General features: G+C 61.9%; 54 protein-coding genes (2 of these 54 running past the window's edge). 31 read left to right on the top strand and 23 right to left on the bottom strand.

The genetic code is table 11. From position 1 onward, the window contains the following. On the bottom strand, window positions 1–716 hold the 5' portion of the coding sequence (gene dnaG, locus GTW23_RS03115) for a DNA primase (protein WP_252914579.1). The gene continues 1,306 nt to the left of window position 1, outside the view; only the first 716 of its 2,022 coding nucleotides appear in the window; it begins with the start codon at window positions 714–716; its stop codon lies off the left edge, out of view. Window positions 717–1,073: 357 nt separating this feature from the next. Between dnaG and GTW23_RS03110 the strand changes: the two genes are divergently transcribed. Continuing rightward, entirely contained in the window at window positions 1,074–2,885 is a 1,812-nt protein-coding gene (locus GTW23_RS03110) for a putative bifunctional diguanylate cyclase/phosphodiesterase (RefSeq protein ID WP_252914578.1), read from the top strand. Between the two features lie 21 nt (window positions 2,886–2,906). Here GTW23_RS03110 and GTW23_RS03105 read toward each other — a convergent pair whose 3' ends face one another. From GTW23_RS03105 to GTW23_RS03095, 3 genes are all read right to left on the bottom strand, one after another. Beyond that, window positions 2,907–3,647 (bottom strand): helix-turn-helix transcriptional regulator, encoded by a 741-nt coding sequence (locus tag GTW23_RS03105; protein ID WP_152007797.1) that lies wholly within the window; start codon window positions 3,645–3,647, stop codon window positions 2,907–2,909. After that, window positions 3,644–4,114, bottom strand: coding sequence for a PAS domain-containing protein (locus GTW23_RS03100; RefSeq protein WP_252914577.1), 471 nt, complete (start codon window positions 4,112–4,114; stop codon window positions 3,644–3,646). The genes GTW23_RS03105 and GTW23_RS03100 overlap by 4 nt, the downstream gene beginning before the upstream one ends. Window positions 4,115–4,406: 292 nt before the next feature. Continuing rightward, window positions 4,407–4,856: a GatB/YqeY domain-containing protein gene (locus GTW23_RS03095; RefSeq protein WP_252915556.1), complete on the bottom strand. Its 450-nt coding sequence runs from the start codon at window positions 4,854–4,856 to the stop codon at window positions 4,407–4,409. A gap of 307 nt (window positions 4,857–5,163) precedes the next feature. Between GTW23_RS03095 and carA the strand changes: the two genes are divergently transcribed. Both carA and GTW23_RS03085 read left to right on the top strand, forming a co-directional pair. Further along, complete coding sequence (gene carA / locus GTW23_RS03090) at window positions 5,164–6,360, top strand: glutamine-hydrolyzing carbamoyl-phosphate synthase small subunit (protein WP_252914576.1); 1,197 nt, start codon at window positions 5,164–5,166, stop codon at window positions 6,358–6,360. Between the two features lie 110 nt (window positions 6,361–6,470). After that, entirely contained in the window at window positions 6,471–6,887 is a 417-nt protein-coding gene (locus tag GTW23_RS03085) for a VOC family protein (RefSeq protein ID WP_152007794.1), read from the top strand. A gap of 93 nt (window positions 6,888–6,980) precedes the next feature. Here the strand turns inward: GTW23_RS03085 and GTW23_RS03080 are convergent, their stop codons facing one another. Then, window positions 6,981–7,406, bottom strand: a complete 426-nt coding sequence (locus GTW23_RS03080; protein WP_152007793.1) for a hypothetical protein — start codon at window positions 7,404–7,406, stop codon at window positions 6,981–6,983. Window positions 7,407–7,559: 153 nt separating this feature from the next. Here GTW23_RS03080 and GTW23_RS03075 point away from each other — a divergent pair, with 153 nt between their 5' ends. Continuing rightward, a complete protein-coding gene (locus GTW23_RS03075) occupies window positions 7,560–8,351 on the top strand; it encodes a helix-turn-helix domain-containing protein (RefSeq protein WP_252914575.1) in 792 nt (263 codons plus the stop codon). A gap of 7 nt (window positions 8,352–8,358) precedes the next feature. On the opposite strand, the gene GTW23_RS03070 is transcribed toward GTW23_RS03075, so the two are convergent. Then, window positions 8,359–9,747 (bottom strand): MATE family efflux transporter, encoded by a 1,389-nt coding sequence (locus GTW23_RS03070; protein WP_252914574.1) that lies wholly within the window; start codon window positions 9,745–9,747, stop codon window positions 8,359–8,361. Between the two features lie 200 nt (window positions 9,748–9,947). Between GTW23_RS03070 and GTW23_RS03065 the strand changes: the two genes are divergently transcribed. Continuing rightward, window positions 9,948–11,270 carry a mechanosensitive ion channel family protein gene (locus GTW23_RS03065; RefSeq protein ID WP_252914573.1) on the top strand — a complete coding sequence of 441 codons (1,323 nt, stop codon included), beginning with the start codon at window positions 9,948–9,950 and terminating at the stop codon, window positions 11,268–11,270. Window positions 11,271–11,399: 129 nt separating this feature from the next. Here GTW23_RS03065 and GTW23_RS03060 read toward each other — a convergent pair whose 3' ends face one another. The 3 genes from GTW23_RS03060 to GTW23_RS03050 form a co-directional block, all read right to left on the bottom strand. Then, window positions 11,400–13,655, bottom strand: coding sequence for a methyl-accepting chemotaxis protein (locus GTW23_RS03060; RefSeq protein ID WP_252914572.1), 2,256 nt, complete (start codon window positions 13,653–13,655; stop codon window positions 11,400–11,402). A 183-nt stretch (window positions 13,656–13,838) separates the two neighbouring features. Continuing rightward, the gene (gene ypfJ, locus GTW23_RS03055; RefSeq protein WP_252914571.1) at window positions 13,839–14,753 is read right to left on the bottom strand and encodes a KPN_02809 family neutral zinc metallopeptidase; all 915 of its coding nucleotides are present in this window, start codon (window positions 14,751–14,753) and stop codon (window positions 13,839–13,841) included. A 67-nt stretch (window positions 14,754–14,820) separates the two neighbouring features. After that, window positions 14,821–15,729 carry a DUF2306 domain-containing protein gene (locus GTW23_RS03050; protein ID WP_252914570.1) on the bottom strand — a complete coding sequence of 303 codons (909 nt, stop codon included), beginning with the start codon at window positions 15,727–15,729 and terminating at the stop codon, window positions 14,821–14,823. A gap of 135 nt (window positions 15,730–15,864) precedes the next feature. Here GTW23_RS03050 and GTW23_RS23455 point away from each other — a divergent pair, with 135 nt between their 5' ends. Both GTW23_RS23455 and GTW23_RS03040 read left to right on the top strand, forming a co-directional pair. Further along, entirely contained in the window at window positions 15,865–16,767 is a 903-nt protein-coding gene (locus tag GTW23_RS23455; protein ID WP_252914569.1) for a LytTR family DNA-binding domain-containing protein, read from the top strand. Between the two features lie 143 nt (window positions 16,768–16,910). Continuing rightward, window positions 16,911–17,228, top strand: coding sequence for a hypothetical protein (locus GTW23_RS03040; protein WP_252914568.1), 318 nt, complete (start codon window positions 16,911–16,913; stop codon window positions 17,226–17,228). Between the two features lie 4 nt (window positions 17,229–17,232). On the opposite strand, the gene GTW23_RS03035 is transcribed toward GTW23_RS03040, so the two are convergent. Beyond that, on the bottom strand, window positions 17,233–18,318 hold the full coding sequence (locus GTW23_RS03035; RefSeq protein ID WP_252914567.1) for a phosphatase PAP2 family protein: 1,086 nt from the start codon (window positions 18,316–18,318) through the stop codon (window positions 17,233–17,235). 642 nt (window positions 18,319–18,960) lie between these two features. Here GTW23_RS03035 and carB point away from each other — a divergent pair. Continuing rightward, window positions 18,961–22,443 (top strand): carbamoyl-phosphate synthase large subunit, encoded by a 3,483-nt coding sequence (gene carB / locus GTW23_RS03030; RefSeq protein WP_252914566.1) that lies wholly within the window; start codon window positions 18,961–18,963, stop codon window positions 22,441–22,443. Between the two features lie 181 nt (window positions 22,444–22,624). Here the strand turns inward: carB and GTW23_RS03025 are convergent, their stop codons facing one another. Further along, entirely contained in the window at window positions 22,625–23,053 is a 429-nt protein-coding gene (locus GTW23_RS03025) for a hypothetical protein (protein WP_252914565.1), read from the bottom strand. A 225-nt stretch (window positions 23,054–23,278) separates the two neighbouring features. Between GTW23_RS03025 and GTW23_RS03020 the strand changes: the two genes are divergently transcribed. Next, window positions 23,279–24,499: a DUF2235 domain-containing protein gene (locus GTW23_RS03020; protein WP_252914564.1), complete on the top strand. Its 1,221-nt coding sequence runs from the start codon at window positions 23,279–23,281 to the stop codon at window positions 24,497–24,499. Between the two features lie 119 nt (window positions 24,500–24,618). Here the strand turns inward: GTW23_RS03020 and GTW23_RS03015 are convergent, their stop codons facing one another. Together GTW23_RS03015 and GTW23_RS03010 are read right to left on the bottom strand one after the other, a co-directional pair. Next, the gene (locus tag GTW23_RS03015; protein WP_252914563.1) at window positions 24,619–25,980 is read right to left on the bottom strand and encodes an NAD(P)/FAD-dependent oxidoreductase; all 1,362 of its coding nucleotides are present in this window, start codon (window positions 25,978–25,980) and stop codon (window positions 24,619–24,621) included. 101 nt (window positions 25,981–26,081) lie between these two features. Further along, the gene (locus GTW23_RS03010) at window positions 26,082–27,119 is read right to left on the bottom strand and encodes an endonuclease/exonuclease/phosphatase family protein (protein WP_252914562.1); all 1,038 of its coding nucleotides are present in this window, start codon (window positions 27,117–27,119) and stop codon (window positions 26,082–26,084) included. Window positions 27,120–27,379: 260 nt separating this feature from the next. Between GTW23_RS03010 and greA the strand changes: the two genes are divergently transcribed. The 4 genes from greA to GTW23_RS02990 are packed head-to-tail and all read left to right on the top strand — an operon-like array spanning window position 27,380 to window position 30,945. Further along, complete coding sequence (gene greA, locus GTW23_RS03005; protein WP_152007777.1) at window positions 27,380–27,856, top strand: transcription elongation factor GreA; 477 nt, start codon at window positions 27,380–27,382, stop codon at window positions 27,854–27,856. 38 nt (window positions 27,857–27,894) lie between these two features. Beyond that, window positions 27,895–28,965: a glycosyltransferase family 4 protein gene (locus GTW23_RS03000; protein WP_252914561.1), complete on the top strand. Its 1,071-nt coding sequence runs from the start codon at window positions 27,895–27,897 to the stop codon at window positions 28,963–28,965. Continuing rightward, window positions 28,958–29,905, top strand: a complete 948-nt coding sequence (locus tag GTW23_RS02995) for a glycosyltransferase (RefSeq protein WP_252914560.1) — start codon at window positions 28,958–28,960, stop codon at window positions 29,903–29,905. The genes GTW23_RS03000 and GTW23_RS02995 overlap by 8 nt, the downstream gene beginning before the upstream one ends. Beyond that, the gene (locus GTW23_RS02990) at window positions 29,902–30,945 is read left to right on the top strand and encodes a glycosyltransferase family 4 protein (protein WP_252914559.1); all 1,044 of its coding nucleotides are present in this window, start codon (window positions 29,902–29,904) and stop codon (window positions 30,943–30,945) included. The genes GTW23_RS02995 and GTW23_RS02990 overlap by 4 nt, the downstream gene beginning before the upstream one ends. A gap of 14 nt (window positions 30,946–30,959) precedes the next feature. On the opposite strand, the gene GTW23_RS02985 is transcribed toward GTW23_RS02990, so the two are convergent. Together GTW23_RS02985 and GTW23_RS02980 are read right to left on the bottom strand one after the other, a co-directional pair. Continuing rightward, the gene (locus GTW23_RS02985) at window positions 30,960–31,724 is read right to left on the bottom strand and encodes a glycosyltransferase family 2 protein (protein ID WP_252914558.1); all 765 of its coding nucleotides are present in this window, start codon (window positions 31,722–31,724) and stop codon (window positions 30,960–30,962) included. A gap of 90 nt (window positions 31,725–31,814) precedes the next feature. Continuing rightward, on the bottom strand, window positions 31,815–32,285 hold the full coding sequence (locus GTW23_RS02980; RefSeq protein WP_152007772.1) for an Lrp/AsnC family transcriptional regulator: 471 nt from the start codon (window positions 32,283–32,285) through the stop codon (window positions 31,815–31,817). 285 nt (window positions 32,286–32,570) lie between these two features. Between GTW23_RS02980 and trxB the strand changes: the two genes are divergently transcribed. Both trxB and GTW23_RS02970 read left to right on the top strand, forming a co-directional pair. Next, window positions 32,571–33,545: a thioredoxin-disulfide reductase gene (trxB, locus tag GTW23_RS02975; RefSeq protein ID WP_252914557.1), complete on the top strand. Its 975-nt coding sequence runs from the start codon at window positions 32,571–32,573 to the stop codon at window positions 33,543–33,545. Between the two features lie 54 nt (window positions 33,546–33,599). Then, the gene (locus GTW23_RS02970; RefSeq protein ID WP_152011431.1) at window positions 33,600–34,496 is read left to right on the top strand and encodes a LysR family transcriptional regulator; all 897 of its coding nucleotides are present in this window, start codon (window positions 33,600–33,602) and stop codon (window positions 34,494–34,496) included. 393 nt (window positions 34,497–34,889) lie between these two features. Here GTW23_RS02970 and GTW23_RS02965 read toward each other — a convergent pair whose 3' ends face one another. Beyond that, complete coding sequence (locus GTW23_RS02965; protein WP_252914556.1) at window positions 34,890–35,933, bottom strand: NAD-dependent epimerase/dehydratase family protein; 1,044 nt, start codon at window positions 35,931–35,933, stop codon at window positions 34,890–34,892. 93 nt (window positions 35,934–36,026) lie between these two features. Between GTW23_RS02965 and GTW23_RS02960 the strand changes: the two genes are divergently transcribed. From GTW23_RS02960 to GTW23_RS02950, 3 genes are all read left to right on the top strand, one after another. Further along, window positions 36,027–36,938 carry a LysR family transcriptional regulator gene (locus tag GTW23_RS02960; protein ID WP_382265418.1) on the top strand — a complete coding sequence of 304 codons (912 nt, stop codon included), beginning with the start codon at window positions 36,027–36,029 and terminating at the stop codon, window positions 36,936–36,938. A 166-nt stretch (window positions 36,939–37,104) separates the two neighbouring features. Beyond that, window positions 37,105–38,043, top strand: a complete 939-nt coding sequence (locus GTW23_RS02955; protein WP_252914555.1) for a diacylglycerol/lipid kinase family protein — start codon at window positions 37,105–37,107, stop codon at window positions 38,041–38,043. A gap of 97 nt (window positions 38,044–38,140) precedes the next feature. Next, entirely contained in the window at window positions 38,141–38,545 is a 405-nt protein-coding gene (locus GTW23_RS02950) for a DUF2177 family protein (RefSeq protein ID WP_244615115.1), read from the top strand. 68 nt (window positions 38,546–38,613) lie between these two features. Here GTW23_RS02950 and GTW23_RS02945 read toward each other — a convergent pair whose 3' ends face one another. Further along, window positions 38,614–39,816: a pyridoxal phosphate-dependent aminotransferase gene (locus GTW23_RS02945; protein ID WP_152007768.1), complete on the bottom strand. Its 1,203-nt coding sequence runs from the start codon at window positions 39,814–39,816 to the stop codon at window positions 38,614–38,616. Window positions 39,817–40,002: 186 nt separating this feature from the next. Between GTW23_RS02945 and GTW23_RS02940 the strand changes: the two genes are divergently transcribed. After that, window positions 40,003–40,947: an EAL domain-containing protein gene (locus GTW23_RS02940; protein ID WP_252914554.1), complete on the top strand. Its 945-nt coding sequence runs from the start codon at window positions 40,003–40,005 to the stop codon at window positions 40,945–40,947. Window positions 40,948–41,060: 113 nt separating this feature from the next. Next, window positions 41,061–41,309, top strand: coding sequence for a hypothetical protein (locus tag GTW23_RS02935; protein WP_152007766.1), 249 nt, complete (start codon window positions 41,061–41,063; stop codon window positions 41,307–41,309). On the opposite strand, the gene GTW23_RS02930 is transcribed toward GTW23_RS02935, so the two are convergent. Further along, entirely contained in the window at window positions 41,284–41,799 is a 516-nt protein-coding gene (locus GTW23_RS02930; RefSeq protein WP_252914553.1) for a hypothetical protein, read from the bottom strand. The genes GTW23_RS02935 and GTW23_RS02930 overlap by 26 nt on opposite strands. Window positions 41,800–41,926: 127 nt before the next feature. Between GTW23_RS02930 and GTW23_RS02925 the strand changes: the two genes are divergently transcribed. The 7 genes from GTW23_RS02925 (at window position 41,927) to GTW23_RS02895 (ending at window position 46,943) form a co-directional block, all read left to right on the top strand. Further along, window positions 41,927–43,093 (top strand): PQQ-dependent sugar dehydrogenase, encoded by a 1,167-nt coding sequence (locus GTW23_RS02925; protein ID WP_252914552.1) that lies wholly within the window; start codon window positions 41,927–41,929, stop codon window positions 43,091–43,093. Window positions 43,094–43,154: 61 nt separating this feature from the next. After that, window positions 43,155–43,646 carry a DUF1499 domain-containing protein gene (locus tag GTW23_RS02920; protein ID WP_252914551.1) on the top strand — a complete coding sequence of 164 codons (492 nt, stop codon included), beginning with the start codon at window positions 43,155–43,157 and terminating at the stop codon, window positions 43,644–43,646. 120 nt (window positions 43,647–43,766) lie between these two features. After that, window positions 43,767–44,651: a DMT family transporter gene (locus GTW23_RS02915; protein WP_252914550.1), complete on the top strand. Its 885-nt coding sequence runs from the start codon at window positions 43,767–43,769 to the stop codon at window positions 44,649–44,651. Between the two features lie 303 nt (window positions 44,652–44,954). After that, window positions 44,955–45,197 carry a DUF1344 domain-containing protein gene (locus tag GTW23_RS02910; protein WP_152007761.1) on the top strand — a complete coding sequence of 81 codons (243 nt, stop codon included), beginning with the start codon at window positions 44,955–44,957 and terminating at the stop codon, window positions 45,195–45,197. A gap of 256 nt (window positions 45,198–45,453) precedes the next feature. After that, on the top strand, window positions 45,454–45,696 hold the full coding sequence (locus tag GTW23_RS02905) for a DUF1344 domain-containing protein (RefSeq protein ID WP_152007760.1): 243 nt from the start codon (window positions 45,454–45,456) through the stop codon (window positions 45,694–45,696). Between the two features lie 367 nt (window positions 45,697–46,063). Next, window positions 46,064–46,276, top strand: coding sequence for a cold-shock protein (locus tag GTW23_RS02900; RefSeq protein WP_152007759.1), 213 nt, complete (start codon window positions 46,064–46,066; stop codon window positions 46,274–46,276). Between the two features lie 205 nt (window positions 46,277–46,481). Beyond that, window positions 46,482–46,943, top strand: a complete 462-nt coding sequence (locus GTW23_RS02895) for a BA14K family protein (protein WP_152007758.1) — start codon at window positions 46,482–46,484, stop codon at window positions 46,941–46,943. Window positions 46,944–47,082: 139 nt separating this feature from the next. Here GTW23_RS02895 and GTW23_RS02890 read toward each other — a convergent pair whose 3' ends face one another. The 3 genes from GTW23_RS02890 to GTW23_RS02880 all read right to left on the bottom strand — a co-directional run bounded on the left by GTW23_RS02890 (window position 47,083) and on the right by GTW23_RS02880 (window position 49,336). Continuing rightward, on the bottom strand, window positions 47,083–47,730 hold the full coding sequence (locus tag GTW23_RS02890) for an MBL fold metallo-hydrolase (protein ID WP_152007757.1): 648 nt from the start codon (window positions 47,728–47,730) through the stop codon (window positions 47,083–47,085). 97 nt (window positions 47,731–47,827) lie between these two features. Beyond that, on the bottom strand, window positions 47,828–48,727 hold the full coding sequence (locus GTW23_RS02885) for a mechanosensitive ion channel family protein (RefSeq protein ID WP_152007756.1): 900 nt from the start codon (window positions 48,725–48,727) through the stop codon (window positions 47,828–47,830). A gap of 150 nt (window positions 48,728–48,877) precedes the next feature. Beyond that, the gene (locus GTW23_RS02880; RefSeq protein WP_252914549.1) at window positions 48,878–49,336 is read right to left on the bottom strand and encodes an Lrp/AsnC family transcriptional regulator; all 459 of its coding nucleotides are present in this window, start codon (window positions 49,334–49,336) and stop codon (window positions 48,878–48,880) included. A 162-nt stretch (window positions 49,337–49,498) separates the two neighbouring features. Between GTW23_RS02880 and hppD the strand changes: the two genes are divergently transcribed. Beyond that, window positions 49,499–50,608, top strand: coding sequence for a 4-hydroxyphenylpyruvate dioxygenase (gene hppD, locus GTW23_RS02875; RefSeq protein WP_252914548.1), 1,110 nt, complete (start codon window positions 49,499–49,501; stop codon window positions 50,606–50,608). 78 nt (window positions 50,609–50,686) lie between these two features. Here the strand turns inward: hppD and GTW23_RS02870 are convergent, their stop codons facing one another. Next, window positions 50,687–51,577: a branched-chain amino acid aminotransferase gene (locus GTW23_RS02870; protein ID WP_152007753.1), complete on the bottom strand. Its 891-nt coding sequence runs from the start codon at window positions 51,575–51,577 to the stop codon at window positions 50,687–50,689. 209 nt (window positions 51,578–51,786) lie between these two features. On the opposite strand from GTW23_RS02870, the gene GTW23_RS02865 reads away from it, so the two are divergent. The 3 genes from GTW23_RS02865 (at window position 51,787) to GTW23_RS02855 (ending at window position 55,137) form a co-directional block, all read left to right on the top strand. Then, a complete protein-coding gene (locus GTW23_RS02865; protein WP_252914547.1) occupies window positions 51,787–52,320 on the top strand; it encodes a MarR family winged helix-turn-helix transcriptional regulator in 534 nt (177 codons plus the stop codon). After that, window positions 52,317–53,024: a response regulator gene (locus GTW23_RS02860; protein WP_152007752.1), complete on the top strand. Its 708-nt coding sequence runs from the start codon at window positions 52,317–52,319 to the stop codon at window positions 53,022–53,024. Before GTW23_RS02865 ends, GTW23_RS02860 begins: the two co-directional genes overlap by 4 nt. Before the next feature lie 256 nt (window positions 53,025–53,280). Continuing rightward, window positions 53,281–55,137, top strand: coding sequence for a methyl-accepting chemotaxis protein (locus GTW23_RS02855; protein ID WP_252914546.1), 1,857 nt, complete (start codon window positions 53,281–53,283; stop codon window positions 55,135–55,137). 130 nt (window positions 55,138–55,267) lie between these two features. Here GTW23_RS02855 and GTW23_RS02850 read toward each other — a convergent pair whose 3' ends face one another. After that, a protein-coding gene (locus GTW23_RS02850; RefSeq protein WP_152007750.1) for a bile acid:sodium symporter family protein crosses the window boundary here: on the bottom strand, window positions 55,268–56,099 show its 3' portion. The gene runs 50 nt beyond the window's last position; 832 of the gene's 882 nt are visible here — the last part of the coding sequence; the start codon falls outside the window, past its right edge — the gene reads right to left on this strand; the stop codon is at window positions 55,268–55,270.

Genomic DNA, 56,099 nt, shown 5'->3' with positions numbered 1-56,099 from the left:
GTCTCGTTGGAATTGAGATACTTGGCAGGCGCGCCGGGCGAGAGCGCGCGTCCGCCAAAGGCGATCACCCGTTCGCGCGCCGACAGGATCGGAAACATGATCCGGTCGCGGAAGCGGTCATAGGAGACGGCGATCTCGGGCCCGTGCACCACCAGGCCGCAGGCCTCGATCTGCTCCTTGTCGACGCCGCGCGAGGCCAGGTGCTCCTTGAGCGCACTGCGGCTGTCAGGGCCGAAACCGAGGCGGAAGGCGGCGATGGTGCGCCCCGACAGCCCGCGGTCGCGCAAATAGGCCCTCGCCTTGGCGCCCTGTGGTCCCTGCAGCTGGTTTTCGAAGAAAGAGGCCGCCATTTCCATGACATCCTCGAGGCTGGCGCGCTGGCGCTCGCGCCGTGCCTCCTGCGGATCCTGCACCGGCATCGGAATGCCCGCCATGTCCGCCACCCGCTGCACCGCTTCTGGGAAATTCAGGCTTTCGAGCTCGGTGAGAAACTTGAAATGATCCCCCGAAACGCCGCAGCCGAAACAATGATAGCGGCCCTTGCGGTCCTCGCAGTGAAAACTCGGGGATTTTTCGCCATGGAACGGACAGCAGGCCCACCAGTCACCACGCGAGGTGTTGGTTTTCTTCCGGTCCCACGTCACATGCCTGCCAATCACGTCCGAGATCGGAACGCGTTCGCGGATATCGTCGAGAAAGGACGGTGAAAACCGCAATATCGGCGCGCCTCCGGCGCAAGCAGTGGGTCTGAGTGAAGATCTTGCCTATATAGGCACGCCAGGCACCGCTGGCAAAGGCCTTGGCGCCTCACTCCCCGTTATGCACACCGGTGAGCCACCGGAAGACTTCAATGCCCTTGGCCGGTAAAAAATGCACCGATGCCTAAAATTATACGCATATTAGAAAACACCAATAAATAATTTGGTCTTAAATATTATCCGAGGCAATGAGAAAGAGAACAGCGGTCATGAGCCCGCCCTCCATTGCAGAGCCGCGAGAACCGGCATGTTCAGGGTAACTTCACATGAGTGCGGGCCGGCGGTTTGCCGGATTTGAGCCTCGGGGCGGCGTCTATGGCTTGGAAAGCAGTTCGTTACGGCATCGGTACCAATTCCCTGGGGTTCAGGCTGACGGCGATCTATATCGCGCTTGCAGGCATTTGCCTGGCCCTTGCCACCATACCGTTTCTCTCCGAGCACAGCGTATCGGACGTCGCGCTGCACATGAACATGGCGATCGCCGGTCTCATCGGGACAGCGATCCTCATGGCACTGATGAGCCGCCGGCTCACCGGCCCGATCCGCAAGCTGACCGAAGTCGCCAGAAAGGTCGCAGAGGGTCATCTCAATGTGAAGGTGCCGGTCGATTGTTCCTGCGAAATCGGCGAGCTTGGCGCAAGCATGCGCACGATGGTCGCCCGTTTGCAGGCTTCGACGACCGAGATAAGCGAACTGGCCAATCATGACCTTGTCACCGGCCTTCCAAACCGGAACCGGTTGCAGACCCTTCTCGAGCGACAGACCGGCCTCGTCGGCGCCGATGGCGCCCCGGCGAGCGGTTCGGTGTTTTTCATCGATGTTCTTGAGCTCCGCAAGGTCAACGACCGGTTCGGCCACGAGACATCCGACCAGCTTCTCAAGACAATCGCCAGCCTGCTCGTCGCGGCCTCGCCCTGCAAAAGCCATGGTGACAACCTGCGCAGTTCAGGCAGCGAGGACGACGCCCTCCGCGAACCGGTCCTCGCGCGGTTTGGAGGAACCGAACTCGTGCTGTCCGTTCCGGATCTCACTGACCCGGACGGGATAGCCTCGGTGGCGAGGCGGCTGCACGCCGCACTCGCCGGCGGTGTCAAGGTCGACGGACGGCAGTTCCATCCTTCCATCGCGATCGGCATAGCCCGATACCCGCAGGATTCGGCCTCGGCCATCAAGGTCAAACAATACGCAGCACTTGCCTGCAACAATTCGATCGCGCTGCAGGAAACAGAGAGAACCGTCCTGTTCCAAAGCTGGATGATCGAGGTGATCAAGTCGCGCGAAACCATGGAGCGCGATCTTCGCACCGCCATAGCCGATGGCCACTTCGAGGTCTATTACCAGCCCAAGGTCAGCGCTCGTGACTGGACAGTTACAGGCGTCGAGGCGTTGGTCCGGTTCAACCACCCGGAGCGCGGCCTGGTGGGACCCGGCGATTTCATCGAGATCGCCGAAATGACCGGGCTTATCTACGATATCGGCCTGATCGTGCTGGAGGAAGCCATTTGCCAGTGCGCCGAATGGCACCGCGCCGGCCAGTCGACCGAAGTCTCGATCAATGTCTCAATCGAGCAATTCAGGAATACCGAATTCTCGAACCTGGTCATCTCTATTCTCAACGAACATGAATGCCCCGCCGATCTCGTCACCATCGAGATCACCGAAACCATCGCTCACACCAACATTGTCAGTGTCTCAGACCATATCAAGGCGCTGAGGGCGGTTGGCGTCCGCATCGCGATTGATGATTTCGGGACCGGATACTCGAACCTTGCACAACTCACCGGCCTGAAGTTCGACATTCTGAAAGTCGACCGCTCCTTCGTTTCCGGCATCGACAGCGAGGGCAAGGCGCGGGAAGTGTCCAGGGCCATCATCCAGCTCGGCAAGAATCTCGGATGCCGGGTCGTGGTCGAGGGTACCGAAACACCGGGACAAGTGGCCGCGGCGGCGCAGCTCGGCTGCGATGAGATCCAGGGATTCTTCTTCTCAAAGCCGATGAAGCGCAGCGACTTCGACACCTGGAAACAGCTTCGGGCCAGCAATCCGGTGCGCAAAGCACTGGACAGCATCGTCGCCGGCGGCCTTACCAAGATCATCCCGCCGCAAGGCAGGCTGACCGCGAGTTAGAGAATGGCCAACCCGGCCGCCCTACTTGAACAACCCGAGCCGGATCGCGTAGACCACGGCCTGCGTCCGGTTGGAGCAGCCAAGCTTCTTGGTCGCAATCGTCGCGTAGTGATTGACCGTATGTTCCGACAGCCCGGTGATGCGGGCGATCTCGGGACTGGTCTTGCCTTCGGCAGTCCATTTCAGGATTTCGACTTCCCGGTCATTGAGAACCGATTTCGCCGCATGATCGGCAACGCTGATCTTGGAAATCTGCTCAACCAACATGGTCGCAAACAGCGACAGCGTCGACAGCTCCTCGGCAGAAGGAGAATCACGGTCCCCCATGAAGGACACCGCGTGACGCAGGCCGTGATTGTCGTGAACCGGAAAGTACACGCCCATGGTCAGGTCAAAACGGCCGAACAGCTCGTTGGCGTTCTGCGGTTCCTCTCCGGGGCGGTTGCTGTTGACATCCGCAACCTCGAACACGAGCGGCGTAATCCGCTTGCGCAACTGGTCCAGAATCGGGCTGTTCCTGGCGAGGCCCAGCCGGTCGTAACCGGCGATCAGCTCCGGCGGCCAGCTTGAAATCGTCGCCATGCTGGCAATCGAGCTGTCATCACCTGAGACAGCCGAGGGCAACGTGATCACAGAAAAATAGCGAAACCCGTAACTCAGGCAAACCTTGCGCAACACCTGCATGGCATCGAAGATGGTGCGGATATCCTTGATGACGCCGAAGGGTTGGGCTGCATAAGCCGGGCTCTGAAAGAGAGTCACGGCGCCTCCCCTTCCAGTACCACCGCGCGCACCATATCCTGGTACTCATGGCAGTATCCGATCAATTCGCCGTCATTGTCAGCCCTGTATCGGCCCGCTACGGCAATCAGTCGATAAGATCCGGAGCCCCCCTTCACCCTCATGACGAATCGGAAGCCGTTGCGCCGGGTTGTCGCCGATTCCAGCAATGCCTCAATCACTGCCACATCCTCCGGATGATAGCAGGTCAGTATCTTTGCCAGGCTGACCGACCCGTTGGTGGCCTCCATGCCATGGATACGCGCCGCATCCTCGGACCAGAACACCAGCCCCGTCGCGATATCCAGCCGCCAGATCCCCAAAGGCACAATGGAACCAAGCAGATCCACAACTTCGCCGCTGGTGACGCCGACGTGCTCCCAGCACTGTTCCGGAAACCGGCGATGAACCTGGTCGAAATGAATTTGGGAGGCGGTATTGAGCATCATGAGTTGTCCTATCCGCGGATCGAATCCGCGCTTTAGCGCGAATCATCTCACCGCCGTATCTCATCGGTTACAGGCGAGGGTTGCGTTGGGATACTCCCAGAATTTAGGGTATTAGACCACCGCGAAATGGTTGTGTACCCGACGCCCGGTCGCCGATGATACCACCGCAGATTAGGGTGCCCACCCGGACACGCAAGAGATACTTTTCACTTGCAACCCGGTGCCTGATTCCAGTGGCCCGCGGCTCCGCCCGGCCGCAGCGCACTGCATTCCCGGGCGAACTCCCGACAAGCTACTGCAGAAGACCCTTGACCATACCGCAGGCCTTGGAAAAATCCATCTGGCCCGGATAGCGCTCTTTCAGCACGTTCATGCACTTGCCCATGTCGCGCAGGCCCGAGGCTCCGGTTTCCGAAACCACGGACTTGCACAACTCGCGCACTTCCTCCTCCGGCAGCTGCTGCGGCAGGAACTGACGGATGATGGCAATTTCGTCCCGCTCCTGCTGGGCAAGCTCGAGACGTGCATTTTCTTCGTAGATCGCAGCCGATTCCTCGCGCTGCTTGATCATCTTGGTCAGGATCTGAAGGATATCATCGTCACTGACGGGATCCTTGCCGGCACCGCGATTGGCGATGTCACGATCCTTTATGGCAGCCTGAATCAGCCGCAATGTCGACATGCGGCGCGAATTCTTGGCGCGGATGGCATCCTTGAGCGTTTCGCTAAAACGTTCACGCATCATCTAACTATCTCCGGCAGTTCCTTCTCGACCCTTTCGGGGCTGCATATGCAGGAGCAGAGGATTACCCCTTTGGCTGCATCCTGTTCAAGCGATTTATTGACAAGGACACAGGACTGTCCTGATTGACCGCAGCCTGCACCTTCTCTATTTACCGGCACTTGAAAGACCGGACCAAGATCCATCCATCGCGAGAACTGCTGACCGCTGGTGGCTTCCGGATGTCTTAAATGGCGATGCCCCGACCAGAGATCAAGGGGCCCCAGCCCGGTGTGACACCGGCTTCTCAGCTGTGAACGGAGTTGACATGACCACGAGCCCCTGGACTGAAAAAAAGCCGACCGCCGTCCTGGTCTTTGCTGACGGAACGGTTATCCGCGGCCATGGTGTCGGCGCCACCGGCCAGGCCCGTGCCGAGGTCTGCTTCAACACGGCGCTGACCGGCTACCAGGAAATCCTCACCGACCCGTCTTACCTGGGCCAGATCGTCACCTTCACCTTTCCCCACATCGGCAATATCGGCGCCAATGCGGAGGATATCGAGGACCTCACCCCCGCAGCCCATATCGGCGCGGTCGGCGTGATCCTGAAGGCCGACATCACCGAGCCGTCGAATTACCGCTCGGCGGAGCACTTCGACGCCTGGCTCAAGGCCCGCGGCATCGTCGGGCTGTCGGGCGTCGATACCCGTGCATTGACCGCCTGGATCCGCGAGAACGGCGCCCCGAATGCGGTCATCGCCCACGACCCTTCCGGCGAGTTCGACATTGAGGCGCTGACCGCAAAGGCCGCCGAATGGAGCGGTCTCGAAGGCCTGGACCTTGCCAGGGACGCCACCTCCGGCCAGTCCTCGACTTGGACCCAGGCCCCCTGGGTGTGGAACGAAGGCTTTGCCGAAACCGGCGAACCGGTGGCCCACATCGTCGCCATCGACTATGGCGTCAAGCGCAACATCCTGCGGCTGTTCTCGGGCCTTGGCTGCAAGGTCACGGTGGTTCCGGCCAGCATGAGCGCCGAGGACATTCTCGCCATGGCGCCCGACGGGGTGTTCCTGTCGAACGGCCCCGGCGACCCGGCAGCGACCGGCGAATATGCCGTGCCGGTGATCCGCAAACTGATCGAAAGCGGCATTCCGATGTTCGGCATCTGCCTGGGCCACCAGATCCTGGCGCTGGCGCTCGGCGGCACCACGGTCAAGATGCACCAGGGCCATCACGGCGCCAATCACCCGGTCAAGGACCACACCACCGGCAAGGTCGAGATCGTGTCGATGAACCACGGCTTCGCGGTCGATGCCAAGAGCCTGCCCGAAGGTGTAGAGGAGACCCACGTCTCGCTGTTCGACGGCTCCAACTGCGGTCTGCGGCTGGTCGGCAAGCCGGTGTTCTCGGTCCAGCACCACCCGGAAGCCTCGCCCGGCCCGCAGGACAGCCACTATCTGTTCCGCCGCTTCATGAACATGGTCGGTGAACGCAAGGGACTGCCTGCGCTGGCCGAGCGGTGAAACCTGAAGGCCGGCATCTGGCTGGAGCGGCATGCAAATTCCCGGTCCCGGCAAGGTCGGGATGATGGAGTGAAACCGGCCCCGGCGGTCATGATACACGGAGAAGCGCGATGATTGGCTACGTCACGGTCGGTGTTGATGATCTCGCGCTTGCCGAAAGCTTCTATTCGGCATTCCTGCCGGGTCTTGGCTACAGTCTCGACGTCTCCTCTGAAGGCCTGAGCTATTCGATCGCCGTCACCCCTGACCAAGGGTATCAACCGCCCGATTTCTACGTCAAACCACCCTTTGACGGGCAGCCCGCATCCACCGGCAACGGCGCCATGGTGGCTTTCGAGGTGCCGACCCAGGCGATGGTCCGCAAGCTTCACGCGGCAGCCCTTGCTTCCGGCGGGCGAAACGAAGGCGCGCCCGGTTTTCGGGCCGCCTACAGCGCGCATTTCTATGTCGGCTATCTCCGCGATCCCCAGGGCAACAAGATCGCATTGTACTGCAGCAGCCGTGACGAGCCCGGACGGCCGGACTGACGGCTGCCGTCAATCAGCCGATTGGCCCGATGCCGACAGACACCGCCGCGACAGGTGAGACCCGCCGCGACGATTGGCCGGAACCTGCAACGCTCAGGCGTGAGCCTGCCGCGGGCGGCGGAACACCAGCAGGAACAGAACCACGAAACTGACATTCGCAACCGCGTTGAGCGGCACGCCAGCTGCAATCGACCCGATCGAATCCACCACGAACCAGGAGTAGAGCCCGGTCATGGTGATCGATCGGACGGCGGCCGGATGCTCGGCCATCAGATGCTCCGCCAGTTTCCACAGCGTTACGCCCCAGCCGACCATGACACCGCCGGAAATCGCCATGAAGACGCGAGTCTCCGGTGCTCCAAGCGTTTGCAATCCGTCGAGCGGCCAGATGATCAGGTCGGCGAGGAACACCACCGGCGCGGCCAGCGGCGGCAAGGCCCCGGCTGCCAGAAGCAGCCCGACGCCGATGACGATACCGGCTGCCGCCTTGAGCCAGGATTGCGTATATGCGATTTCCATGTCGAAACTCCCTTGTTGACCATCCCATGAGAGCTTTACGGCTGACGCTGCGCAATTACCTTGAAGGTAAGTGACAGGCCTTGCCGCCGGTCTATGATGGATCACGGTCGGGCGCCTGAACAAGCGCCGGGCCGGGTGGCGAAGGAGGCGGCAATGACCACGCAATTCGGTGATCTGCTCAGGCACTGGCGTGAGGCGCGAAAGCTGAGCCAGCTTGACCTCGGTCTGAACGCCAATGTCTCGGCCCGGCACATTTCCTTTCTCGAAACCGGCCGCGCCCGCCCCAGCCGCGGCATGGTGCTCAATCTCGGCGGCGTGCTCGACGTGCCGCGCGGCTCCCGCAACGCCTTGCTGCATGCAGCCGGATTTGCGCCGAACTATCGCACAAGGGCGATGGACGAGGCCGAAATGGGCCCGATCACCGCGGCGCTCGGCTGGATGCTGGACCGGCACATGCCCTACCCGGCCATGGTGCTCGACCGCCGCTGGACCATCGTCCGGGCCAATACCATGGCGACGATGATGCTCGGGCAGATGGGGCTTTCCGTCGACGCGAACCTGGTGGAGGCACTGATGGACGAGACCGGGCTGCCGGCGCTGATCGAGAACTGGCAGGAGGTGGCCCATCATCTGGTCCACCGCCTGCGCGCCGAAGCAGCCCATCTCGGCGGCGACGCCTGGCTCGGGGAGATGGCAGACAAGCTCGCCGGCCGCATTGACACCGCGGTACCCGGACCGGGCGTCGGCAGCGAGGCCGTCATCCCGACACGCTACAGGCTGGGAGAGGTAACGCTGTCCTTCTTCTCGACCATCAGCCAGTTCTCCACCGCCGAGGACATCGCGCTCGCCGACTGGAAGATCGAGCACCTGTTTCCCGCCGATGAAGCGACACGGGACATCGTCGTGGCGCTGGCCCGGGACATGAGCCGAAACCCGATGGCATGACGACTGGTCACACCTTCGCCACATCCAGATATCGGTCCCGGTTGACGAACCTGAGATTGAGCAGCACCGCCGCCACGCCGAGCCCGATCGCCAACCCCGCCCAGATGCCGGGACCGCCATAGCCTAGGCCGAAGCCGAGCCCGTAGGCCGCCGACAGGCCTATCGGCCAGTAGCTGATCACCGCGATTATCATCGGCGTGCGGGTGTCCTTGATGCCGCGCAGCTGACCCGCGGCAATCGCCTGGACCGCGTCGACCAGCTGGAACGCCGCCGCCACCAGCACCAGCGGCACCGCGACTTTCAGCAGTTCCGCCGCATCGGCATTGGCCTCGTCGAGGAACAGGCTGACCAGCGCCTCCGGGAAAACCCAGAACAGCGCGCCGGAGGCAAGCGCGATGACCACCGACAGACCCATCACCGTGTGCGCCGCGCGCGCCAGGCCTTCCATGTCGCCGCGGCCATAGGCCTGGCCGATGCGTACGGTTGCGGCATGCGACAGCCCCAGCGGCACCATGAAGCTGATCGAGGCAAGCTGAATGGCAATGCCGTGGGCGGCAAGCGGCACGGTGCCGAGCCAGCCCATCATCACCGAGGCCGCCATGAACAGCCCGACCTCGGCCAGGATGGTGAAGCCGATAGGCAGTCCGAGCCGGAAGACCTCGAAGAAGGCCGGCCACTCCGGCCGCCAGAACCGCTGGAACAGCCGGTACTCGAGATGCTTGGGATGCAGCACCGCCCAGCCCGCCATGATCAGGAAGATCACCGTCGAGCTGACCACCGATGCCACCGCCGCTCCGCGCACGCCCATCTCGGGTGCGCCGAAATGGCCGAAGATCAGCGCATAGTTGAGAACGCCGTTGACCAGTGTGCCGATCAGCGCCGACCACAACACGATGCCCGCCCGCGAGCGTGCTGCAAAGAACGAGCGCAGCGCCATCATCATCAGCGCCGGGAACATGGCCCATTGCGCGATCCGGATGTAATCGCTGGCAAGTGCGGCCAGTTCGGGCTTCTGGCCAAGGCCGATCAGCGCCGGCTCGAGAAACCACAGGAACGGCATCACCAGGACCGCGTAGAGGAGCAGGATCCACATCCCCATCCGCACCGAGCGGCGCACATGGGTGGGATCATTTCGGCCCTCGGCCTGCGCCGCCAGCGGCAGGATCGCGCTGGCAAAGCCGGCACCGAAAATGTAGACGACGAAGAAGGCCTGCGAGCCAAGCACGGTGGCGGCCAGTTCCTCGGTGCCGTACCAGCCGAGCATCACCACATCGGTGGTGGCAATCGCGATCTGGGCGATCTGGGTGCCGACCAGCGGCACTCCGAGCGCCAGTGTCGCCCAGATATGAGCGCTCCAGCGCTGCTCTTTCCGCATGTCCGGCGATAATGCGGTCATGAAAAACTCCCAAATCAAAGACCTGCTTATGGTCGGCGGATGTCGTCTTGGCAAGCGGGCAAGCGCCCGAAACACCCCTGACGAAAACGCGGCGGTGAGGCCCGGGAAAGCGACCAGCGAACGGCCCGGCAATCCCACCCGGCGGGGCCGGTATGAACTCGACGCTTCTCATACACGCCGATCGCTCTCATAATGGGGCCATGCAGACCATCGACCTTCCCGCCTTGCTTGACGCCGTGCTCGCCTTCGCCCAGACCGCGAAGGCCTATTTCGGCCTGCCCTGGACCTACTACCAGATCCTGATCATCGGGGGCTGCTACTTCGCGGGATGGCTTGTCTCGCGCAGGGTTGAACCCTGGCTTGAGGACTGGGCGCGCACGATCAAGGGCAAACCCGGGCTGCTGCGCCTTCTCATTGCCGTCATGCGCCGGACCAACTGGATCTTCTTCTTGCTATTCCTGGCCGGCGCCCGGCTGGTCACGCTGGAGCTGACCTGGCCGTCCCGCACCTATCTCATGGCATTGGCGCTGGCGCTTGGGTCTGCCTGGCTTGCCATATCGGTGTCGAGCCGGATCATCCAGAACAGGACCATCGCCCGTCTGGTGGCCTTTGCGATCTTTGTCTATGTGGCGCTCGGCATCCTCGAACTGCGCACCGAAACCGCCGATTTTCTGGATCAACTGGCACTGCAGCTGGGCGATTTGCGGATTTCCGTGCTGTTCGTGTTGCGCACGGTGATCATCACCGCGGGCTTCCTCTGGGTTGCCAACCTGCTTGGCAATTTCTTCGAAAGCCGCATCAGCCAGGTGGAGGATCTCTCACCCTCCTTCAGGGTTCTGGCCGGCAAGGTGGTCAAGATCGGCCTCATCATCGTCGCCGGCATGATGGCGCTTTCCTCCACCGGTATCGACCTGACCGCGCTGACGGTCTTTTCAGGTGCCGTCGGCGTCGGCCTCGGCTTCGGCCTCCAGAAAGTCGTGTCCAACTTCATTTCCGGGGTCATCATTCTCATGGACCGGTCGATCAAGCCCGGCGACACCATCGCGCTCGGTGAGACCTTCGGCTGGATCCGGGAACTGCGCGCCCGTTTCGTTTCGGTGATCACCCGCGATGGCCGCGAATATCTCATACCGAACGAGGATTTCATCACCCAGCAGGTGGTCAACTGGTCGTTCTCCGACAAGCTTGTGCGCCTCGATGTGGATTTCGGCGTATCCTATGACAGCGATCCGCACGAGGTCACCCGTCTTGCAATCAGCGCAGCAACTTCGGTTGACCGGGTGCTCTCCACGCGGCCACCGGTCTGCTGGATGACGCAGTTCGGCGCCTCGTCGCTGGATTTCAAACTGCGTTTCTGGATCTCCGACCCGCAGGCGGGCCTGACCAATGTCCGCGGCAAGGTGCTGATCGCGCTCTGGGACATCTTCAAGGAAAACGGCGTCAACATCCCCTTCCCGCACCGCGAGATCATCATGCGTTCGCCGGTGGAGGTGGTCAGCCGCGATGCGCCGGAGGCGGACTGAGAACGCCAGCGGCTTTGCTCAGCCCTGCAGGCCCGGGACAATCAGGGCATCAGCCCCCACCTGTTTCAAAAAAGCCGGGAACCCTGAGGTCCCCGGCAAGTTCCTGAAAACACGATGATGCCCAGAAGATCAGAACTCCGACCATTCCTGTTCGGCTGCCGCGGAGCCGCCGGATGAGAACGCCTGCCTGACCTGGTTGACCATCTTGTGGGCCGGAGAAGGCCGCGCAACCGAAGCCGGGGCGGCAGCCGCCGGACCGGAAATCCTGCGGCTGGCCTGTGCCGATCCGCGGGCCGATGCGGAAACGTGCGCAGGTGCTGATCCCGCTTCCGCAAGCTGGAACCTTTTGACGAGCGACGTCAAACCAGTTGCCTCGTCAGACAGCCGGTGTGTTACCGCTGTGGTTTCCTCGACCATTGCCGCGTTCCGCTGCGTCACCTGATCCATCTGGCTGACCGCCGAGCTGACTTCCTGCAAGCCGGTCGACTGCTCCCTGGCGGCCGTCGCGATCGAATGGATATGCTCGTTGATCTCGCTGACCAGTCCCGCGATGGTCCCCAGAGCCGTACCTGTCTCCTTGACCAGATCGACACCGCTGTCCACCGCTTCGGATGATTTGCCGATCAGGGTCTTGATCTCCTTGGCAGCCGTTGCCGAGCGTTGCGCCAGTTCGCGCACCTCCTGGGCGACCACGGCAAAGCCCTTTCCGGCCTCGCCGGCCCGCGCCGCTTCCACCCCGGCATTGAGTGCGAGCAGGTTGGTCTGGAAGGCGATTTCGTCGATCACGCCGATGATCTTGGAGATTTCTTCCGACGCGCCCTTGATGTTGCCCATCGCTTGCACCGCATCCGCGACAACCCTGGTCGAGGCATCGCTTGCGGTCTTGGCTTCCGACACCTTCAGATTGGCGTCCTGTGATCGGTCTGCAGAGCTTTTGACGGTCGAACTGATCTGCTCGAGCGCCGCAGAGCTCTCTTCGAGGGCTGCAGCCTGCTGTTCGGTCCGTTTCGACAGATCATCGACCGCGCTGCGCATTTCCTGCGAATGCCCGAAGATGCTGTCGGTATTGTGCGTGATCTCGATGAGTGTCTCGCTGAGCTTCTCGACGGAGCTGTTGAACGAGGTGCGCAGACTGTCGAGTTCGCCGACGAAGGGCTGGGAGATATGCGCAGTCAGGTCGCCATCGGCGAGCCTGCCGAGCGCATTGTCGAGCGCCCCGATGGCTGTCTCCAGATTGCGCTTGCGCTCTTCGTCCTGACGCGCGGTCTCTTCCCGGCGCTGCCGGTCCGCGGCATCACGTGCATTGGCCTCTTCCTGTTCGCGGCGGGCCTTTTCAACGGCCAGCGCCTGGCAGGCCTCGAAGGCGACGGCAATGCCGCCGATCTCGTCCTTGCGGTCACGGCCTTCGATGACAACGCCGGTTTCACCGCGCGCAAGCGCCTGCAGTGCCTCAACGGTTGCCGCCAGCGGCTTGCCCACCGACCGCGCAACCAGGATGGCCACGGCGCCGATGATCAGCATCGCAAGGCCGGTCACAATGATCACCAGCTGGCCGATACTGGCCTTGGTGGCGGCCAGTTCCCTGGCGGTGGCATCGCGGCGCTCGGTCAGGAATGTCCGGATTTCCGCCAGCACAGGCTCGATTTCCGCGTAACTGGCCGACAGTTGCGACCGCAGTTCGCGTTCTTCCAGCGTTGCCGAGGCAAATTTCTGGAAATCGGACTGATAGCTGTCAATCAGCGAAAACACTTCATCCCGTTTGCTGGCGGAATCGAACAGCGCTGTCGGAAACTGCTTGAACTCGGCCACGCGGTCATTGAGTCGGCCGACGTATTTTTCGTCGACGCGCATGATGAAATCCTTCTCATGACGCCGCATCATCAGCATCTTGACCGTCAGTTCCGGCTGACCCACCGTTTCCAGCACGCTTTCTGCCTGCTTCACGGCATCGCGCAGGGAACCCTGCAGGCCGGTCTCCTCGTCGAGGCCAAGCATCCGGACTTTCTCGGCCAGTTGGCCGAAAATGGCGACATAGCGCTCGAAACCGGTATCCAGCGCCGCCACCCGCTGATCCATTTCCGAGGCGAAGCCCTGAGAGGCAAGTGTTTGCATCCGCTGGATCTGCGCCTCGGCCGCCGCGGCGACTTCGGCATGACGGCTGACATCGGTTTCCCGTTTGCGCAGCAGGAAATCCTTCTCGGCCCTGCGCGCTTGCAGCATCGACATTTCGAGATCCTGGTCGAGAATGTAAAGGTCCTGGATCTTGTCGAGATCGGTGCGGTAGGTCTGCTCAACCCTTTCGCCAAAATAGAAAATCGATCCGACGAGCAGCATGCCGAGAATGGCAAGCGGAGCCAGAAGGAAAATACGGGTTCTGAGGGTCATGGGCTACCTGCCTGGATTTGGGAGCGGGGACCGTTCATCGGCCCCGAAAACAGGCTTCATGCCTTTGCCGGACGTGGGCAATGCAATACCCGCCAGCGGTTCCCATAAAATCCTACGGGGCATCTCAATGAACAGTTAAGCAAGACCTAAACTAGTTACTGGCTACAATTCGCATGCGAGATTTCATACAGGATTGTTGAACGTGTCGCAGGCATCCAGGCGGCCGGTTTCGAAGCCGCGGGCAAACCACTCCTGCCGTTGCGCCGAGGTGCCATGATTGAAGCTTTCGGGCACCACGTAACCCTGCGTCCGGCGCTGCAGCGTGTCATCGCCGATCTGCTCGGCGGCATTGAGCGCCTCTTCCAGGTCGCCGCGCTCAAGCAGGCCCTTCTGCGCGGTGTAGTGGCCCCAGATACCGGCGAAGCAATCGGCTTGCAACTCGACCCGGATCGACATCTGGTTCTGCTCGGACTGGCTCATCGACCGGCGCATCCGGTTGAACTCGGGCAGAACGCCGATCAGGTTCTGCACGTGATGGCCGACCTCGTGGGCCAGCACATAGGCCTGGGCGAAATCGCCCGATGCCTTGAAGCGCTGCGCCAGTTCGTCGAAGAACGCGAGGTCGATATAGACCTTCTGGTCGCCCGGGCAGTAGAACGGTCCGGACGCAGAGCTGGCATTGCCGCAGGCCGAAGCCACCGCGCCGGAAAACAGCACCAGCGTCGGCTCGGGATAGTCGAAGCCCTGAGATTTCATGATGCCGTTCCAGACATCCTCGGTCTCCGCCAGCACGGTGGCGACGAATTGCGTCATCTCGTCCTTGCGGGTTTCCGAGATCTGGCTGCCCGGCCCCGAAGGCTGCCCGGTGATCACCGTGCCGGGATCGCCACCCAGCATCTGCAGCGGATCGATGCCCATGAACTTGAGCACCAGATAGATGACGCCGATGATCAGGATGGTCTTGAAGCTCAGTCCCGAGCGGCGGATACCGCCGCTGGGCAATCGCATGCCGCCGCGCCCGAACGGATTGCCGCCACGCGATGAGGTGCCGCGGCGGTCCTCGATATTGTCGCTCTGGCGACGGCCCTTCCAATCCATGCTTGCAACTCCCCGGCGGCTTCAGCCTTTGCTTATGCAGCGTTTGTACGGGCCGCCGCAACCAGTTTCAACACTGCGTCTCGCTGGTCAACTGCCGGCCCTTGAAGCGGAGCGGATTGAACCCGGCTTGCGCCAGCGCGCGCGCCGCCATCAGCGCCGCAAACAAAACCGGGATCAGCACGAAAAGTTCCGCCACGCCTGGAAGTTCTTGAAGAGAGGAACCGGTCGCCTCAAGCATGCCGGCGGCAAAGCGGCTGGCGAAGATCACCAGTATGGCCATCAGCGAGACAAACTCACCGCTGACCCTGACCCGGTTGCCGGCAAGCCGGTGCACCTCGACATCGCGCATCGTCCACCAGCCGGCCATTGCCCCCAGCACCATACCCGCGGTCAGCGCCAGCAGTGCCGCTGCATTCAGCCCGCCGAAGAAAACCGTGAGCACCGACACCGAGACCAGGAACGCGGGCAGCAGCAACAGCCGCCAGACCGGCATCTCACGGTCGCGCATGCGGCTGATCCCGAGCGCGACCAGCGCCACCAGCAGCGGCCAGACCCAGACCGGCGCTCCATCGCCCCGCCCCGGGGCGAAAACCACCTCGTGCATGATCCGCCCCGGCAGCAGGGTGAACAGCCCGGCAATGCCGATGGCGCCGAAATAGAGCGATTTGACCACCCTTTGGTGACGGACGAAATCGCGCCGCCGCGCCGAGCGGATCACTTCGGCGGCGCTCACCAGAACCACCACCGAAAGAATGTGGATCGGCGAGAAGCCGCCGATGAGCTTGATCTCGTGGATGAAGAAACTCGACAATGCTGTCAGCACCATCAGCGCGATCCACAGCCTGCCGGCCATGCGGTGCAGAGAGGTGCCCTTGCGCATCAGCAGCATGATGCCGCCGATCAGCGCCGCGGGCACGACCGTTGCGACATGAAACTGAATGGCAGGGCTGGCGGTAAGCAGCGGTTCGAGGGTCATGGAAACTATCCGTTGTTGTGGACCGCAACCCAGGAAACTCCGAAAGGCTGGCGGTCCGATTGCCAAATCTGCGCCCATCGGCCATGGTCGCCGCCGATCCTCAACGCCTGATGCGCCTGTGACCCGGAGAACTTCGTGAGCGACACGTTGCTGCAATCCACGCTTCGTGAACTGCGCGCGCTGCTCCTGCGCCCGCGGCTGTGGCTGGTCTTTGCACTGGTCGTCGGCCTGTTTGTGCTCACCGGTCCGTTCGGCACCTATGAGCGCCTCGCCTTCCCCACCCGGCTTGGCTACTGGCTGGTGTTACATGCGGTCACCTGGGCCTGCGCGCTCACGAGCATCTCGTTTTTCGACGCCGCGCTGGGCAAGCGCCTCCCATCGCGCATGAGCCGCATGCTGGTGGGCGCCGCTTTCGCCGCACTGCCCGTCGGACTTGCCATTACAGTGATCAATTTTGCGCTGCTGATGCGGCCGCTGAATCTGGAACGCATTGTGGAGAATGCTCTCGTCTCGCTGCCGATCTCGATCGCCTTCTGCCTGCTGACCTGGCTCAGCCTGAGTGGCAGCGATCAGGCTGACCCGGAAGCAGCACCCGGCACCGCAGAACCACCTGCCCTGGACGGGGCCAGGGCCGCTTCCATTGCTGATGCGCCTGCCGCACAGGCTCGTGAAGCCGGAACAGGCCGCCCCGACCTGCCCGATCGCCCGGCCCTGCTCGACCGGTTGCCGGCGAACAAGCGCGGCACGCTGATCCGGCTCGAGGTGCAGGACCATTACGTGCTGGCGGTAACCAGCAGGGGCACGGATCTGCTGCTGATGCGGCTTGGCGACGCGATCAACGAGACCGGCAACGACACTGGACAGCAGATCCACCGGTCGCACTGGGTCTCCGATGCCGGCGTCCGCAAGATCATCCGGCAGGGTGGCAAGAACCCGCGGCTTGCGGTCGAAACCGTTGACGGCCAGACCCTGCCGGTCAGCCGCAGCCAGCTCGCCGAGGTGCGCGCCCGCTGGGCAGACCGCATGGATGGCGCTTGATCCCGATCATTGCGGTGGCGAAGTGCAGGGTTCACCGTGAACCAAACCGGGCGATCCGGAGCAACAGACGCAAGCAGCGGGCAGAAGCGATGACACCGAGACAATCATCACGCAGCACCATGGCGCCGAGCGCGGTTCCCACCATGCGCGCCCTCATTCTGGCGGCCTTGCTGATGCCGCTTGCAGCAAGCCCCGCACTGGCCGACAGGGCGGCGGTCAAGCGTGGCCAGAAAGTCGTCGACGAATGGTGCCGTGACTGCCATGTCCGCGAGGGCGCAAAACTCACCGCCGATATGGCCCCGCCCTACTCGATGATCGTCAGCATCGAGGGCCGCGACCGCGCCTGGTTCGAAGCCTTCCTCGAGGCTGACCATTTCCCGATGACCACCTTCCGCCTGTTCGATCACGAAAAGGCCGACGTTGTGGAGTGGTTGCTGGACCTGCAGAAGCGGCAGAAATAGCCGCTCAGCCGCCCTTTGCGAAGACGTGCCTCCCGGCATCACCGGTCCGAAACATCCGCCTGACCAGGAAATGGCCGGACACGACAAGGGCGATCGAAATGTAGCCGTCGATCGCGTAATGCCATCCCAGATACACCGAGCTCAAAACAATCAACGCCACATAAACAAAAGCCAGCCCCCCAAGAAGACGCGAACGCTCGGCAACGAAAAGCGCATTCATGGTGATGAGAGCCACGTGCACGCTGGGAAAGGCAGAGATACCCGCGCCGAAAGCCTTGATGTCATTTTGGTAGAGCGCCCACAGATAGCGCTGATATCCGTAGGGCGATGCCGTGTCGGGATTCTGGGAAAGCAAGGCCAGCAGATCGGCAAAACGTCCGTGATCGCCCGTTACCTCGCCGTAAAACGCCGGGCCCGCCGACAGGAAAGCGCCCGCAAGAACATTCCCCACGACCATCCAGCACACCATGAACATGACCAGGTAACGGATCCGGATCGTATCGGCCTTGGGCGAGGTGGCGACGAAGAACACTCCCCCGAAACACAGGATGAACCAGATCGTACCGTAATTGAACTCAAGCATGCTCCGAACGATTTCACTGCCGGCAACACCGTGCAGCCAGCGCCAGGGGTCGACGCCGAAATGCAGCATCCGGTCAATATCGGCATGCAGGCGGTCATGGGGAAAACCGTCGAACAACAGCGGCAAGGATATCTTGATGGTAGTGAAGGTCCCCATGAACAGGACAATCCCCGCCATCATGATCATGCCCGCCATCATGCTCGCCATGCGTTCGGAGGAAAACACCATGCGGAACGCAAGCGGTCGGCGATGATCAAGTCGCACGATCACCCGAATGGCGTCAAAGCCCAGGGCAATGACCGGCATGAAGAGCCCGAACACCTTGAACAAGGGTTCGGCGTACGCGGCATGAGCGGTTTCACCGGTCCCTCCGAGAAGGTAGACGAAGACAAGGCCGAAAGCCGTATAGAAGAAGACCGCGTAGTAGAACCAAGCGTCGCCCAGAAGCCTGTCGCGGGTATTGGACAAAAGCACATCATAAGGCCGCGCAGAGACTTGAGCCGTCATCAGCTCTTCTCCTCGGCAGTGCCGCAGCCGCGGTCAGTGACCGGAGGCCGGACGCTTTCCATCAAGTCGATGACAGCAAAATCAGCAGAAATAGGGAAGTCCGGGCGCACAAATCCGCGACACCGGGAAGCCGATAGGCCCAGGAGGAAAAACATAATATCACCAGCAAATGTACTTTAAGTTGTATTCAAGCCTGACGCTAACCTCCTAAGAAAGTGTTACCAAATTTCGGGATTTGCAATTTCAGCGTGCGCGGACAAAGATTTCGCCGGACGTCGTTGCACGGACTGAAAACAGCTCACGCGCAATCGATCACCAGCCACCTCGATGCAGGCCTTAAGCAGCGAGAAACCGCCGGATCGTCGCGGAAAAACAGCGCCGGACCGGCTTCAGACCTTCGGCAGGTTTGCCGTCTGGCGGCACTTCCCCCGTTTCGGCCCTCTTGCAGCTGTTCCGCTGCCTCGGCCAACTGCCCGGTCCCGCTCACTTTCCCCTGCACAAAGCCCGTTTTGGGGTTTCGCCCCGGCCAACATTTCCCTATAAGCCGCGTCTAGCCTCAGATTTTGCGCATGGCGTCTCCCGGATGGTCGATCTCCGACGGGGGACTTTTTGCGCGAAGCCCGTACAACAGGGACCCGGACCATGCCAAAACGCACCGATATCAAGTCGATCCTCATCATCGGTGCGGGACCGATTGTCATCGGGCAGGCCTGCGAGTTCGACTATTCCGGCACCCAGGCCGTCAAGGCGCTGAAGGAAGAGGGCTACCGGGTTATCCTGGTCAACTCCAACCCGGCCACGATCATGACCGATCCGGGGCTCGCCGACGCCACCTATATCGAGCCGATCACGCCGGAAGTGGTGGCCAAGATCATCGCCCGCGAACGCCCAGACGCGCTTCTGCCGACGATGGGCGGCCAGACAGCCCTCAACACCGCATTGTCATTGAAGCGCATGGGCGTGCTCGAGCGCTACAATGTCGAGATGATCGGCGCCAAGCCGGCTGCCATCGACATGGCCGAGGACCGCGCCCTGTTCCGCGAGGCGATGGCCCGCATCGGGCTCGAGACGCCGCGCTCGTTCCTCGCCAATGCCACCGAGATCAAGGATGCCGACCGCAAGCTGCACGAGGCCGAACGCGCCCGCCTGCGCGCCGAGCTCGAGGGCGACGAACTCGACGCGGCACTCGACGCGCTGGAGAACACCTGGAACTTGGGCGAATCCGACCGCAAGCAGCGCTACATGAGCCATGCCATGGCCCAGGCCGCCAGGGCGCTCGACGAGATCGGCGTGCCCGCCATCATCCGTCCGTCCTTCACCATGGGCGGCACCGGCGGCGGCATCGCCTACAACCGCTCCGAATTTTTCGACATCATCGAGAACGGCCTTGATGCCTCGCCGACCACTGAAGTGCTGATCGAGGAATCGGTGCTGGGCTGGAAGGAATACGAGATGGAGGTGGTGCGTGACACCGCCGACAATTGCATCATCATCTGCTCGATCGAGAACCTCGACCCGATGGGTGTGCACACCGGTGACTCGATCACTGTCGCACCGGCGCTGACCTTGACCGACAAGGAATACCAGATCATGCGCAACGCCTCGATCGCGGTGCTGCGCGAGATCGGGGTGGAGACCGGCGGCTCCAACGTGCAGTTCGCCGTCAACCCGAAGGATGGCCGCCTGGTGGTCATCGAGATGAACCCGCGCGTCTCGCGCTCGTCTGCGCTGGCCTCGAAAGCCACCGGCTTCCCGATCGCCAAGGTCGCGGCCAAGCTTGCCGTCGGATACACGCTGGATGAGCTCGAAAACGACATCACGCAAGGTGCTACGCCCGCCTCCTTCGAACCCTCGATCGATTATGTCGTCACCAAGATCCCGCGCTTTGCCTTCGAGAAATTCCCCGGCGCCGAGCCGCTCTTGACCACCGCGATGAAATCCGTGGGCGAAGTCATGGCCATTGGCCGGACCTTCGCCGAAAGCCTGCAGAAGGCGCTGCGCGGCCTTGAAACCGGGCTCACCGGCCTCGACGAGATCGAGATCCCGGGCCTTGGCGAAGGCGACGACGACAACGCCATCAAGGCGGCCATCGGCACTCCGACTCCCGACCGGCTCAGAATGGTCGCCCAGGCGCTCAGGCTTGGCATGAGCGCCGAGGAAGTGCATGCGATCTGCAAGATCGATCCGTGGTTCCTGGCCCAGATCGAGGACATTCTGGCCATGGAAGCCCGCATCCGCGAGCACGGCCTGCCCAAGGACGCCGAGAACCTGCGGCTGATCAAGTCGATGGGCTTTTCCGATGCGCGGCTGGGTTCGCTCACCGGCAAGCGCGGCCATGAGGTCGCCAAGGCCCGCCGCGCCTTGGGCGTGCGTCCGGTCTTCAAGCGCATCGACACCTGTGCCGCCGAATTCGCCTCGCCCACGGCCTACATGTACTCGACCTACGAGACCCCCTTTGCCGGTAGCCTCGCCTGCGAGGCCCGCGTCTCCGACCGCACCAAGGTGGTCATCCTCGGCGGCGGCCCCAACCGCATCGGCCAGGGCATCGAGTTCGACTATTGCTGCTGCCACGCCGCCTTCGCCTTGAAGGACGCCGGCTATGAAGCGATCATGATCAACTGCAACCCGGAAACCGTGTCGACCGATTACGACACCTCCGACCGGCTCTATTTCGATCCGCTGACCGACGAGGACGTGCTCGAGATCCTGACCAAGGAACAGGAGGCCGGCACGCTGCTCGGCGTCATCGTCCAGTTCGGCGGCCAGACCCCGCTGAAGCTCGCCGACGCGCTGGAAAAGGCCGGCATTCCGATCCTGGGCACCGCGCCCGACATGATCGATCTGGCCGAAGACCGCGACCGCTTCCAGAAGCTCCTGCACAAGCTCGACCTGGTCCAGCCCAACAACGGCATTGCCTATTCGGTCGAACAGGCCCGGCTGGTGGCCACCGACATCGGCTTCCCGCTGGTCGTGCGCCCCTCCTACGTGCTTGGCGGCCGCGCCATGCAGATCATTCGCGACGAGACCGGGCTGTCCAACTACCTGCTCGGCACCGTGCCCGAGCTGGTCCCCGAGGACATCAAGGCGCGCTACCCGAACGACAAGACCGGCCAGATCAACACCCTGCTCGGCACCAATCCGCTGTTGTTCGACAGCTACCTGACCAACGCCATCGAGGTCGATGTCGACTGTCTTTGCGACGGCACCTCGGTCAATGTCACCGGCATCATGGAGCATATCGAGGAAGCCGGCATCCACTCGGGCGATTCGGCCTGCTCGCTGCCGGTTCACACCCTGTCGCCGGAGATGGTCGACCAGCTCGAGGCGCAGACAGAGGCACTCGCCCGCGCACTCAATGTCGGCGGGTTGATGAACGTGCAATACGCCATCAAGGATGACGTGATTTACGTCCTCGAGGTCAACCCGCGCGCCTCGCGCACGGTGCCCTTCGTCGCCAAGACCGTCGGCGCGCCGATCGCCAAGGTGGCGGCACGGGTGATGGCGGGTGAAAACCTGGCCGACGCCTTTGCCGCTTACGGCGCCGTGCCCGACCACCGCAAGCTCAACCACATTGCGGTCAAGGAAGCGGTCTTCCCCTTTGCCAAGTTCCCCGGCGTCGATACGCTGCTGGGACCGGAAATGCGCTCGACCGGTGAGGTCATGGGGCTCGACCGCGACTATGCGCTGGCCTTTGCCAAGGCCCAGCTCGGCGCCGGCAACGAGCTGCCCCGCTCGGGCACCGTGTTTGTCTCCGTCCGCGACGAGGACAAGCCGCGCGTCGTCGAGGCGGTCCGCATTCTCACCGACAACGGCTTCAAGCTCATGGCCACCGCCGGCACCGCCGATTATCTCAGCGAACAGGGCTTTGCCGTCGAGCGCGTCAACAAGGTGATGGAAGGCCGTCCGCATATCGAGGACGCGATCCGCAACCGCCAGGTCCAGATGGTGCTCAACACCACCGAGGGCGCCAAGACGATATCGGATTCCAAGTCGCTGCGCCGCGCCGCGCTGATGCAGAAGGTGCCCTATTTCACCACCATGGCCGGCAGCCTCTCCGCCGCCAAGGCCATCGCCGCCCTGAAGGCCGGAAACCTCGAGGTGCATCCGCTGCAGAGCTATTTTTGAGGGCGGAGCCGGGGATCGGATGAGGGCATGATGACCCGGCATCCATCCCACCGGCCTTGAGCCGGACAAGCGAAGCGACGTCGGAGCCTCGGGGGACAGCCACGGCGGGTCAGCGCGGTGAGTGTTTCTTCGCAACCCGCAACCAAAGTCTCCCGGCGCGCAGGATAGCCCGGCAGAGAACCTATGCCCTGTTTGCGGGCAACGTCTCTGCAAAACGCTGGCGTATGACAGGAGAACGGATCAGATAGGTGGAAAGCCCGATATAGACGGTAAATTCAACGAGCATGATCGCCACGCCCGTCGCCCCGCCTCCGAATGCGCCGAAATCAATTGTCTCGACGAAGCAGAGTGTTGCCAGAACGGCATACATTGTGATCGTCGCATGGGGTGTATGGGGCCAACGGCCAAGGTAGCCAAAGACAAAGATTGTCCCGGTGAGTGCGATCGCAAGGAAATGCAGAAACTGGAGCCCGGCTGGAAAATTCCCGTTCTGCAGACCGAGTGCCAAGACCGGAAACACATATTCCAGAAGCCCCAGAGCGCCCCAGCACAACAGACCGGCCGAAACGATCAGCAGCGCTCTTGGCAGGATTTTGTCGAGCGTCTCCATCAGGCCCCTCAAGTCTCTGTTGCATGCCAGCGGCAATGGATGACCGGAACATGCCGATCACGTGACGATGCGCACAGCCGGACCTCGTGCAATTCGCCGCCTGCATGAAACCACCATTCCCCATTCAACACCAGATTGAAGGGTAGGTTCAAGTAAACGAAACACCCCCTCTGATTGCTGAACCCCGCCGTTTCGCGTATCCTCTTTATGGTGGAGGGCCTGACCATGGCCAAGAACATCGTCATCCTGCTGGACGGCACGTCGAACCAGATTTCCGGCGACCGCACCAATGTGTTGAGACTCTATGGCAGCCTTGAGCGGTCGAGGAGCCAGCTGGTGTTCTACCAGCCCGGCGTCGGCACCTTCGGGCTCAATGGCTGGTGGCAGCAGCTCAAATCCAAGACCCGCATCGTGCTCGGGCTCGCCACCGGCGCGGGCATTGCCGACAATGTCATGCAGGCCTACGAGTTCCTGGTCAGGAACCATGAATATGGCGACCGGATCTATGTTTTCGGCTTTTCCCGCGGATCCTACACTGCCCGGCTGCTGGCCGGCTTCATCCGCATTTTCGGGCTGGTGCGCGAAGAACAGTTGCAGCTGGTGCGCTATGCCTGGCGCGCCTATGCGCGGCTCGGCCAGCCGGGATCGAAGGATTTCTCCGCCGAAATCGGCCACTTCCAGAAGGTGCTGGATGGCAAGGGCATCCGCATCGAATTCATGGGCCTGTGGGACACGGTGGCCTCGGTGTTCGATGCGAAGGCCGGCTTTCCCTGGCTCACCATCACCCAGAAGGCCTATACCAACCAGAATGACCGGGTGAAGATCGTCCGCCATGCGGTGGCCATCGACGAACGCCGGACCTATTTCCAGCCATCGCTGTGGGAACCGGGGCAGGACTACGAGGAATGGTCGCAAAAGACCCGCTCCTACGAGAAGCGGCCGCAGGATTTCGAGGAGGTCTGGTTTGCCGGCTGCCACGGCGATGTCGGCGGCGGTTACCCGGACAAGAAAAGCGGCCTTGCGAAAATCCCGCTGGAATGGCTCTACCGCGAGGCGGTTGCCGCCGGCGTCGAGGGCGATGAAAGAGTGTTCAACCTCCTCACCCATGGCAAAGACCATGCACCGGTCATCTCCGGCGAGGCCCGCGACGAGGCGGAAAAGGACAAGAAGCGCTACGGCGCCCCCGACCCGCTGGCCGACAGCAACAATTCGATGAACTTCGCCTGGGGCTTCGTCGAATTCCTGCCGCGCAAGGTGCCGAAGACCTCGTTTTACCGGCAATTGCAGATCGGCAAGGTCTATTTCCCGGTCTTCGACTACCGCCGCGTGCCCGAGGGCGCGAAACTGCATGAAGCGGTGATCGAGCGGATCAACAAGCGCGAGGACTACAGTCCGCCGAACCTGCCGAAAACCTACCAGGTGGTGAAGACACGCCCGAAACCCTAGACCTGAGCCGTGGTGACGCCTTCTGCCTGACCCGGCCTTTCCACCCTCCTGCCTGACCCGGTCTTTCCATCGGGATCCGACGGATTGACGCTTGCGGCTCGGTGCCTCCGCGCGGCGCCTTACAGTGCCGGGCCGGGGATGAGCTTGCTGCCGTCGGTAAAGCGCGAAAAGCGGAAGCGCGAGATGTCGTGGCCCGTGGGCCGGCCGGTGGCGATATTGGCAACCACCTTGCCGAAGCCCGGCCCGATGCCGAAACCATGACCGCTCATGCCGGTGGCGACGATCAGCCCCTCGAGCTCCGGCACCCGGTCGACCACCGGAACCACATCCGGCATGGCGTCGATCATGCCGGCCCAGGCATGGGTGATCTCCGGCTCGCCGAGCGAGGGAAAGCGGGCGGCGAAGCGCCGCTTGAGCACACCCATCCGGTTCTCGTTGGGGTTGGGATCAAGCACCCGGCAGCGCTCGAACGGGGTCTCGTCGCCCGCGCCCCAGCGCCGCGCCGTGCCCCACGCGTCGGGATAATGCTTCGGCGCGGCAGGCAGGAAGCGGGTTTGCCCCAGCACCTTCGCCGCTGTCGGCAGCCAGGTGCGCAGGTGCCTGAAGGAATCCGGCCCGATCAGCAAGTCATGCGCATCCAGCGCCGAGACCGTGTAGCTGCCGTCCTCGCGGCGCCGCAACGCCAGTTCCTCGTCGAGCGCCGCCCCGTCATAGACCTCCGGCATCGGCGCGGTGCGCATTACCGTCGAGCGCACCGAGAGCTGCGGCAGCGATACACCGCAGTTGCGCAACAGCAACGACGTCCAGGCGCCGCCCGCCACCACCACCTGGGAAGCCGCAATGAAACCGTGCTCGGTATGGACGCCGGACAGTTTCCCGGCTTCGGTTTCGATTGTCCGGATCGCGCAATCCTCGCGAATGCCCACACCTTCGCTGTGCGCCAGATGAGCCACCGCAGGCACCGCAACCCAAGGCTCGCCCCGGGCATCGGTGGGTGACCAGACCGCACCGGCCCACCGCTTGCCGCCGGCCCCGGTGTCGATCCGGCCGGCAACCGCGTCACCATCGATGGCACGCACGTCGAGCTGGTGCCGGCGGGCCACATCGAGCCACTTCGCCCGCTCTTCCATCTCCTTGTCGGTACTTGCGAGATACATGATCCCGGTGCGGCGGAAGCCGGTTCGATTGCCGGTATCGCCATCGATCTGCTCCCACAGCCGCGAGGCTTCCATCATGATCGGCAGTTCCGCCTCGTCGCGGCCGAGCTGGCGGATCCAGCCCCAGTTGCGCGAGGACTGCTCACCCGCCACCCGGCCCTTCTCGACCACAAACACCGACAGTCCGGCCCGCCTGAGATAGAGCGCGCTCATCATCCCGATCACGCCGGCGCCGACAATGACCACATCGACCCCGGACGGCAGAGGATCGGAAAAGCTGACGGGAGAAGCCGTGGTGATGGGGGCGGCAGAGCGCGCAGACATGAAAACTCCACGACAAGAATGGAAACGCTGAATGGCTGGTCCCGATCTTGATGCCGGCCCGGTCCAAAAGCAAGCGCGCCACATGGCCAGAACCGGATCGGTCAGGCCGTCCCCTCGATTGTCGTCACCACCGGCGCGTGGTCCGACGAACGGTCTTTCGGCGGACCAATCTCGAAATGCGTATCAAAGACCTCGACCTTGGTGACCGTGCCGCGCCGGCGCGGGTTCTTCGGATTGAGCCCGTTGGAAACAACGCAATAGTCCAGCACGGAGCCGGAGATGATCCCGCCATGGGTATTGGGCCGGCTGAGCCCCTGCATCACCACCAGATTGAAGGCATCGTAGAGCTTGTAGACATGCTTGAGATAGGCGTAGGGCTCCGGGATGCCATTGGCGGGGACGCTGCCCCATGACCAGACCCGGTAGGCCTGGGTGAGGATCGAGAGCATGTGCGAGCCGGGCGCCTCGTTGAGATCACCGAGCAGGATCACCGGCGCATCCGGATCGGCGTCGATCGTCTGCCGGAACATGCGGTAGATCGCGCCCGCTTCCGCCGCGCGCTTTGCCACCTGGTTCACGCCTGCCATGGCGCGCTCCATGTAGGTGGTGCGGATCTTGGCGCCCCAGTCCGCAAGCGCATCGATCTCGTCGTCATCGACGAAGGCGCCCTGCGACTTGAAATGGCAGACGAAAATCCGTGTTTCGCCGATCCCCGGCAGGTCGATCACCGCATCGACCGGGGTGCGGGAGAAATTGAAATCATCGTCGATCACCGTGTCGGCAGGCAGGCCGCCGACGCCCGAAAGCGGGTGGACACTGACAAAGGGATGACGCGAGGCGATCGCCACCGTGGCATTGACATAGACCGCCGGATCGTCCGGATCGAACATCGGGTGGCCCGTGCAGAAGAAATGCGGATAGCCGCTGGCCGCCATCAAGGCCTTGAGCTCCTCGTGCGAGACCACTTCCTGGAACCCGATCACGTCGGCATCCATCTCTCTGACGAGCTCTGCGATCCAGTCTTTCTTCTCGGCCCATTGCGCCGGTGAATAGGTCGCCGTGGATTTGCGTTCGTGCCAGAAAATGCCCGGCGCCGCGAAGTGATAGAGATTGAACGTTGCAACTTTCACGCTTGTCATGGAGGCTCTCCGGACGGGCAACACTTGCAAAGTCCCATCATGGCACCAAACTGGAGAGGGTCCAAATGCGCCCGCCCGTGAGTACGTTCTGCAGCACGTTCTTCACCTCTTTTTTCACGTGAATTTTCATGTCAGATTTGATAAGCCTGAAAAAAGGACTCTGGAACGGCTCCGAAGTGTGCGCTTCGGGGCGCGTTTTATTTTTGTGCCCTGCCGCTGGTGAAACTGGCGTCGGGGCGATGTGAACAAGGAAGAGACTGATGGTTGAGAAGGTTCCGATGACGCAAGGAGGCTACGCCAAGCTGCAGGAAGAACTGCGTTGGCGTCAGCAATCCGAACGGCCGCGGATCATTGAGGCGATTTCCGAAGCCCGCGCCCATGGCGATCTCTCGGAAAACGCCGAGTATCACGCCGCCAAGGAGGCCCAGAGCCACAATGAAGGCCGCATCGGCGAGCTTGAGGATTACACCTCGCGCGCCGAGATCATCGACGTCTCCAAGATGTCCGGCGACACCGTGAAGTTCGGCGCCACCGTCAAGCTGGTCGACGAGGACACGGAAGAGGAAAAGACCTACCAGATCGTCGGCGACCAGGAAGCTGATGTGAAGGCGGGCCGGATTTCCATTTCCTCGCCGATCTCGCGCGCGCTCATCGGCAAGTCGGTGGGTGATTCCATCGAGGTTGTGGCACCCGGCGGCTCCAAGGCCTACGAGATCCTCGCGGTGAAGTGGGGCTGATCCCGGGCTTCCGCAAACAGGTTCAGGTCTGAGGTTCCATGCTTGCCGATCCATCCTCGACCCTCGTCATCGCTCCCAATCTCAAGCGGCGCCTGTCCGGAGTGACGACGTCGATCATCCAGCTTGTCCCGGTGCAGAACCGGCTGGGGCAGGAGATCGCCGTTTTCGGCCCCGGCCTGCCCGACCATCTTCCCAGGCTGCGCTACCGCGACCTTGTGAGACTCTGGCGCGCACCACAAGAGCGGCCAGCGCGGATCTGGCACGCGCGGCGCAATGTCGAGATGCTGATGGGCCTGGTCATGCGCGACATCCTGCGCATGCCGCTCAGGCTGGTCTTCACCTCCGCCTCGCAACGGGTGCACACCGGATGGACCCGGTTTTTGATCTCGCGCATGGATGGCATCATCGCCACCAGCCACAAGACCGCCTCCTATCTGAAGGTGCCGCACCGGGTCAGCCTGCACGGCATCAACGCCGAACGGTTTTCGCCCCCGGCCGACCGGGCGGAGGTGCGGCGCACGCTGTCGCTGCCCGAGGCACAGAAGATTGCCGGCTGTTTCGGCCGCATCCGCCGCCAGAAAGGCACCGATCTTTTTGTCGACGCGATGATCCGGCTGTTGCCTGACCGGCCGGGCTGGAGTGCCATCGTTGCCGGGCGTGCCACGGCCAGCCATGCGTCCTTTCTCAGCGAGCTCAAGGCCCGTGTCGCAAGAGCCGGCCTCGAAGACCGGATCCTGTTCGTCGGCGAGCACACAGATATCAACGCCTGGTACCGCGCCCTCGACCTGTTTGTCGCCCCCCAACGCTGGGAAGGCTTCGGCCTCACCCCGCTCGAAGCCCAGGCCTCCGGCGTGCCGGTGGTCGCATCCGATGTCGGCGCCTTTGATGAAATCATCGCCCGGGGCACTGCCGAAACCGGTGTGGTGGTTGAAAAGGACAGTCTCGAAGCGCTTGCCGCAGCAGCAGCAGATTTCATGGACGATGATGCCCGGCGCGATGCCGCCGCCGCGAGGGCGAGGCCGCATGTGCTGGCCAACTTCACCATCGAAGGCGAGGCCAAACGCCTTTCCGAAACCTATGACGAGGTCTGGCAAAACGCCCATGCTTGATATCCTGATCATCGGCAAGGACTCCAAATACGGCCTGACCAAGGACAGCCAGTTGCTCGAGGAAGCCGTTCGCGCAGCCGGCCTTCCCCACGTCATCGGCCATGCCGATCACAAGTCGAGATCGTTCGCGGAGCGGCTCTTCAGGACCAGGCGGGCACGCATCGCCATTCATATCGAGCGGGTCTACCCGGCCTGGTATTCGGCAGCCGACATCCATTACCTGCTGCCCAACCAAGAGCGTTTTCCACGCCGTCAGCTGGGCCGGTTGCACCACATAGATCTGGTCCTGTGCAAGAGCCGCCATGCGGCCGAAGTGTTTTCAAGGGAAGGCGCCAAGACGTTTCGTCTGGGTTTCACCTCGGAAGACAGGGCGGCTGCCTCAGCTTCCAAGGACCGCGACCGGTTTGTGCATATCGCTGGAGCCAGCACCCTCAAAGGCACCGAAGCCGTTCTCGCGGCCTGGCAGGCGCACCCGGAATGGCCGGAGCTGACGCTGGTAATGAACGCGCGCCTTGCCCCCGCTTCGGTGCCTGGCAATGTCAGGCTGATCAGCGAATATCTCGGCGACGAGGAGATGCGCGCCCTGCAGAACGCCTGCGGCATCCATCTCTGTCCCTCGCAGGCCGAGGGCTGGGGGCACTACATCGTCGAGGCGATGTCGACGAACGCCGTGGTGATCACCACCGACGCTGCGCCGATGAATGAACTCGTGGATGCGCAATCCGGGATGCTGGTCGAGGTCGCATCGAGCACACCGCGTCATCTCGGCACCTGTTTTCAGGTCGACCAGTCGGCACTCGAGGCCGCGATCACCAGAGTGATGGCCATGGACGCCGAAGAAAAGGCAGCGATGGGCGCGCACGCAAGAGCCGGTTTCGATGCCATTCGCAGCGGCTTTGCCGAGCGGCTGAGGGAGCTGCTGGGCAGCGCCGGGCGATGAACCTGCTGCACCTGTCCAGCGAAAAGGGACTGCGCGGTGGCGAACACCAGCTGGTTCTGCTGGCTCGCCAGCCACGACCCGACATGTCGGAATGGTACGGCATTCCTCCGGGCTCCAAACTTTACAGCGCCCTTCCCGCGGATGCGGCGAGACTTCCGGTCCGGTGCCGCGGGCTGTTCGATCTGGCTTCGGTCGCCCGGATCAAAAGCCTGCTCGGCGCAGAGAAAATCGATCTGATTCACACCCATTCCAACCGCGCCCACAAGACCGCGGTCGCGGCAAAGCTTGGGGGCCGGCAGCGCCTGGTCGTTTCGCGACGCAACGCCTTCAAATGCCGCGGCGGATTCGCCTATCGCGCCGTGGATCAGTTCATCACGGTTTCAAAGGCCGGCTACCAGGCCCTGCGCGAAGGCGGCGTTGCCGGCGACCGGATCGAGATCATTCACGACGCGGTGGACGAGGCGGCACTTGCCGCAGCACGACCCGAGCGCCTGGGCCTGGGTGACGAGGTCCAGATCGTCCTGTGTGTTGCCGCCTTCACGGCGGAAAAGGATCATGCAACCCTGCTCAGAGCCTGGGAAACGGTGCAGAAGACCACGCCAACCGCGCAGCTGGTGCTGGCCGGTGACGGCCCGCAGCTTGCCCTGATGCGGCGGCAGGCCGAGGGTCTGGCGCGCGTGACCTTTCTCGGCTGGCGAGATGACGTCGCTTCGCTGATCAAGGGCGCTGACATTGTCACCCTTGCCTCGCGCGAAGAAGGCCTTGGCTCCAGCCTCTGCACCGCGCAATGGGCCGGCAGGCCGGTGGCTGCAACCGCCGCCGGAGGCATCGGCGAAGCCGTCAGCGACAGGCAGACCGGGCTCTTGAGCCCGCCGGGGGACTCCGAAGCGCTGGCACAAAACCTCGCCACTCTGTGCCGGGACCCGGCGATGCGCCGAGATTTCGGTGAAGCCGCAACCCGGCGCGCCCGCGGCCTCTTTTCCCTTGAGACCTTCAACGCCCGGCATGTCGACCTCTACCGGCGCCTGCTCGACAGCTGAGGCATTCCGGCCGGCTAGCTCTGCCGGCGTTGTCCGGTGCGGCGGTCAAGATGGGCGATCATGTATTTCCAGAACACCGTCTGGCCATGGATCCAGGCATTCACGAAGCCTTCGACCCCGCCCAGAAAACCGCGCTTGATCAGGTAGGTCTTGATGAAGGCCCCAAGCGCATGGGTGAAGGGGCTGGCCAGCGAAACCCGCTTTCCGGTCTTCTTCAACTGCTCGGCACCGAGAACCGAGTAGTGATGCGCCTTGGCAAGCGCCTGCTTCAGAGAGCGCACGGTGTAATGGTCGAGATGATGCGACAGTCGGCCAGTCGGCCGGTCGGTCTCGGCGAATTCATGCACCATTTTCGAGTTGAAGCGCGCCGCATCCCGGCGAAACAGCCTGAGCGGAGCATCCGGCCACCATCCGGAATGGCGGAACGGCTTGCCGAGAAAATAGGACAGGCGCGGCACCAGGTAGGCGTCATGACCGGGCGCGGCCACGGTGGCGACAATCTCGTCGGCCAGCGCGGCCGGAACCCGCTCGTCCGCATCGATCGAGAGAATCCAGTCACCGTTTGCCTGGGTCCGGGCAAATTCCTTCTGATCGCCGAACCCGTTGAAATCGCGCTCGATCACACGGGCATTGAAGCTTGCAGCGATCTCGCGGGTGGCGTCCTGGCTGTGGCTGTCGACGACGACGATCTCGTCGCAGAAATGCAGGCTTTCCAGAAGACCTGGAAGCATCTCTGCTTCGTTGCGGGTAATGATGACGGCGCTGATCGTCGGGCTCATGCATCTGCTTCCATCATTATCTGAGCCGCCTGGATGAAGAAGGACCATAAGCCCTGTCGCCTGGCCTGAAGCTACTCGCCGGGGCGGCCACTACAGCGCCACCAGACCTTCGTTCTTGACCTTGCGGATCGTCAGCATGGTCCGGACCGTGTCGACGTTATCGGCCGCCGTCAGCTCCTCGATGACGAAGTCCTGGAAATGGCTCAGGTTGCGGGCCACGCAATGCAAGAGGAAATCGCTTTCGCCCGAGACCATCCAGGTTTCCCGCACGATCGGCCATTCATTGGTCCTGGCGGCAAATGCCTTCAGGTTGGCATCGCTCTGGTGCTTGAGGCCGACCATGCAGAACGCGACCAGATCAAACCCAAGACTGGGAGCATTCAGCTGCGCCCGGTAGCCCTGGATGATGCCGGCCTGCTCGAGCTTGCGCACACGCCTCAGGCAGGGCGGTGCCGAGATCCCGACGCGCTCGGACAGGTCGACATTTGTCATCCGCCCATCCTTCTGCAGTTCGCGCAGGATCTTGAGGTCTATCGCATCGAGTTCGGCCTTGATTGCCATGAAGTCTTCCCTGTCATGAGCGGCTCCGTCCGGCTTCCGGCTCCGGCGTGCGCGAAACTTTATTGCGTCAGTGCGCAGCATCTGTAAAGCCTCGACGGCCTAGTTGACGCGAAGTTCTGTGCGTAACTTTGCCTGCAAGCTTGAAACACCGGCTTGGTCGCACCTAAATGGTGGCAAGTCACACCTCATCATCGCGCCGGTCGCCAAATTCTTGGCTTTCGTCATTGATGGGTCACCGGGGATGCCGCAAGATGGCAGTCTCACCACTTGTTTCAGGATTGTTCCATGTCCAACCGCCACGTCCCCGTTCTCATCATCGGCTCCGGTCCCGCAGGCTACACGGCCGCGATCTATGCAGCGCGCGCGATGCTCAAGCCGGTGCTGATTGCCGGGATGGAACAGGGTGGGCAGTTGATGATCACCACCGACGTCGAGAACTACCCGGGCTATGCCGATCCGGTGCAGGGCCCCTGGATGATGGAGCAGATGCTCAAGCAGGCCGAGCATGTCGGCGCCGAAATCGTCAACGACCTCGTCACCGAAGTCGAGATGACCGACCGCCCCTTCACGGTCAAGACCGATTCCGGCGCCGTGTGGACTTGCGACGCGCTGATCATCGCCACCGGCGCCCAGGCCAAGTGGCTTGGCATTCCGACCGAGAAGGAATTCATGGGCTTTGGCGTTTCGGCTTGCGCCACCTGTGACGGCTTCTTCTATCGCGGCAAGAACGTCGTCGTGGTCGGTGGCGGCAACTCCGCGGTCGAGGAGGCGCTGTATCTTTCCAATCTCGCCGCACGCGTGACCGTGATCCATCGCCGTGACTCGTTCCGCGCCGAAAAGATCCTGCAGCAGCGGCTGTTCGACAAGGACAACATCGACGTTATCTGGGATACCGAAGTGGTCGAGTATCTGGGCGCGCCGGCCATCCCGCCGATGCCCGCCTCGGTCAACGGTGTCAGGCTGAAGAACCGCAAGACCGGCGTGAGCACCGACATGCCGATCGACGGTGTCTTCGTCGCCATCGGACACGCCCCCGCCGTCAGCCTCTTCAAGGACAAGCTCAAGCACAAGCCGAACGGTTATTTGTGGACAGCGCCGGATTCGACTGCCACGGATGTACCGGGCGTTTTCGCTGCCGGGGACGTCACCGACGATATCTACCGTCAGGCCGTGACTGCGGCCGGCATGGGGTGCATGGCGGCCTTGGAGGCCGAGCGCTATCTGGCGGGACATGTCAGGCACGCCGAAGCTGCAGAATAGGCGCATGAGCGCCGGATAGAGGCTCGATCAACGGGCCAAGGGGAAGAGAGCTTGGTGCCACTCGATTGGGACAAACTGCGCATTTTTCATGCTGCCGCGGAAGCCGGCTCCTTCACCCATGCCGCCGAAAAGCTGCATCTGTCGCAATCGGCCATCTCGCGGCAGGTCTCAGCACTTGAGATGGACATTGGCGCCAAGCTGTTTCACCGCCATGCCCGGGGCCTGATCCTGTCGGAACAGGGTGAGATCCTCTACCAGACCGCTCACGAAGTGCTGATGAAGCTCGAATCGGTCAGAAACCGTCTGACCGAAACCCGCGAGCGCCCGTCCGGCAAGCTGCGGGTGACGACCACGGTCGGCTTCGGCCAGGGTTGGCTGACAGAGAAGGTTCAGGAGTTCCAGGGCCTGTATCCCGACGTCCAGGTGCAGTTGCTGCTCGACAACGAGGAACTCGACGTCAACATGCGCCAGGCCGATTGCGCCATCCGCCTGCGCCAGCCGCAGCAACCCGACCTGATCCAGCGGCGACTGTTCACGGTGCACCTGCACGTCTACGCCTCGCCGACCTATCTGGCGCGCCACGGTGAGCCCAAGACCATCGAGGACCTCGACAACCACCGAATCATCACCTTCGGCGAACCCGCGCCAGGTTATCTGACCGATGTAAACTGGCTGGAAACAGCCGGCCGCACGCCCGAAAACCGCCGCCAGGCGCAACTGCAGATCAACAATCTGCCGGCCATCCGGCGGGCCACACTCAACGGCGCCGGCATTTCACTGCTGCCAGATTACATGATCAACCGCGACCTCGCGTTGGTCCAGCTCAACCTTCCGGCAGACATCCCGACCTTCGACACCTATTTCTGCTATGCCGAGGAAATGAAAAACGCGGCCAAACTCAAAGCCTTCCGGGATTTCCTGATCTCGAAGGCGCGCAACTGGAATTTCTGATCAGAACGGCGTGCACGCTCGCATTTCCGGACTGAACAGTACTGAACACGATTTTTGCATTTCCAATTCTGCCTGTTTTTTGGACATGCAAGTAGCCATGCAGTATTCGCATGGCTGACATGCGCATCATTCCCTTGCCTATTGCATAAATAAGCACCATATCGATTACAGCTGATGCACCTTTGGCGGCCTACTCCTCCCAGTGCCGCCGCATGAGCTGTTCCCCTCTGGAGGTTTTTTGACCTTCATACCTATTGGGCCCGAGAGCAATCTCGCGGCCCATTTTTTTTGGCCCTTGCCTTGTCCGGGCAAGCCGCTCGGCGGATTCAGGCCGGTGCGGCGCTGGCCGACAATTGGCGGCGCCCAGGCCGCCAATGACCGGATGCTTCGAGCTCAGACGGGCTTGCCGCGGGAGACAGACCCAATAACCGGAGCATTGCGCGGATCCTGCCCCAGACAGCCCATGCTGCTCAACGTATCCCTCACGGCCTGGTCGATGGGCGTGTGCGGCTCGGCGCCGAGAAATGCCACCAGCCTGTCATTCCGCATATGCAACTCTCTCTGCCACAGGTAGCGCATCTCCAGAAGTTCGCGCGCAAGCGGCATGACCGGCCTTGCAAGGCGCAGCAGCCACCAGGCAAACCGCTTCGCCCGCAGCTCCGTCCGGCCGGTGACGCGGCGGATCGCGCTTGCCAGCTGTTCGCCGTCATGGTCCCAGACCCCTTCCATGTGAAACCGCGCGAACGCCGGCAGTTCTCCGGCCCGGGCCACCAGTTGCATCATGGTCTCAGCGACATCCGGCAGATAGGCCCATTGATGCCCGACACCGGTGTCGGACGGGATGGTGATTGCCTTGACGGGCCGGCCTGGCTTGACCACGGCCTGGGCAAACCAGTTGTTGCCTGCGCCCGGACCGAAGAAATCACCGGCCCGCACGATGATCACGCGTGTACCGCGGCGGGTTGCGGCCTCGAGCCGCTGTTCAAGCTCGACGCGGATCTTTCCCTTCACCGTGACCGGCCTTTGCGGGCTGTCCTCGGTAATGGCGTCGAACGTCTCAGGCCCGAAATTATAGACCGTTCCCGGCATCAGGATGAGCGCGCCCGCTGCCTCTGCGGCCGCAATGGTGTTGTCGATCATCGGCAGCACCAGTGTACCCCAGTTGCGGTAACCGGGCGGGTTGACCGCATGCACGATCAGTTCTGCCCCCTTGGCTGCTGCCATCACATCGGCGCGATTGATCGCGTCACCGGCGATCCATTCATATTGCGGCGTTTTTGCTGCCTGCGCCCCGGCATTGCGGTGCATCGCCCGCACGGTATAGCCCTTCGCCAGAAGCTTTGCCGCAACCGCGCCGCCGATGCCTCCGGTGGCGCCCAGTACAAGCGCCACCGGCCTGGCGGTCATTGCTACCGAGTTTTCCTGAGTTTCAGTCATCACAGATCTCCTTTGGTTGTGATGACCGCATCATCGCAACACCCGGCCCTAACCGGAATTGCGGAATTCCATGGATATGCTATACATTTTTGTATGCCTATGAATCTGCTCGACTGGGATCATTATCGGACCTTCCTCGCCATCCTGGAAGAAGGCTCGCAATCGGGAGCGGCGCGGGCGCTGGGCCTGACCCAGCCAACCGTCGCGCGCCATCTCGATGCGCTGGAATTCGCGGCGGGCAAGCCGCTGTTCCTGCGCTCCTACCAGGGGCTGCTCCCCACCGAGACCGCGCTGAGCATGCGCAGCTATGCCGAAACCATGGCCGCCAGTGCAGCCGCGCTTGCGCGGGCTGCTTCGGCAGACAGCGAAACCCCCGAGGGTTCGGTGCGCATCACCGCCAGCGAGGTGATCGGGCTGGAAGTGTTGCCTCCGATCCTGGCAATCCTCCAGGAACGCCATCCTCGGCTGTCCATAGAGCTGTCACTCTCCGATGCCGTCGAGGACCTGCTCAAGCAGCAGGCCGACATTGCCGTGCGCATGGTCAAGCCAACCCAGGGAGCGTTGATCAGCCGCAAGATCGGCGGCATCCCGATCGGGGTCTACGCGCACCGCAGCTATCTTGACCGTCACGGAACGCCGAACAGCTTTGAAGATCTCGCCGCCCACCGCTTCATCGGCTTTGACCGTGAACTGGCCTATGTGCGCGAGATGCTGAAGAGCATTCCCTATTTTCCGGACACCCGCTTTGCTTTCCGCAGCGACAGCAATGTCGCCCAGCTCGCAATGATAAGGGCCGGAGCCGGCATCGGCATGAGCCAGGTCGGCATCGCCGCCCGCGATCCGGATCTGGTGGAATTGCTGCCCGGTCAGTTGAAGCTCGAGTTGATGACATACCTGGTCATGCACGAGAACCTGAAGACAGTGCCCCGCTGCCGGGTCGCTTTCGACGCCCTCGCCGAAGGCCTTCTCGCCTACCGCACCACCTGCCTGGCGGACGCGGGCTGAAGGCGCGACAATCCGGGGCCTGCCCAGCGGCCTGGACAGCTGCCGGTGATCCACAGCCAGCCAGCGCCCGTATCCCTTTACAGTGGAAGACGTGATGGAACTTTGCCGCCCCAGTATTGTTGACTTGCGTCGTTCCACGCACACGGGGTCTGAAATGCGTATTACCATGATATTAAATCAGGACGGCGGTACCATTCGGGGAATGGATGCCCGCGAGTTCGGCGACATGGCGTGTGCCAGACTGGCCGGGCGCGGCGGCGATTGCGAAGTCCGCCTGGTCTCCGGCGACACCCTGATCAGGACCCTCGAAGAGGTTGCCAATGATCCGCAGACCAGCACCATTGTGGCCGGCGGCGGTGACGGCACGATTTCGGCCGCGGCAGGCGCCTGTTTCAGGTCAGGAAAGACCCTCGGCGTGATCCCCCTGGGCACCATGAACCTGTTTGCCCGCAGCCTTGGCCTCCCGCTCGACCCGGCAGAAGCCCTTGATGCTCTCGCCGCGGCGGATGAGCGGCCGATAGACATCGCCACCGCCAACGGGCGGCCCTATGTCCACCAGTTTTCCGTCGGCCTCCACGCCCGGCTTGTGCATCAGCGCTCGCGGCTCGACACATCGACGCGGCTGCGCAAGATCAGCTCAACCGTCAAGACGCTCGGCCGGGTGATCCTCCACCCGCCCCGCTTCGGCGTCGAGATCGACACCGGGTCTGGACGCACACGCCAGATCGTCTCGGCCGTGTCCATATCCAACAACCTGTTTGGCAACACCCCCCTGTCCTACGCCACCGTGCTCGATGAAGGCGTGCTCGGGGTCTATCGGGCGAAAGCCCTCGAACCGGGCAAGGTGTTTCGCATGACGCTGAATGCGGCTTTCGGCAAACTCCGGGAAGACCCGGACATGAATGTCGAGACCGCACAGAAGGTCACGCTGAACTTTCCCAACCTCCGCGGTGGATCGAAAGCAGCCATTGACGGCGAGATCATTCAGCTCGAGCAGTCAGTCGAATGTGTCTGCCACCCGGGCGCCTTGCGCGCACTAGTCCCCCAAGCCTATGCGGCCAATGCCGGAACTGCTCCGGCCTCACTGAAAATGGCGTCGGCTTAGATGCGCGCACCGTCAAGAAAGGTTCTTCAATGATCAGAAACCACCGGCTTTTTGCCGCAATCGCCTTCTGCTATCACCGGCAGACCGGAGCCGGCCTGTGATCCCGGCGGGTTTTCTCAAGGCCTGGGCCGGAACGGCGGCGTTCATCCTGGTCATCGATGCAATCTGGCTTGGTTTCATCGCAAGGGGCTTCTACGCCCGTCAGCTTGGCGATCTGATGCTCGATCAGCCGAAACTCTCGATCGCCGCGCTCTTTTACATCATGTACTCGGCCGTAGTGGTCCTGCTCGCCTCTGCCCCGGCATTCCGCTCGGGCTCGCTTCAGGACGCCTTGCTGCTCGGCGCGATTCTCGGCTTTGCCGCCTACGGCACCTACGACATCACCAACATGGCGACACTGAAGAACTGGCCCGTCACCATGAGCCTGGTCGACATGGCCTGGGGAACCCTGCTGACTGCGGCGGCATCCGCCACCGGTTACTGGGTGTTGCGCTGGGTCTGAAACGACAACGACCGCCCTTTTCGGGGCGGTCGCAGGGATTTGTCAGTCGATTGCGCTGGATCAGGTGATCAGCGCAGGGCTGCACAGAAGCGCTGGATGCGGTTGCAGGCTTCTTCAAGCTGCTCTTCCGAGGTCGCATAGGAGATGCGGAAGTTCGGCCCCAGGCCGAAAGCCGAACCGTGCACCACGGCCACACCTTCGGTTTCGAGAAGCTCGGTGACGAAATCCTCGTCGGTCTCGATCACCTTGCCAGACGGCGCGGTCTTGCCGATGCACCCGGCGCAGGACGGGTAGACATAGAATGCACCTTCGGGGACCGGGCACTGGATGCCCTTGGCCTGATTGAGCATCGAGACCACCAGGTCGCGACGGCCACGGAAGATCTCCTTGTTGGCCGGAATGAACTCCTGGGTACCGTTGAGTGCCTCGACCGCGGCCCACTGCGCTATCGAGCAGGCACCGGATGTCTGCTGACCCTGGATCATGTCCATCGCCTTGATCAGTTCAAGCGGACCGGCCGCGTAGCCGATGCGCCAGCCGGTCATGGCATAGGCTTTCGACACGCCATTCATGGTCAGCGTGCGATCATAAAGCGATGGCTCGATCTGTGCGGGTGTGCTGAAGACAAACTCGCCATAGGTCAGGTGCTCATACATGTCGTCCGACAGGATCCAGACATGCGGATGGCGCATCAGCACTTCGGTCAACGCCTTCAGTTCGGCTTCCGAATAGGCCGCACCCGAGGGATTGGACGGCGAGTTGAACATCAGCCATTTCGTCTTCGGCGTGATTGCGGCCTCCAGATCGGCCGGCTGCAGCTTGAAATCATTCTCGATGGTGGTCGAGACAAACACCGGGGTGCCGCCGCAGATCGCCACCATTTCCGGATAGCTGACCCAATAGGGCGCAGGAATGACGACTTCGTCGCCCGGGTTCAGCGTCGCCATGAAGGCGTTGAACAGGATCTGCTTGCCGCCGGTGCCGACAATTGTCTGCTGCCAGTCGTAATCGAGATTGTTCTCGCGCTTGAACTTGGCGGCGATCGCCTTGCGCAGCTCAGGGATGCCGGAGACCGGGGTGTACTTGGTCTCGCCACGGTTGATCGCGTCGATCGCTGCCGCCTTGATGTTGTCGGGCGTGTCGAAATCCGGCTCGCCCGCGCCCAGTCCGATAACGTCACGGCCCTTGGCTTTGAGTTCCCGCGCCTTCTGGCTGACGGCAATGGTGGCGGACGGTTTGACCCGGGAAAGGGCGTTGGCGAGAAAGGCCATGGAATGCGCTCCGGTGCTGGGACGTGATGCAAAGGGACGCGGCGCCCGCGCCCGTTGCCCTCTATGTCGCAACCGGCCCGCCGATGCAAGCCGCCAGGTAAGCTTGTAGCGGTACATTTAACCTTGGCGAAAGTTTTGAGGATTACCCTTTATTGCCGACACGCAACGGAAATCGGAGTCCAGGACATGATGGCCGGGCATCGCGAACCGCATTTTTTACAGGACGACCGGGGTTTTTACACAACCTCCTACGGGCCTTTCGTCCTGCGCTCGGCGTTCCAGCCGATCTTCAGCCAGAACGATCAGGGCCACCTGACCATCGAGGCATTCGAGGCGCTGATCCGCGCCCAGCAGGACGGCAAGCCGGTCTCTCCCGGTCATTTCTTCTCGGTGGTCGAAAAGGCCGATGCCGTCACCGTCGACACGCTCTGCCGCGAATTGCACATCCTCAACATGGGCAAACTCGGCCGCCGCAAGGCAAAGCTGTTCATCAACTTCAATCCCGGCCTGTTTGACAACGTCACCAATATCGATGCCGAGGTCGACCGGATGGTGGAGGTAACACTGCGCGCCGGCCTTCGGCCTGGCCGCATTGTCTGCGAGATCACCGAACAGGGCAGCGGAGACGAAAGGGTCCTCGACCGGTTGGTCAACGGATTGCGCTCGAGACTTTTCAAGATCGCGGTCGATGACTTCGGAGCCGACGATTCCGATTCCAAACGGGTCTCCGAGCTCAAGCCCGACGTGCTGAAGTTCGACGCCGCCTGGGTCCGCCGCTTCACCGAGACGTCAGCCGGAATGGGATTGCTCAAGCTGATGGTGGAGCAATTCATCGAACGCGGCATTACGGTGCTGTTCGAGGGACTTGAAGAAGACCACCAGATCGAGTTCTGTCAGAAGATCGGTGTTCAACTGATGCAGGGCTATGCGCTTGCGCGCCCGGAAATCGTGCCGCGCACATTTGACGACCGTTTCCCCGAACCCGAGCTGACGCAGGTCGGTGATCCGGTCCGGCCCTACTACGAACCGGCCCCGCGCGCACCGAGCCAGCCAGCGGCTCCGACAAGCGATTTCGTGCCGCGTCCGCCGCTGGCGCGCCGCGCGGCAGCCTTCGGCAAGCGCACCCGTTAACCCGAAACACAATCTTGACATCATAACACTCCGGCACCGCCACAATCCGGTCCGATTGGCGACGCGATCAGCCGCTTAGATGCGCCCCGAACAGCAAAGAACGGGGAAACACGATGCTTCCGGACGATGACTTCCTGTCAACAAAGCCCGCCCGCCGGGAAAGCGTCACGGCGATGCGCATTGCGCTGATGGCATTGCTTGGATGCCTGATCCTTCTGTCGGTTCTTGTCTTCCAGGCCCGGGCGGCGCCCGATGCCATGTTTGACCGGCAGATCAGGGCCGGACACCAGACAACAGACCTGCCCGTATCCGGCGTTCCGGCGAGCCCCCGGCATCTCAGTCCGCGAATTCCCGCCCCTTGAATGTCCTGCACCGGTTCGAAAGATCGGCAAGCGCCGCATCAGGGTTGGACAGGCCGGATACGATGACCGGAGACCCGCTTTCCCTCTCGATGACAAGCGAGCCAGCACCGGTGATCCAGCCCGACAATCCGCGGCGCAGCGACAGGCCGGCAATCGCGGGATAATTCACCACGATCGGGTCGCGTGCAGGGAACCCCGGATGCGCCTCCAGATGGGCGCCGCGAAGCATCAGCCGGGTTGTCGACAGCCTGAGCCCGGCATAGGCGAACAGCAGCGGCACAACGATGACAAGCACCAGCAGACAGACCCGAGCCAGCGCACCGCCTCCCCTGCCATTCACAAAGAGGATAATCCACAGCGCCGCATAGCCTATAGCCACGACGAGACCGGGAAGAAACAGCGCCATGGCGCTTGCCCGCCACTCGGCGCGGCGGGGTTCCCGCCCGGATCCGGAGGGCGAGGGTTTGGTGGGCGAATCAGCGCTGTCCATGACTGATGATGTTATCTCGAAATTACGCATCGTCACCGGAACACAACACGCGCGCAGGGGTTTTCCTGCACCTTTCGTGCACCATATCTGGTCAGGGGCACCAACACGGATCGCAAACGAGGTACTCATGACACATCACCGCAAACGGAAAAGGGCAGGCGCATCACTGGTCGCGGCTTCGACGGCTTTCCTGCTGGCTGCCGCGACGAGCGCATTCGCGGGCGAAATCATTCCCACCAGCGAGGTCAGGGTCGAGGTTGATGTGATCGCCAAGGGACTGGACCATCCCTGGGGCATCGAGCAACTTCCCGATGGAGCGCTGCTGGTCACCGAACGCTCCGGCGCCTTGCGCCTGGTGCGCGGAGGTGAGGTGTCAGCGCCGGTAACAGGCCTGCCCCCGGTCACCGCCTCGGGCCAGGGCGGCCTGCTCGATGTGGCGCTGGCACGTGACTTCGCCGACAGCCGGACCCTCTTCCTGAGCTACACGGCCCGCGGCGACAACGGCCTCGGCACCGCGATTGCCCGCGCCCGCCTGTCCGAAGATGGAAGCCGGCTGACCGAGGTGACGGAGATCTTCCGGATGAACCGGTTTTCCGGCACAGGCCGTCATTTCGGCTCCCGTATTTCGGTATCGGATGACGGTACACTGTTTTTCACCATCGGTGACCGCGGCGAAGCGGAACGGGCGCAAGACATGGATGACCACGCCGGCGCGATTCTCAGGATCAATGCAGACGGCTCTATCCCTGCCGACAACCCCTATGCAGACGGTGGCGCCGCCGCCGAAATCTGGTCGAAGGGACACCGCAACCCGCAAGGCCTCGACATCGATTCCGAGACTGGCGTGCTGTATGCGGTGGAACACGGCGCCCGCGGCGGCGATGAGGTCAACCGCCCGAAGCCCGGACAAAACTATGGCTGGCCCGAGATCTCCTACGGCCGCCACTATTCCGGCGCGGAAATCGGCGTCGGCACCAGGGCCGAAGGCTTCGAACAGCCGCTGCATTACTGGGATCCCTCGATCGCGCCCGGCGGAATGGTGGTCTATCGCGGCGACATGTTCCCCGAATGGGACGGCGACCTTCTGGTGACCGCACTCAAGTTCCAGATGCTGGTGCGGCTTGACCTTGATCCGGAAACCGGCGAAGTGCTTGCCGAAGAGCGCCTGCTCAAGGGAGATTACGGACGCATACGCGATGTCCGTGTGGCTTCCGATGGCGCCCTGCTGATGGTGACCGATGAAGGCAACGGCGAAATCCTGCGCCTGTCGCGGGCACCGGCATCGAGCAACTAGCCGGCAAGCACGTGTTTCGCGCCGTGCCCGCCTGGCCAAAGGTGAGAGGTCACGTCGCGCCATGGTCAAGACCATTCTGTTAAGCGTCGCAATCCTGTGCGGCGCATTGGTGGCGGCCTTTGTGCTCGTCGGTCGGGAGCGAAGCTGGGAACTGATGGCAGGTTCGCCTGATCGCGGGCAGCGCGATTTCGGCGCCAACAAGCGAAGCCCCACCCCGAACGACGCGCTCGCCTGCAGTCCGGGCCTTTGCCAAGATCCGGATTTCGAGGTCGCCCCGTTCGACGACGCTCCACCCATCGCCATCGAACGGCTGTCGCAACGGCTTCTCGACACCGATCCGCTGGCCCGCAGGATCGACGACCGCAGCAACCCGTCCAGGGCGCGCTTCGTCACCTACTCACCGATGATGCGGTTTCCCGACGTGATCCATCTCGAAGCCACCCCCATGGCTGATGGGCGGACCGGTATCATGGCCTATGCACGGGCGCAGCTTGGCAAGAGCGACATGGGCAAGAACCGCGCCCGCCTCGAGGCGCTGCTGCTCAGCCGCTGAGACAGCGCACCCTCCGGCAGGAATGGTATCGGGTGACAGGAATCGGTCACATCGGCCCTTGCCGCTCACAGATCCACCTGATAGCCGTCCGGCATCATTTTCGCTTGCCCGGACCACTCCATGCCGCGTCATCTCGCCAATCTGCTGTTGCTTTCGGCCGGTGCCATATGGGGCGCGGGTTTCGTCGCGCAATCCACCGCAATGGACAATCTCGGTCCCTACCTGTTCATCGGCCTGCGCTTTCTCGTTGCCTCCGTGGTTCTGGCCCCTTTCGCATGGCTGGAAAGCCGCAGGGCCGTTCATCCGGTCGCACCGGCCCATCTCGGAGGATTTGCCCTCGCCGGCCTGGCGCTGTTTTCCGGCATGGCGCTCCAGCAGGTCGGCCTGACCATCACCACGGTGACCAATTCGGGCTTTCTGACGGGCCTCTACGTGGTCTTTGTCCCCTTCATCACGCTTATGGTCATGCGCCAGCGGCTGCATCCGGTGATCTGGCCCGCCACCCTGATGACCTTTGTCGGGATCTGGATGCTGGCCGGCGGCAGTCTGGCTGATCTCAATGCAGGGGACGTGCTGACCATCGGCTGCGCCGTGATGTGGGCAATCCAGGTCATCCTGGTCGGCCGTTTCGTCGGACCGAGCGGGCGGCCGTTGACGCTCTCCTTCGTGCAGTTCTCGCTCGCCGGCATCCTCGGACTTGGCCTGGGACTGACGGTCGAAGGCTTCGACCTTGCCGCGGTGATTGCCACCCTGCCCGAGATCCTGTTCACCGGCGTCATCGCCACCGGCCTTGCCTTCACGCTTCAGGTTATCGGCCAGCGCTACACCACCGCACCTCAGGCGGCGATCTTCCTGTCGACGGAATCGCTGTTCGCCGCTCTTTTTGGCGCCGTCATTCTTTCCGAGCAGATCCCGGCACTTGGTTATGCCGGTGGCCTGCTGATCTTCCTGGCCATTCTGCTGGCCGAACTCGGCCCTGTTCTCAGACCACGGCCAGCCGCCTGACTTCTTTTTCTCCGGCATCCGCCGCGGTTCGTGATCGCACCTTGTCGAGGCAGGTCCAGAACCTGCCATGATCGGGGCGGAAACGGGGCAGTTTCAACCGCTTGTCTTGCAGCCTTCTCGTGCATCAAGGATCTGATCTGCAGGTGGGAGCCGCCTTGGAGATTTCACATTGCGGCAATATTATGTCGTTGATATTGTTGATTTTATTTACGCCAAGTGATTTGCATCCGGGCTCCCGCGGCCACAGGTTTGGTCCTGCAAGCACCACTGACGGTGCGCAATGCAAAACAAGGGAGACATCACATGAAGAAGATTTTCATCACCACCGTTTCTGTCCTGGGCCTGACAGGCGCTGCCTTTGCCGCGGAAGTCGAAGGCGTGGTCACCAGCTACGACCCGGCCACCAAGATGATCGTGCTGGAAAGCGGTGAGGCATTCCGCATCACCGACGGCGTCCAGCTCGACGGGCTCCAGCCGGGCGGCAAGGTCGTCATCACCTATGACGACGGCACCACCGACGCCACTGCTGTCACCGTGGTGGAATGACAAGTCGCGGTCTGGCCGGACGTTTTCCGTCCGGTCAGACCTGCCGTCTTCAGGGCTGAAACATGCACAAAAGCCGGACCGATCTGATTGGATCATGGCAAAATTAAGCCGGTTTCAGCCTTGAAAAATATATCTTTCTGCCGCTTGCGCGGCGTTTTCTTCAGGCGCATATCAGCGCCGCCCCGCCGCAACCGACACCAGTCTGGCAAATCTGCCAGCCGGTCGCGGATCGGGTAACAACCTATGGAAAAGACCAATGAAAAAGATCGTTGCAATCGCTTTCGCATCCGCAGCCATGCTCTCGACCGCCTTCGCCGGCGAAATCGAAGGCGTCGTCAAGACATTTGACCCTGCTGCGAGCACCGTCGAACTTGAATCCGGTGAAGTCTACACCATCGCTGCAGGCGTTGAAGTGGAAGGCATCGAAGCCGGCAAGACCGTGATGATCATGTTCAACGACGGCACCACCGAAGCCACCGAGATCGCAATCGTCGAGTAACCGCAGACACCTGGCCGGATCACCCTGTGGTGATCCGGCCAGGTCCTGGACTTGCGGCCGGCAAGCGTCACCAAACTTTTGCTTGCCAATTTCAAACAAAACAATCATCTTTGATATGTTCGGGCAATTTGCGAACACGGGAAGACCAGAAACATGCGCGCCGAAGCCGCACAAAAAACTTCGGACGACTTCAACACACACTCACACGCCATACCGCGTGCAGGAGCGAAGCCGTTAAAATCAGGACCTTTCCACACACTTCAAGAACTGCCTGCCATAACCCCCGCGCCAATGCGGGATATGACATGATGCTCGCCAACCGGACAATCCGAGCGGAGACCGGAAGGCAATCAAAGGACCTGACAGCATGGCCGAAACTGGTACCGTAAAATTCTTCAATGTCGACAAGGGCTTCGGCTTCATCAAGCCTGACAATGGCGGTGCGGACATCTTCGTTCACATCTCAGCCGTCCAGGCTTCGGGAATGACCGGCCTTGAGGAAAACCAGAAGGTGGCCTTCGACACCGAGCCCGATCGCCGCGGCAAGGGACCGAAGGCCGTTAATCTGCGCCTCGCCTGATTGACATCGACCCTGTAGACCATGAAAGCCCGGTGCCGCAATCACCGGGCTTTTTTGTTTCCGCCCGATTGACGCTTGTCAGATTTTCGCCTGACTGCGGTGTTATGATACTGTTCAGCTGGCGTTCAGCTTGAGCCGGATAGGGTTCATTCAAGCCGGGAAAACCGGTCATCACAAAGAGACGCCAACCGGGAAGGATACACCGATGAACATGTTTGCAAGAAAGCTTGGCATCACCCTGCTCACCGCCGCGACCGCTTTCGCGCCGCTGACGACCGGTATCGCCAGCGCCGGTGAGGCCGAATTCTTCGACCCGAACCAGCCGCATCTGTACCGGCCTCACGAGCAACGCTGGGTCAACCCGAACCGCAGCTACCGCCACCACAAGTATCGCGGCTACCGTCATCACGACAACAGCGATGCCATCGCGCTCGGCATCATCGGCCTGGGTGCGGCAGCCATCATCGGCGGAGCGATTGCCAACAGTAACCAGCCGCGCGTCATCTACCGGGAGCGTTCAGCCCCGCGGGCCGTCAGCGGCGGCAGCTACGAGCCGTGGAGCCGTTCCTGGTACCGCTATTGCGCCAACAAGTACCGCTCCTTCAATGCCTCGACAGGCACCTACCGGGGCTATGACGGTCGCGACCATTTCTGCGTCGTCAGATAGAAAGCCACCGGCGAGCGTCCACAGCGAAGCCTGCCACAGGCCCTGATACGACCCGCTCGAAAAAAGAACCGGCCTCGCTCTGACAGCGATGGCCGGTTTTTTAATGATTTATGGCAATCCGGCTGGCGCCGCAGCAGCGCTATAGCCCCTTGAGGAACGGGTTTGTCCGGCGCTCCTCGCCGATCTTGCCGCCAGGTCCGTGGCCGCAGATAAAGCCCGTCTCGTCGCCCAGTGGAAACACCTTGTCACGGATCGAGTTGAGCAGGGTCTGATGATCACCGCCGGGCAGGTCAGTGCGGCCGATGGAGCCGGCGAACAACACATCGCCAAGATGCGCAAAGCCCTCGGCCCGGTTGAAATAGATCACGTGACCCGGCGCATGGCCAGGCGTGTGCAAGACCTCGAATTCGTGCACGCCAAACGACACCTTGTCGCCGTCCTCAAGCCACTGGTCGGGCGCAACATTGCGCACATCCATCTCCAGACCAAACATCTTGGCTTGCGCCTCAAGTCCCGAGAGCAATGGCAGGTCGTCCTTGTGCGGACCGATGATCTTGACCCCAAGTTTTTCGCGCAACTCGTCCGCACCGCCGGCATGATCGATATGCCCATGCGTAAGCCAGATCGCCTCGATGGTAAGTCCGTTTTCGCTGATCGTCTGCAGGATCACGTCGACGTCACCGCCCGGATCAACCACCACCCCTGACTTGGTATCCTGATCGAACATCACCGTGCAGTTCTGCTGAAACGGTGTCACCGGGATAATGCCGGCTTGCAAATTGCCCATTTTGAACGTTCCTGTTCTTCGACTCGCTGACCGCAAAATGAACGCACAGACAATGGATGTCACCCTCCAATGCCTGTGCTTCGCGCCATGATGCGGATTATTGAGCCTGCTCGGAAGCCGTCTTTTCGGGCTCGCGAGGTTCGACGTCCAATGAACCGGAATAAGTGACCTGCGGGAATGGGATCGAAATGCCGTTCTCGTCAAAGGCGATTTTCGCCGCCTTGGTCATTTCGCGGCTTGTGGTCCACCAGTCGGCGGACTTTGTCCAGTAGCGCAAGGTCACGGCAACCGCGCTGTCGCCAAGTTCCGAGACATAGGCCCAGGGTTCAGGATCGGACAGCACCCGGCTATCCGCACGCGCCAGATCCATGAGAACCGACTGCGCCTTCTCGATGTCGTCCTCGTAACCTATCCCGATGACAAGGTCATGCCGGCGCTCGGGCAGACGCGAGTAATTTGTCACCGGAACGTTCCAGAGCTGCGAGTTCGGCGCCATCCGGTACAGACCGTCGAGTGTTTTCAGTTCGGTGGCGAAAAGCCCGATCTCCTGGATCGTGCCCGATACACCGTCCGCATCGATGTATTCGCCCACACGGAACGGCCGCAGCACCAGGAGCATGATACCGGCGGCAATGTTCTGCAACGTGCCCTGCAACGCCAGGCCGATCGCCAGGCCGGCAGCACCCAAGGCTGTGATGATCGATGCTGTCTGAACGCCGAACTGGCCCAGCACCATGATGACGACCACCACCAGAACGGCGTAGCGGACGAAGACCGAGAAGAACCCGACCACCGTTGGATCGACCCTGTGCGACCTGGTGAGCAGGCTTCGCACCCAGCGCCCCAGCAGGCGCGAAATGCTCCACCCGACAATCAGGATCAGGATCGCGCCGATCACCGAAAAGGCGTAGGTGACGATCAGCACCTGAAGCCCGTTGAATGCCTCGCCCCAGCCGCCCAGCAATTGTCCCAACTGGGATTCGGATGCACTCGCCATCAGATCTTCCATTCTGTCTCAATCACCTTTTTTGTTACTGTTGCGCCACAAGTCGCCGTTACCCGGAACGCTTTCGGAGGGGTTTGGTTCCATCCGCAGGCAAAAAAACATGCCCGCACCCGCGCCGCCCGTCAGCGTGGCCGTTCCTTGTCATACTGGAAGGCCGCCGCCCTCTTTCAAGGTGTCGAGAACGATCGCGGTCTTGACGTGCTGGACGGATTCATGCGGCAGCAGCACATCGCTGACAAAGGCCGAAAGGCTGCGCAGGTCTGGGGTGACCACCTTGATGATGTAATCCATCTCTCCGGTCAGCGAATAGGCTTCCAGCACCTCGGGCAAGCCGCCGATCAGTCGGGCGAATCGCTGGGCATTGTCTCGATTGTGCGTTGCCAGTGTCACCGTGATCAGATTGACGATACCGACACCAAGCTTCTCCCGGTCAAGGTCGGCGCGATAGCCCCTGATATAGCCGTCCTGCTCCAGCCGTGTGCGCCGGCGTGAGCATTGCGAGGCCGACAGGTTCACCTTGTGCGACAGCTCGTTGTTGGTCAGGCGGCCGTCCGCCTGCAGCAGGCGGAGCAGCTTGCGATCGAACTCATCCAGATGCACGAGATGATCTCCATTTCACATTTCCATGCACATTTCACGCAACATTCATCGGTTGATTGTCGTGAATGCATGCACCTTGCACCGAATATGCAGCATCATGTGCAACAGTCAACCAGCGCTGCCGAGATCATGAGCCGCGCGGACAAAACGAGGAGAGAAACCATGGGTCCGTTCCCCCACGACGCACCACGCGCAACCATTTCCGAAGACAACCCGGCCGGCACAAACGGCTTCGAATTTGTCGAGTTCGCCCATCCGGAACCGGAAGTGCTTGAGGCGCTGTTCGCCCGCATGGGATACGAGCCGGTTGCCCGCCACCGGACCAAGGCGATCACGGTCTGGCGCCAGGGCGACATCAACTACATTCTCAATGCCGAGAAAGGCTCCTTCGCCGACCGCTTCGTCGGCATCCACGGCCCCTGTGCACCGTCAATGGCCTGGCGCGTTGCCGATGCAAAACAGGCGCTTGCCCATGCCGTCTCGAAGGGCGCCGAGGAATACAAGGGCAGCGACAAGACACTCGACGTACCGGCCATCGTCGGCATCGGCGGGTCGTTGCTCTACTTCGTCGACACCTGGGGCGACCAGGGCTCGGCTTACGACGCCGATTTCGACTGGCTCGGCGAACGCGATCCCAGGCCGAAGGGCGCGGGCTTCTACTATCTCGACCACCTCACCCACAATGTCATCCGCGGCAACATGGACAAGTGGTGGGATTTTTACCGCAACCTGTTCAATTTCAAGCAGATTCACTTCTTCGACATCGAGGGCAAGCTGACCGGCCTGGTGTCGCGCGCCATCACCTCGCCCTGCGGCCGTATCCGCATCCCGCTCAACGAATCCACCGACGACAAGAGCCAGATCGAGGAATATCTTCGCAAGTACAATGGCGAGGGCATCCAGCACATCGCGGTCGGTACCGATGACATCTATTCGGGCACCGACTGGATTGCCGACAAGGGCGTCAGATTCATGCCCGGTCCGCCCGATACCTATTACGGCCTCTCGAAGGAGCGGGTTCACGGCCACGACGAGCCGCTCGACCGGATGAAGAAACACGGGATCCTGATTGACGGCGAAGGCGTGGTCGATGGCGGCATGACCAAGATCCTGCTGCAGATCTTCTCCAAGACCGTAATCGGCCCGATCTTTTTCGAGTTCATCCAGCGCAAGGGCGATGAAGGCTTTGGCGAGGGCAATTTCCGTGCGCTCTTCGAATCCATCGAGGAAGACCAGATCCGCCGCGGCGTCATCGGCGACGCCGCGGAGTAAGCCACCCACACCGACAGCAAAAAAGGCGGCGCTTCCATTGGGGAGCGCCGCCTTTTCGTTCTGAATGGGTCGCAGGGATTACTCGGCGGCAATCTTTTTCGGCTGCACCTCGGACATGTAGTCATTGACCAGATTCTGCGTGATCTCGCCGACAGTGAAGCTGTAGGGACCGATCTCCGAGACCGGAGTGACTTCGGCGGCTGTCCCGGTGAGGAAGCACTGCTCGAAACCCTCGAGTTCTTCGGGCTGGATCGCCCGTTCAATCACTTCGTAGCCGCGCTTCTTGGCAAGGCCGATCACGGTGCGCCGGGTAATGCCGTCCAGGAAACAGTCGGGCGTCGGCGTGTGGATCTTGCCGTCCTTTACGAAGAAAACATTGGCGCCGGTGGCTTCAGCCACCTGGTCGCGCCAGTCCAGCATCAGCGCATCGGCATAGCCGCGTTCTTCGGCGCGATGCTTGGACAGCGTGCAGATCATGTAAAGCCCGGCGGCCTTGGATCGCGACGGCGCGGTCCGCGGGTCCGGACGCCGGTACTCGGCCATGTCGAGCCGGATGCCCTTCATCCGCTCTTCCGGCTTGAAATAGCTGGGCCACTGCCAGATGGCGATGGCCAGGTTGATCCGGTTGGCCTGGGCCGACACGCCCATCATCTCCGATCCGCGCCAAGCGATCGGACGCACATAGGCATCCTCAAAACCCTGCCGCGCCAGCAGTTCGACGCAGGCCTGATCGATCTCGGCGACGCTGTAGGGGATCTTGAAGCCGAGAATATCAGCGGACGTATGCAGCCGCTCGGTGTGTTCGGTCAGCTTGAAGATCTCGCCGCCATAGGCCCGTTCACCTTCGAAAACGGCGCTGGCATAATGCAGCCCGTGGGTCAGGACATGAATTTTTGCATCTTTCCACGGCACGAACTCGCCGTTAAACCAGATTTCGCCTTCGAGCTGGTCAAAAGGTACGGACGCCATCGCGTTTCCTCCAGGCGGTATGCCGCCGTGATAATGGTTGTCTTTAAGCCGGTGTCGGTGACCGTGGCTCAAGCGCCAAAATCAGGCGTGAGGCAAACGGGCATTGGCAAGCCGGCGGGCAAGGCCAGTTTGCCTCGCGCGCAAATCGAAGCTAGCAATTGCGCCAAATTATGTCAACATAGCTGACATATTTGAAAGGAAAAGTCGCCATGAACCGTGCCGGCGCAATCAAGCCCGAATCCGACCAGATCCTTGACCGTCCCATGGGGGACAATGACGGTATCGACTTCGAGATCATCGAACTGTTGTTCTTCGCCTACCGTGATTTCATTTCCGATCCCGACGCCATCCTCGACACGTCCGGGTTCGGACGCGCCCATCACCGTGTCGTCCATTTCGTCAACCGCGAACCCGGACTGACGGTAGCCGCCCTGCTCGACACGCTGAAGATTACCAAGCAGTCGCTGGCGAGGGTTCTCAAACAACTCATCGATTCAGGCTATATTGCCCAGGTTGCCGGCCCGGAAGACCGCAGGCAACGTCGTCTCTTCCCCACCGACCGGGGGCGCGAACTGGCGCTGGCACTGGCAAGGCCACAGTCTCGCCGTATCGCCAATGCACTGGAAGGTATGGATGAGAATGGACGGACAGCGGTCACGACCTTCCTTTCCGGCATGATCAATCCCGGTGCGCACAGGCCGGAAGAGGATCACAGCGAGATCAATGAGGGACGAGACCAATGACAAACCCCTTGCCGGAAGATGATGCAGCCCACCTGCTGGTCGTCGACGACGACACCCGGATCCGTGACCTGCTGTCACGCTATCTCACCGAACAGGGGTTTCGTGTCACCACTGCCGCCGAAGCCGACGAGGCCCGCCGCAAGCTTGAAGGTCTCGATTTCGACCTGCTGATCATCGACGTGATGATGCCCGGTGAAAGCGGCCTGTCACTGACCCGGTCGCTGCGCGAGATCAAGACGGTGCCGATCCTAATGCTGACCGCGCTGGCCGAAGGCGAGGCCCGGATCGACGGCCTCGAAGCCGGCGCCGACGACTACCTTGCCAAGCCGTTCAATCCGCGCGAACTGGTGCTCAGGATCAACAACATCCTCAAGCGCGGCGGCCAGCCCTCGCCGCCAAAGGTCGAACAGGTGGTCTTCGGTCCGTTCACCTTCGTCATCGCCCGCCGCGAACTGAAGAAATCCGGCGAGCCCGTCCGCCTCACCGACCGCGAACGCGAGATCATGGTCGCCTTTGCCGAAAACGCCGGCGAGACCGTTCCCCGCCATGAACTCGTCGGCGGCGACATAGAGGTCGGCGAACGTACCATCGACGTTCAGATCAACCGCCTGCGCCGCAAGATCGAGGACGATCCGGCCAATCCGGTCTGGCTCCAGACCGTGCGTGGCATCGGCTACCGGCTGAGTGTGGAGACAAAGGTCTAGAGCGCCGGCTCCATCGGAAGACCAAGTATGTACCCGAGCCCCTACCTTGGAAAAGCTGAGGCTGCCTTGATTCCACTTACTCCTCCAACAGCAAGATTGCTGCAGCAATTCAAGCGTGAATGCTACAGAGATATACTACCCAAGAAACCTGTATCAATCCGGAGCATCTCGGGTTGAACCCCTTAAAAATGTCGGGGTTAAGTTTAATTTTCTTAACCATTCAATACTAATCTCTGTCAAAATTACGGGGGTTAGCATGTCAATTTTTTCACGCTTCGGGGTAGTCAAAACCGTAACGGTGATGACCGTATCTCTTCTTCTGGTTGCACTTGGTGTGGTCGAACTGGCGGTCTCCGCCAATATCAGTAAACGTATCCAGGCTCAGGCGATCGAAAGCCAGAACACAAGCTTGCGGACGGCGGCGACCATCGTGGCTCGCGACCTTCCGGGCACCACCATCGCATGGGCAGCCGACGGCAACGTCCAGCGAATCGAGATGGAATCGATCCCGACCGGCTTCGAAAGCCACGAGATGATCGACACCATCGGCCGCATGACCGGCCAGACGGCGACGATTTTCGCCTGGGATGCAGAAACCAGGGATTTCTGGCGCAAGACCACCAACATCATCAAGCCCGATGGCAACCGGGCGGTCGGAACCCCGCTGGGTCAGAAGGGCGCGGTCTACCCGGTCCTGACCAAGGGCGAGACCTTCCGCGGCGAGGCAGTGATCCTGGGAACGCCGTACTACACCATCTATGAGCCGATCTACTCGCCGGCAGGCGAAACGATCGGCATCCTTTACGCCGGTGTACGCTCGGCGGAAATCGATGCCATGGCCAGCGAAATGGCCTGGACCATCAGCATCGTTGCAATCCTGGTTCTCTTGGCTGCAGTCGCCATCGCAGCGTTTGTCACAAAGCAGGTTCTTGGTGGCATCCCGCGGCTTACCAACGTCGCCAACGCGCTCGCCGAAGGCAATCTCGATATCGACGTGCCTGGCCAGGACCAGCGCAACGAGATCGGCTCTCTCGCCCGCTCGTTGACGATCCTGCGCGACGGGGCGGTCGAAAAGATCGCGCTTGAGTCGGACTCGGTCCGCAGCCGTGAAGAGACCGAAGCCGAGCGCCAGCGCCGCGAGGCCGAGAAATCCGCTCGTGACCAGGAAACCGAAGCAGCTGTTCGCGAACTGGGCGCAGCCCTGAGCGAACTCAGCAATGGCAACCTGAAGGTCAGGCTGGATCATGCCTTCACCGGAGAGTTCGAAAAGCTGCGGACCGATTTCAACCATGCCGCCGATCGTCTCAGCCAAACCATGGCCGAGCTCAGCGGAGAAACCCACGAGATCAATGCCGGCGCATCCGAAATGCAGGCGGCAACGGACGACCTGTCGCGGCGCACCGAACAGCAGGCAGCCTCGCTCGAGGAAACTTCTGCCGCGCTCGACGAGATCACCGCAACGGTGCGCAGTGCAGCGACCCGCGCCGAGGAAGCCAGGGACATGGCCGAGAAGGCACAGAGCAGCACGGTCAATTCCCGCAGCGTCGTCTCCAACGCCGTCAACGCCATGTCGCGCATTGAATCGGCATCGGACGAAATCTCCAAGATCATCTCCGTGATCGACGAGATTGCCTTTCAGACCAACCTGCTGGCGCTTAACGCCGGCGTCGAGGCCGCCCGGGCAGGTGAAGCCGGAAAGGGCTTCGCCGTCGTCGCCCAGGAAGTTCGCGAACTCGCACAGCGCTCGGCAAGCGCGGCCAAGGACATCAAGGGCCTGATCACCAAGTCCGGCGAGGAAGTGGCAAGCGGTGTGCAGCTCGTCAACGAAACCGGCGATGCGCTCGGCACCATCTCCGAGCAGGTTGCCGCGATCAACGATCATATCGCTTCGATCGCAACAGCCGCCCGCGAGCAGACCACCGGCCTTGGCGAGATCAACAGCGCCGTCAACCAGATGGACCAGGTCACGCAGCAGAACGCCGCCATGGTCGAGGAAGCCACCGCGGTCATGCACAAGCTGGCAGCAAGCGCCCAGAAGCTGAGCGGCATGGTCGATCAGTTCGAGGTTTCCTCAAACCGGGCCCATGCGCCACGGGCACAACGCGCCGCCTGATTGACCCCAGTCCTGGCAGGCCCAACAAGAATGAGCGGCCCGTGCTTTATAAGCACGGGCCGTTTTCTTCATGTCCGATGGCCCACAGGTTGCCTTACCGGGCGCACCGGGGCTGCCCGGCCTTGGAATGCTACAGCAGGCCGTCAGGCAATTTCTGCTCTCCGGCGTTATTGATCCGGCGGAACCAGAAGGTCAGCATCGTCGATGTCATAACGATAAACAGCGAATAGAGTGCCGGTACCGCCATCACCGACTGGGCCTCGGTGCCGGAGAAGGTGAAGGCGATGATGGCAATCGCCAGCGGTCCGTTCTGAATGCCGGTTTCCAGTGCGATTGTGCGGGCATTGCGCGGATGCAGTTTGAGCAGCGTTGCAAAGCCGTAGCCGATGGCGAACCCGAACACGCCAAGCCCAATGGCGCCAAAATAGGTGGCCCAGGTCGTCGTTGTCAGAAAGTCCCAGTTCCTCGGAATCCAGGACACGATCAGAAACAGGATGAAAATGACGGCCAGCAGCGAGCCGAGGAACTCGGTCACCGCTCCGGCATTGGCATTGAGCTTGCGCAAGCCCATTCCGATGGCAACCGGCACCAGGAGCAGCACCAGCGTCACGATGATGTTCTCGCGCGGGATCTGCAGATCGAGCGCCCCCGCATAGAGCACCAGCACCAGCGGGATCAACACCACGCCGAAGACGGTCGAGTTGACCGTCATGAGCACCGACAGCGCCAGATTTCCCTTGGAGAAATAGGTAAAGATATTGGACGTGGTGCCGCCGGGCATGCAGCCCATGATCAGGATCCCGATCTTGATCGGGTCCGGTACCGGCAGGCTGATTGCCAGCAGGAAGGCAATGAACGGCATGAAACCATACTGCGAGGCCACACCGATAAACAGACCGTAGGGCCGCTTCAGCGCCAGCGCGAAATCGCGCGGGGTAAGGGACGCGCCCATGCCAAGCATG

The organism is Parahoeflea alexandrii, from assembly GCF_024105735.1.
Lineage (GTDB): Bacteria > Pseudomonadota > Alphaproteobacteria > Rhizobiales > Rhizobiaceae > Hoeflea > Hoeflea alexandrii.
This window is presented reverse-complemented; position numbering and strand designations above follow the sequence as displayed.

What these genes read in the sequence shown, in the direction of transcription:
- GTW23_RS03075 (WP_252914575.1), top strand. Translation starts at nt 7,560, where the DNA reads ATGACCACGCAATTCGGTGATCTGCTCAGGCACTGGCGTGAGGCGCGA.
- GTW23_RS03100 (WP_252914577.1), bottom strand. Translation starts at nt 4,114, where the DNA reads ATGATGCTCAATACCGCCTCCCAAATTCATTTCGACCAGGTTCATCGC.
- GTW23_RS03110 (WP_252914578.1), top strand. Translation starts at nt 1,074, where the DNA reads ATGGCTTGGAAAGCAGTTCGTTACGGCATCGGTACCAATTCCCTGGGG.
- GTW23_RS02960 (WP_382265418.1), top strand. Translation starts at nt 36,027, where the DNA reads ATGCCTATGAATCTGCTCGACTGGGATCATTATCGGACCTTCCTCGCC.
- GTW23_RS02945 (WP_152007768.1), bottom strand. Translation starts at nt 39,816, where the DNA reads ATGGCCTTTCTCGCCAACGCCCTTTCCCGGGTCAAACCGTCCGCCACC.
- GTW23_RS02980 (WP_152007772.1), bottom strand. Translation starts at nt 32,285, where the DNA reads ATGGCAATCAAGGCCGAACTCGATGCGATAGACCTCAAGATCCTGCGC.
- GTW23_RS02925 (WP_252914552.1), top strand. Translation starts at nt 41,927, where the DNA reads ATGACACATCACCGCAAACGGAAAAGGGCAGGCGCATCACTGGTCGCG.
- GTW23_RS02940 (WP_252914554.1), top strand. Translation starts at nt 40,003, where the DNA reads ATGATGGCCGGGCATCGCGAACCGCATTTTTTACAGGACGACCGGGGT.
- GTW23_RS02885 (WP_152007756.1), bottom strand. Translation starts at nt 48,727, where the DNA reads ATGGCGAGTGCATCCGAATCCCAGTTGGGACAATTGCTGGGCGGCTGG.
- GTW23_RS02855 (WP_252914546.1), top strand. Translation starts at nt 53,281, where the DNA reads ATGTCAATTTTTTCACGCTTCGGGGTAGTCAAAACCGTAACGGTGATG.
- GTW23_RS02870 (WP_152007753.1), bottom strand. Translation starts at nt 51,577, where the DNA reads ATGGCGTCCGTACCTTTTGACCAGCTCGAAGGCGAAATCTGGTTTAAC.
- GTW23_RS02990 (WP_252914559.1), top strand. Translation starts at nt 29,902, where the DNA reads ATGAACCTGCTGCACCTGTCCAGCGAAAAGGGACTGCGCGGTGGCGAA.
- GTW23_RS02995 (WP_252914560.1), top strand. Translation starts at nt 28,958, where the DNA reads ATGCTTGATATCCTGATCATCGGCAAGGACTCCAAATACGGCCTGACC.
- GTW23_RS02955 (WP_252914555.1), top strand. Translation starts at nt 37,105, where the DNA reads ATGATATTAAATCAGGACGGCGGTACCATTCGGGGAATGGATGCCCGC.
- hppD (WP_252914548.1), top strand. Translation starts at nt 49,499, where the DNA reads ATGGGTCCGTTCCCCCACGACGCACCACGCGCAACCATTTCCGAAGAC.
- GTW23_RS03035 (WP_252914567.1), bottom strand. Translation starts at nt 18,318, where the DNA reads ATGACGGCTCAAGTCTCTGCGCGGCCTTATGATGTGCTTTTGTCCAAT.
- carA (WP_252914576.1), top strand. Translation starts at nt 5,164, where the DNA reads ATGACCACGAGCCCCTGGACTGAAAAAAAGCCGACCGCCGTCCTGGTC.
- ypfJ (WP_252914571.1), bottom strand. Translation starts at nt 14,753, where the DNA reads ATGGATTGGAAGGGCCGTCGCCAGAGCGACAATATCGAGGACCGCCGC.
- GTW23_RS03050 (WP_252914570.1), bottom strand. Translation starts at nt 15,729, where the DNA reads ATGACCCTCGAACCGCTGCTTACCGCCAGCCCTGCCATTCAGTTTCAT.
- GTW23_RS02890 (WP_152007757.1), bottom strand. Translation starts at nt 47,730, where the DNA reads ATGGGCAATTTGCAAGCCGGCATTATCCCGGTGACACCGTTTCAGCAG.
- GTW23_RS03080 (WP_152007793.1), bottom strand. Translation starts at nt 7,406, where the DNA reads ATGGAAATCGCATATACGCAATCCTGGCTCAAGGCGGCAGCCGGTATC.
- GTW23_RS02965 (WP_252914556.1), bottom strand. Translation starts at nt 35,933, where the DNA reads ATGACTGAAACTCAGGAAAACTCGGTAGCAATGACCGCCAGGCCGGTG.
- GTW23_RS02930 (WP_252914553.1), bottom strand. Translation starts at nt 41,799, where the DNA reads ATGGACAGCGCTGATTCGCCCACCAAACCCTCGCCCTCCGGATCCGGG.
- GTW23_RS02905 (WP_152007760.1), top strand. Translation starts at nt 45,454, where the DNA reads ATGAAAAAGATCGTTGCAATCGCTTTCGCATCCGCAGCCATGCTCTCG.
- GTW23_RS02860 (WP_152007752.1), top strand. Translation starts at nt 52,317, where the DNA reads ATGACAAACCCCTTGCCGGAAGATGATGCAGCCCACCTGCTGGTCGTC.
- carB (WP_252914566.1), top strand. Translation starts at nt 18,961, where the DNA reads ATGCCAAAACGCACCGATATCAAGTCGATCCTCATCATCGGTGCGGGA.
- GTW23_RS02915 (WP_252914550.1), top strand. Translation starts at nt 43,767, where the DNA reads ATGCCGCGTCATCTCGCCAATCTGCTGTTGCTTTCGGCCGGTGCCATA.
- trxB (WP_252914557.1), top strand. Translation starts at nt 32,571, where the DNA reads ATGTCCAACCGCCACGTCCCCGTTCTCATCATCGGCTCCGGTCCCGCA.
- GTW23_RS03070 (WP_252914574.1), bottom strand. Translation starts at nt 9,747, where the DNA reads ATGACCGCATTATCGCCGGACATGCGGAAAGAGCAGCGCTGGAGCGCT.
- GTW23_RS02920 (WP_252914551.1), top strand. Translation starts at nt 43,155, where the DNA reads ATGGTCAAGACCATTCTGTTAAGCGTCGCAATCCTGTGCGGCGCATTG.
- GTW23_RS03085 (WP_152007794.1), top strand. Translation starts at nt 6,471, where the DNA reads ATGATTGGCTACGTCACGGTCGGTGTTGATGATCTCGCGCTTGCCGAA.
- GTW23_RS03095 (WP_252915556.1), bottom strand. Translation starts at nt 4,856, where the DNA reads ATGCGTGAACGTTTTAGCGAAACGCTCAAGGATGCCATCCGCGCCAAG.
- GTW23_RS02985 (WP_252914558.1), bottom strand. Translation starts at nt 31,724, where the DNA reads ATGAGCCCGACGATCAGCGCCGTCATCATTACCCGCAACGAAGCAGAG.
- greA (WP_152007777.1), top strand. Translation starts at nt 27,380, where the DNA reads ATGGTTGAGAAGGTTCCGATGACGCAAGGAGGCTACGCCAAGCTGCAG.
- GTW23_RS02895 (WP_152007758.1), top strand. Translation starts at nt 46,482, where the DNA reads ATGAACATGTTTGCAAGAAAGCTTGGCATCACCCTGCTCACCGCCGCG.
- GTW23_RS03060 (WP_252914572.1), bottom strand. Translation starts at nt 13,655, where the DNA reads ATGACCCTCAGAACCCGTATTTTCCTTCTGGCTCCGCTTGCCATTCTC.
- GTW23_RS02865 (WP_252914547.1), top strand. Translation starts at nt 51,787, where the DNA reads ATGAACCGTGCCGGCGCAATCAAGCCCGAATCCGACCAGATCCTTGAC.
- GTW23_RS03010 (WP_252914562.1), bottom strand. Translation starts at nt 27,119, where the DNA reads ATGACAAGCGTGAAAGTTGCAACGTTCAATCTCTATCACTTCGCGGCG.
- GTW23_RS03000 (WP_252914561.1), top strand. Translation starts at nt 27,895, where the DNA reads ATGCTTGCCGATCCATCCTCGACCCTCGTCATCGCTCCCAATCTCAAG.
- GTW23_RS03015 (WP_252914563.1), bottom strand. Translation starts at nt 25,980, where the DNA reads ATGTCTGCGCGCTCTGCCGCCCCCATCACCACGGCTTCTCCCGTCAGC.
- GTW23_RS02935 (WP_152007766.1), top strand. Translation starts at nt 41,061, where the DNA reads ATGCTTCCGGACGATGACTTCCTGTCAACAAAGCCCGCCCGCCGGGAA.
- GTW23_RS03040 (WP_252914568.1), top strand. Translation starts at nt 16,911, where the DNA reads ATGCGCGCCCTCATTCTGGCGGCCTTGCTGATGCCGCTTGCAGCAAGC.
- GTW23_RS03065 (WP_252914573.1), top strand. Translation starts at nt 9,948, where the DNA reads ATGCAGACCATCGACCTTCCCGCCTTGCTTGACGCCGTGCTCGCCTTC.
- GTW23_RS03020 (WP_252914564.1), top strand. Translation starts at nt 23,279, where the DNA reads ATGGCCAAGAACATCGTCATCCTGCTGGACGGCACGTCGAACCAGATT.
- GTW23_RS02910 (WP_152007761.1), top strand. Translation starts at nt 44,955, where the DNA reads ATGAAGAAGATTTTCATCACCACCGTTTCTGTCCTGGGCCTGACAGGC.
- GTW23_RS03025 (WP_252914565.1), bottom strand. Translation starts at nt 23,053, where the DNA reads ATGGAGACGCTCGACAAAATCCTGCCAAGAGCGCTGCTGATCGTTTCG.
- GTW23_RS02900 (WP_152007759.1), top strand. Translation starts at nt 46,064, where the DNA reads ATGGCCGAAACTGGTACCGTAAAATTCTTCAATGTCGACAAGGGCTTC.